Annotated in this window: 39 protein-coding genes, 1 tRNA gene and 1 riboswitch; of the genes, 25 read left to right on the top strand and 15 right to left on the bottom strand. The window is 71.8% G+C overall.

The features are described from left to right. Nucleotides 1-55: 55 nt before the first annotated feature. The gene (locus CWC38_RS03060) at nt 56-922 is read right to left on the bottom strand and encodes a hypothetical protein (protein ID WP_121845357.1); all 867 of its coding nucleotides are present in this window, start codon (nt 920-922) and stop codon (nt 56-58) included. Nucleotides 923-1,134: 212 nt separating this feature from the next. Between CWC38_RS03060 and CWC38_RS03055 the strand changes: the two genes are divergently transcribed. Both CWC38_RS03055 and CWC38_RS03050 read left to right on the top strand, forming a co-directional pair. Continuing rightward, nucleotides 1,135-2,211: a glutathione S-transferase family protein gene (locus tag CWC38_RS03055; RefSeq protein ID WP_121845356.1), complete on the top strand. Its 1,077-nt coding sequence runs from the start codon at nt 1,135-1,137 to the stop codon at nt 2,209-2,211. A 205-nt stretch (nt 2,212-2,416) separates the two neighbouring features. After that, nucleotides 2,417-3,262 carry an HpcH/HpaI aldolase/citrate lyase family protein gene (locus CWC38_RS03050; protein WP_121845355.1) on the top strand — a complete coding sequence of 282 codons (846 nt, stop codon included), beginning with the start codon at nt 2,417-2,419 and terminating at the stop codon, nt 3,260-3,262. 49 nt (nt 3,263-3,311) lie between these two features. Here the strand turns inward: CWC38_RS03050 and CWC38_RS03045 are convergent, their stop codons facing one another. After that, the gene (locus CWC38_RS03045; protein WP_121845354.1) at nt 3,312-4,016 is read right to left on the bottom strand and encodes an HAD family hydrolase; all 705 of its coding nucleotides are present in this window, start codon (nt 4,014-4,016) and stop codon (nt 3,312-3,314) included. A 175-nt stretch (nt 4,017-4,191) separates the two neighbouring features. Here CWC38_RS03045 and malQ point away from each other — a divergent pair, with 175 nt between their 5' ends. The 11 genes from malQ (at nt 4,192) to CWC38_RS02990 (ending at nt 16,589) form a co-directional block, all read left to right on the top strand. Next, nucleotides 4,192-6,423 (top strand): 4-alpha-glucanotransferase, encoded by a 2,232-nt coding sequence (malQ, locus tag CWC38_RS03040; protein WP_121845353.1) that lies wholly within the window; start codon nt 4,192-4,194, stop codon nt 6,421-6,423. Nucleotides 6,424-6,974: 551 nt separating this feature from the next. Beyond that, the gene (gene rpmB, locus CWC38_RS03035; protein ID WP_012397434.1) at nt 6,975-7,211 is read left to right on the top strand and encodes a 50S ribosomal protein L28; all 237 of its coding nucleotides are present in this window, start codon (nt 6,975-6,977) and stop codon (nt 7,209-7,211) included. Nucleotide 7,212: 1 nt separating this feature from the next. After that, nucleotides 7,213-7,380 (top strand): 50S ribosomal protein L33, encoded by a 168-nt coding sequence (gene rpmG, locus CWC38_RS03030; protein ID WP_012397435.1) that lies wholly within the window; start codon nt 7,213-7,215, stop codon nt 7,378-7,380. Between the two features lie 4 nt (nt 7,381-7,384). Continuing rightward, nucleotides 7,385-7,690, top strand: a complete 306-nt coding sequence (gene rpsN, locus CWC38_RS03025) for a 30S ribosomal protein S14 (RefSeq protein ID WP_012397436.1) — start codon at nt 7,385-7,387, stop codon at nt 7,688-7,690. A gap of 79 nt (nt 7,691-7,769) precedes the next feature. Further along, nucleotides 7,770-8,054: an HU family DNA-binding protein gene (locus CWC38_RS03020; RefSeq protein ID WP_055082754.1), complete on the top strand. Its 285-nt coding sequence runs from the start codon at nt 7,770-7,772 to the stop codon at nt 8,052-8,054. A gap of 340 nt (nt 8,055-8,394) precedes the next feature. Next, complete coding sequence (locus tag CWC38_RS03015) at nt 8,395-8,991, top strand: hypothetical protein (protein ID WP_121845352.1); 597 nt, start codon at nt 8,395-8,397, stop codon at nt 8,989-8,991. Nucleotides 8,992-9,154: 163 nt separating this feature from the next. Next, nucleotides 9,155-9,775: a copper resistance CopC family protein gene (locus CWC38_RS03010; protein ID WP_240625020.1), complete on the top strand. Its 621-nt coding sequence runs from the start codon at nt 9,155-9,157 to the stop codon at nt 9,773-9,775. Nucleotides 9,776-10,087: 312 nt separating this feature from the next. After that, nucleotides 10,088-10,843: a copper chaperone PCu(A)C gene (locus CWC38_RS03005; RefSeq protein WP_121845350.1), complete on the top strand. Its 756-nt coding sequence runs from the start codon at nt 10,088-10,090 to the stop codon at nt 10,841-10,843. After that, nucleotides 10,833-12,125 carry a Dyp-type peroxidase gene (locus tag CWC38_RS03000; RefSeq protein WP_121845349.1) on the top strand — a complete coding sequence of 431 codons (1,293 nt, stop codon included), beginning with the start codon at nt 10,833-10,835 and terminating at the stop codon, nt 12,123-12,125. The genes CWC38_RS03005 and CWC38_RS03000 overlap by 11 nt, the downstream gene beginning before the upstream one ends. Before the next feature lie 88 nt (nt 12,126-12,213). Continuing rightward, entirely contained in the window at nt 12,214-14,388 is a 2,175-nt protein-coding gene (locus CWC38_RS02995) for a bifunctional copper resistance protein CopD/cytochrome c oxidase assembly protein (RefSeq protein ID WP_121845348.1), read from the top strand. A gap of 254 nt (nt 14,389-14,642) precedes the next feature. Further along, nucleotides 14,643-16,589, top strand: coding sequence for an NHL domain-containing thioredoxin family protein (locus CWC38_RS02990; protein WP_121845347.1), 1,947 nt, complete (start codon nt 14,643-14,645; stop codon nt 16,587-16,589). 45 nt (nt 16,590-16,634) lie between these two features. Here CWC38_RS02990 and CWC38_RS02985 read toward each other — a convergent pair whose 3' ends face one another. Next, complete coding sequence (locus CWC38_RS02985) at nt 16,635-17,615, bottom strand: hypothetical protein (RefSeq protein WP_121845346.1); 981 nt, start codon at nt 17,613-17,615, stop codon at nt 16,635-16,637. A 245-nt stretch (nt 17,616-17,860) separates the two neighbouring features. Between CWC38_RS02985 and CWC38_RS02980 the strand changes: the two genes are divergently transcribed. Further along, complete coding sequence (locus CWC38_RS02980) at nt 17,861-18,511, top strand: hypothetical protein (protein WP_121845345.1); 651 nt, start codon at nt 17,861-17,863, stop codon at nt 18,509-18,511. Between the two features lie 259 nt (nt 18,512-18,770). Here CWC38_RS02980 and CWC38_RS02975 read toward each other — a convergent pair whose 3' ends face one another. The 7 genes from CWC38_RS02975 to CWC38_RS02945 form a co-directional block, all read right to left on the bottom strand. Continuing rightward, complete coding sequence (locus CWC38_RS02975; RefSeq protein ID WP_121845344.1) at nt 18,771-20,144, bottom strand: ABC transporter ATP-binding protein; 1,374 nt, start codon at nt 20,142-20,144, stop codon at nt 18,771-18,773. 49 nt (nt 20,145-20,193) lie between these two features. Beyond that, complete coding sequence (locus CWC38_RS02970; RefSeq protein ID WP_121845343.1) at nt 20,194-21,030, bottom strand: carbohydrate ABC transporter permease; 837 nt, start codon at nt 21,028-21,030, stop codon at nt 20,194-20,196. 6 nt (nt 21,031-21,036) lie between these two features. Then, nucleotides 21,037-22,005 carry a carbohydrate ABC transporter permease gene (locus CWC38_RS02965; RefSeq protein ID WP_121845342.1) on the bottom strand — a complete coding sequence of 323 codons (969 nt, stop codon included), beginning with the start codon at nt 22,003-22,005 and terminating at the stop codon, nt 21,037-21,039. Then, nucleotides 22,002-23,318: an extracellular solute-binding protein gene (locus CWC38_RS02960; RefSeq protein ID WP_240625019.1), complete on the bottom strand. Its 1,317-nt coding sequence runs from the start codon at nt 23,316-23,318 to the stop codon at nt 22,002-22,004. The genes CWC38_RS02965 and CWC38_RS02960 overlap by 4 nt, the downstream gene beginning before the upstream one ends. A 129-nt stretch (nt 23,319-23,447) precedes the next feature. Then, a complete protein-coding gene (locus tag CWC38_RS02955; RefSeq protein WP_121845340.1) occupies nt 23,448-24,368 on the bottom strand; it encodes an AEC family transporter in 921 nt (306 codons plus the stop codon). A 124-nt stretch (nt 24,369-24,492) separates the two neighbouring features. Further along, nucleotides 24,493-24,945, bottom strand: a complete 453-nt coding sequence (gene panD / locus CWC38_RS02950; protein WP_121845339.1) for an aspartate 1-decarboxylase — start codon at nt 24,943-24,945, stop codon at nt 24,493-24,495. A gap of 141 nt (nt 24,946-25,086) precedes the next feature. Next, a tRNA-Gly gene (locus CWC38_RS02945) sits at nt 25,087-25,160 on the bottom strand. Between the two features lie 112 nt (nt 25,161-25,272). Here CWC38_RS02945 and dcd point away from each other — a divergent pair. Further along, nucleotides 25,273-25,851, top strand: coding sequence for a dCTP deaminase (dcd, locus tag CWC38_RS02940; RefSeq protein ID WP_121845360.1), 579 nt, complete (start codon nt 25,273-25,275; stop codon nt 25,849-25,851). A gap of 10 nt (nt 25,852-25,861) precedes the next feature. Here the strand turns inward: dcd and CWC38_RS02935 are convergent, their stop codons facing one another. Continuing rightward, the gene (locus CWC38_RS02935) at nt 25,862-27,196 is read right to left on the bottom strand and encodes an MFS transporter (protein WP_121845338.1); all 1,335 of its coding nucleotides are present in this window, start codon (nt 27,194-27,196) and stop codon (nt 25,862-25,864) included. Between the two features lie 164 nt (nt 27,197-27,360). On the opposite strand from CWC38_RS02935, the gene CWC38_RS02930 reads away from it, so the two are divergent. The 10 genes from CWC38_RS02930 (at nt 27,361) to CWC38_RS02885 (ending at nt 37,690) form a co-directional block, all read left to right on the top strand. Continuing rightward, nucleotides 27,361-30,462, top strand: coding sequence for a Na+/H+ antiporter subunit A (locus tag CWC38_RS02930; protein ID WP_121845337.1), 3,102 nt, complete (start codon nt 27,361-27,363; stop codon nt 30,460-30,462). Beyond that, complete coding sequence (locus tag CWC38_RS02925) at nt 30,459-30,989, top strand: Na(+)/H(+) antiporter subunit C (RefSeq protein ID WP_121845336.1); 531 nt, start codon at nt 30,459-30,461, stop codon at nt 30,987-30,989. The genes CWC38_RS02930 and CWC38_RS02925 overlap by 4 nt, the downstream gene beginning before the upstream one ends. Beyond that, complete coding sequence (locus CWC38_RS02920) at nt 30,979-32,616, top strand: Na+/H+ antiporter subunit D (RefSeq protein ID WP_121845335.1); 1,638 nt, start codon at nt 30,979-30,981, stop codon at nt 32,614-32,616. Before CWC38_RS02925 ends, CWC38_RS02920 begins: the two co-directional genes overlap by 11 nt. After that, complete coding sequence (locus CWC38_RS02915; protein WP_121845334.1) at nt 32,613-33,260, top strand: Na+/H+ antiporter subunit E; 648 nt, start codon at nt 32,613-32,615, stop codon at nt 33,258-33,260. Before CWC38_RS02920 ends, CWC38_RS02915 begins: the two co-directional genes overlap by 4 nt. Beyond that, nucleotides 33,257-33,526, top strand: coding sequence for an MrpF/PhaF family protein (locus CWC38_RS02910; RefSeq protein WP_121845333.1), 270 nt, complete (start codon nt 33,257-33,259; stop codon nt 33,524-33,526). The genes CWC38_RS02915 and CWC38_RS02910 overlap by 4 nt, the downstream gene beginning before the upstream one ends. Beyond that, nucleotides 33,523-33,885 (top strand): monovalent cation/H(+) antiporter subunit G, encoded by a 363-nt coding sequence (mnhG, locus tag CWC38_RS02905; RefSeq protein WP_121845332.1) that lies wholly within the window; start codon nt 33,523-33,525, stop codon nt 33,883-33,885. Before CWC38_RS02910 ends, mnhG begins: the two co-directional genes overlap by 4 nt. A gap of 130 nt (nt 33,886-34,015) precedes the next feature. Next, nucleotides 34,016-34,288 carry a DUF4235 domain-containing protein gene (locus CWC38_RS02900; protein ID WP_121845331.1) on the top strand — a complete coding sequence of 91 codons (273 nt, stop codon included), beginning with the start codon at nt 34,016-34,018 and terminating at the stop codon, nt 34,286-34,288. A gap of 96 nt (nt 34,289-34,384) precedes the next feature. Then, nucleotides 34,385-34,491, top strand: a riboswitch (TPP riboswitch). 57 nt (nt 34,492-34,548) lie between these two features. Continuing rightward, the gene (locus tag CWC38_RS02895) at nt 34,549-35,172 is read left to right on the top strand and encodes an ECF transporter S component (protein ID WP_121845330.1); all 624 of its coding nucleotides are present in this window, start codon (nt 34,549-34,551) and stop codon (nt 35,170-35,172) included. Continuing rightward, the gene (locus tag CWC38_RS02890; RefSeq protein ID WP_121845329.1) at nt 35,169-36,890 is read left to right on the top strand and encodes an ABC transporter ATP-binding protein; all 1,722 of its coding nucleotides are present in this window, start codon (nt 35,169-35,171) and stop codon (nt 36,888-36,890) included. Before CWC38_RS02895 ends, CWC38_RS02890 begins: the two co-directional genes overlap by 4 nt. Next, entirely contained in the window at nt 36,887-37,690 is an 804-nt protein-coding gene (locus tag CWC38_RS02885) for an energy-coupling factor transporter transmembrane component T family protein (protein ID WP_121845328.1), read from the top strand. The genes CWC38_RS02890 and CWC38_RS02885 overlap by 4 nt, the downstream gene beginning before the upstream one ends. Nucleotides 37,691-37,708: 18 nt before the next feature. Here CWC38_RS02885 and CWC38_RS02880 read toward each other — a convergent pair whose 3' ends face one another. The 4 genes from CWC38_RS02880 to CWC38_RS02865 are packed head-to-tail and all read right to left on the bottom strand — an operon-like array spanning nt 37,709 to nt 40,488. Continuing rightward, nucleotides 37,709-38,623: an aminotransferase class IV gene (locus CWC38_RS02880; RefSeq protein WP_121845327.1), complete on the bottom strand. Its 915-nt coding sequence runs from the start codon at nt 38,621-38,623 to the stop codon at nt 37,709-37,711. Further along, nucleotides 38,620-39,246 carry a uridine kinase family protein gene (locus CWC38_RS02875; RefSeq protein ID WP_121845326.1) on the bottom strand — a complete coding sequence of 209 codons (627 nt, stop codon included), beginning with the start codon at nt 39,244-39,246 and terminating at the stop codon, nt 38,620-38,622. Before CWC38_RS02875 ends, CWC38_RS02880 begins: the two co-directional genes overlap by 4 nt. Then, nucleotides 39,243-39,734 (bottom strand): low molecular weight protein-tyrosine-phosphatase, encoded by a 492-nt coding sequence (locus tag CWC38_RS02870; RefSeq protein ID WP_121845359.1) that lies wholly within the window; start codon nt 39,732-39,734, stop codon nt 39,243-39,245. Before CWC38_RS02870 ends, CWC38_RS02875 begins: the two co-directional genes overlap by 4 nt. 40 nt (nt 39,735-39,774) lie before the next feature. Next, nucleotides 39,775-40,488 (bottom strand): TetR/AcrR family transcriptional regulator, encoded by a 714-nt coding sequence (locus CWC38_RS02865; protein ID WP_121845358.1) that lies wholly within the window; start codon nt 40,486-40,488, stop codon nt 39,775-39,777. Nucleotides 40,489-40,630: the final 142 nt, after the last annotated feature.

Raw genomic sequence — 40,630 nt, 5'->3', positions numbered from 1 at the left:
GTAGGGGGTCGTGGTGACGGGCCGTGCCCTGGCACGAGTGCCGGACCGGGGCCGCTCACGGTCGGTGGTCGCGCCTGATCCAGTCCGAATCGTAGTAGTCGCCGCCGTCCTCGCGCTCGCGCAGCCGTTCGGCGTAGTCCGTGGGGCGCAGGGGCGAGTCGTCGTCGTCGGGCCGGGTGAAGCGGGCGGTGGCGACGAGCCCGAAGCCCAGCCCGGCGCCCACCACCATGGTCATCCCGCCCACCCCGAACGCCAGGATGTAGTCGTCCAGCAGCTCCGCGGGCACGCGGGGGCCGAGCCACGAGGGCACCACGAAGGCCATCCCGAGGCACGCGAGACCGGGGACGAGCAGGGCGGCGGGGATCAGCCAGAGCTTGGACCAGGAGCGGCGTGCGGTTCCGCCCGGGTCCTGGAACACCGGCAGGGCGCCGGTCTGCACCACGGCGTAGCCCAGCACGCCGAGCACCACGAGCACCACGCCGAGCACCCAGCCGAACCACACGTCCGCCGCCACGAGACCCAGGCCGACGAGCAGGCCGAGGAGGATCACGGTGAAGGACAGCCCGCGTCCCATGCGGCGCGCTGCGCGGGTGGTCGCGGTGCGCTCCTGCGGGGACGGCGCGGGTCGGGCGCCCCCGGGAGCGGACACGCCGTGGGGGCCCGACGCCGCGGCGTCGCCCGTGGCGCGAGGGTCCCCCGGGTGCCCTGGGCGCTCCGGGCCGCCCACGTGGCCGGCGGCCGTGTCCCCGTGGGGACAGGCGCCCTCCGCGGGGGTGGGAGGGACGCGGATCCCGTACCGGGGCCGGTCATCCTCCGTGCCGCGGGAGACATGGTCGTGGTGGCGCACGCCCTCGCGCGGGTGCTCCTGCGACGGGGGCTCCGACGAGTCGTGCTCGTGCCGGGGGCGCTGAACGGGGTTCATGGCAGATCCAGGGGAAGGAGGTCGGGGAGGCCGTGCACGGCCCGGACACGGCCACTGTAGTCCCGGCGGGCACGGCCAGGCCCCGGGGCGGCGAACGTTGCGGGGTGCCCGGCCCGCAGCCGGGTGGTGAATGCCGTGGGAAGGCGCACGCGGGAGCGTGGCCGCCAAAATGCGTGACGTATCATCACTGCACACCACCGGAGGAGGCCGTCATGACGAAACCCACGAGCGGGGACCCCCACTCCACCGCGGGACTCTACGTCCACGCGGGGCAGGAGTACACGCGGGACACCGCGTACATCGAGGACCGGATCGTGGCGGACCCGGACCACGCCGAGCTCGCTCCCGGCGCCCGTGCCTGGCCCGTGGCTGCGGGGCGGTACCGGCTGGTTGCCGCGCGCGCCTGTCCCTGGGCCAACCGCACGCTCATCGTGCGCCGCCTGCTGGGGCTCGAGGACGCGATCTCGGTGGGCATGCCCGGGCCCACGCACGACGCCCGTTCGTGGCGCTTCGACCTGGACCCGGACGGGCGGGACCCGGTGCTCGGAACCGAGCGGTTGCAGGAGAACTACCTCGCACGGTTCCCGGACTACTCGCGCGGCATCACCGTCCCGGCCATCGTGGACGTCCCCACCGGTCAGGTGGTCACCAACGACTTCCCCCAGATCACCGAGGACTTCAGCACCCAGTGGCGGCGCTTCCACCGTGAGGGCGCCCCGGACCTGTGGCCCGCCGAGCTGGTCCCTGAGATGCGGCAGGTCATGAAGCGCGTCTACACCGAGATCAACAACGGCGTGTACCGCTGCGGGTTCGCGGGGTCCCAGCAGGCGTACGACGCCGCGTACGACCGGCTGTGGGCCGCCATGGACTGGGTGGAGGACCGGCTGAGCCCCCGCCGCTACCTCATGGGGGAGCACATCACGGAGGCGGACGTGCGGCTGTTCACCACGCTGGTGCGCTTCGACCCCGTCTACGTGAGCCACTTCAAGGCCTCCCGCAACAAGCTCACGGAGCTGCCGCACCTGTGGGGCTACGCGCGGGACCTCTTCCAGACCCCGGGCTTCGGGGACACGGTGGACTTCCAGCAGATCAAGGAGCACTACTTCGTGGTGCACCGGGACATCAACCCCTCGGGGATCGTTCCGCGCGGCCCCGCCCTGGAGAACTGGACGACGCCGCACGGCCGGGAAGCCCTCGGTGGCTCGCCGTTCGCCCCGGGCACCACCGCCCCCGGGCCGGTCCGTCCCGGGGAGCGCGTGCCCGCGGGACACACCCCGCTCGTGGCGTAGCAACAGGGGCGCTGCACCCGCCCACGTGGTGGGAATCCCACAAACCCCGGGCGGGGGCTTTTGTGGTGGGTGCGGGCGGCGCGCCCCCGTGCGGCGCGCATAGGGTTGGCGAGGCGCCGCGCGGCACGGCGCCGTCGTCCCCGCACTGATCCCGCGGTGCCCGCCCACCCACCGATCCGATGACCGCCCCGCCCCGAGGAGAACCATGGCCCCGTACCGCAACCAGCGCGCCGCAGCACTTCCCGCCCGACTGTCCCGCTCGTGGCTGCTGACCTCCGCGGCGGACACCTCCCTGTTCGCCCCGGCGCTGGCCTCGGAGGCGGACTCCGTGGTCCTGGACATCGAGGACGCCGTTCCTGAGGAGGACAAGGACCGCGCCCGCGCCGAGATGGTCGAGGCCATGCAGCAGGGTGTGAGTGCCTGGGTGCGCATCAACGACATCACCACCCCGCACTGGGAGAAGGACCTCGCCGCCCTGAGCGAGGTGCGCAACCTGCGGGGGATCGTGCTCGCCAAGACCGAGCACCCGGACCACATCACCAAGACCGCCATGATGAGCCGTGCCGGAACCCCGGTGGTCGCACTCATCGAGTCCGCGGTGGGCCTGATGAACGCCTACGACATCGCCCGCGCCCCCGGGGTGTTCCGGCTGGCGTTCGGGGTGGGGGACTTCCGCAAGGACACGGGGGCCTCCGCGGACCCCATGGCGCTGGCGTTCGCCCGCTCCACGCTGGTGACCGCCTCGCGCGTGGGAGAGCTGCCCGGGCCCATCGACGGGCCGAGCAACGGCGTGCTCGGGGAGGAGCTGGCGGCGGCGTGCAGGGTCACCCAGTCCATGGGCATGACCGGCAAGCTGTGCCTGACCCCGGAGCAGACGGACGGCATCAACCGCGCCCTGGCCCCGAGCGAGCAGGAGATCCACTGGGCCAAGGAGATGATCGAGCAGGCGAACTCCGGGCACGGGGGAGCGGACGGCTCCTACCTGCCGCGCCTCGCCCGCGCCCGCAAGGTCTCCGAGCTGGCCGAGACGTACGGTCTCTGGAACAGCTGAGCCCTGCCCCGGAGCGTTCCGGTCCGCGCGCGGCCCGGGACGCCCCGCCTCAGAGCGGCATGCCCCAGCCGCGCAGCAGCTCGCCCACCGCCGGATCGCCCATGGACTCCACCAGGAAGTGGCTCCGGAGCGGCTCCTCGTGGCCGTGTGGTGCTCCCAGCACCCACAGCCCCGCGGCGGCCGCAGCGGTGCTCCCCGCGGGGGAGTCCTCCACCGCAAGGGTGTCCTCCGGTGCCACGCCCAGGCGCCGCACCGCCTCCTCGTAGATGTCCGGGGCGGGTTTGCCGCGCGGGACGTCCTCGGCGCTGACCCAGGTCCGCAGCGTGTCCGCGAGTCCCACCGCGTGCATCTTTCGGTCCAGGATCGCGCTCGTGGAGTTGCTCGCCACTGCCACGGGCACGTGCCGGGCGAGGGCCTTCACGGTCTCCACCGCGCCGGGCAGCGGTTCCAGGACGGCGCCCACCACTTCGGCCTCGGTGCCCACGAGGGCCCGGTACACGGCCGCCTCGCTCGGCGCGGACTGCTCGCCGTGGGCACGCCGCGCCTGGCCGGCCACGAACTCGGCGATGTCGGTGGCGGAGAGGCCCATCAGCCGGGTCTCCGTGGCGGCGTCGATGTCCACCCCGAATCCGGCGGCCACGCGCTTCTGGACGCGGGCCCACGCCCGCTCGGTGTCCATGAGCACCCCGTCGCAGTCGAAGACGACGGCGCGCGGGCGCCACTGCGGGTCCGGTGCGGGGAGAGTGGGTTCCATGCATCCAGTCAACCACGCGCACGGGCGGGGCCCGCCCGCGCCGGGGCGGCCACGGGCGAGCGCCCCTGCGCGCTGTGGTGGCCACCACGCGCACCGGTGCGGGACGCACGAGGGGCGGGGCCGGCGTCGTCGTCCGGCGGCGGGGGACCCGGTCCGCGCTGGCTAGAGTGGACGCATGGCTGAGACAGCAGGAACTTCAGGGGAATCCCCGGTGCAGCGCCTGGCCGCGCGGTACGGGGTGGCCACCGAGTACGAGGGCTTCGATGGCACCACGGTGACCGTTCCGCAGGACACGCTGCGCAGCGTGCTCACGGCCCTGGGTGCGGACGTCACGGACGACGACGCCGTGGCCCGCTCCCTGCGCGAGCGTGAGACGGCCCCGTGGCTGCGTCTGCTCCCTCCCGTGGTGGTCGCGGAGGCGGGGTGCGGGGACACCGTGGCCGTCACGCTCGCGGAGGGGGACTCCGTGCGGATACGGCTGTGGCCCGAGGGCGAGCCGGACGAGGCGAGGGTTCTGGAGCCCGAGCAGGGCGGCACCCCCGAGAGCGCGGAGGTGGACGGACGCACCCGGCGGCGCGTGCAGTACGCCCTGCCGCAGGACCTGCCGCTGGGCTGGTACCGCCTGGAGGCCGTGACGGACTCCGGGGAGCGGGCCGAGGTCGACGTGGCCGTGACCCCGGTGCGGCTCAGCACCACGGACCGGTTGCGCGGCCGGCGCCGCTGGGGGTACATGGCGCAGCTGTACTCGGTGATGTCCTCCCGCTCGTGGGGCGTGGGGGACCTCTCGGACCTCGCCTCCCTCGCCGCGATCAGCGGGGTGCAGGGTGCGGACTACGTGCTCATCAACCCGCTGCACGCCGCCGAGCCCGCACCGCCCGTGGAGCCCTCGCCCTACCTGCCCTCGAGCCGGCGCTTCTTCAACCCGCTCTACCTGCGGATCGGGGACGTGGCCGAGTTCCCGTACCTGCGGCCCGCGGACCGCGAGGTGGTGGCGCGGCTCGCGGCCATCCAGCGCAAGGCCGTCCTGGACCCCGGCAGCATCGACCGGGACTCCGCCTACGCGGCGAAGCTCAAGAGCCTGGAGCTGCTCTACACGGTCCGCCGCTCCCCCTACCGCCAGCAGCAGCTCGAGGCCTTCGTGGCGCACGCCGGCCAGCCCCTGCAGGACTTCGCCCTGTGGTGCGCGCTGCGCGAGGAGCTCGGGGAGGACTCCCCGCTGTGGCAGGACGGGGCGCGTTCGCCCGAAGCCCCCTACGCCCGTGAGGCGCGGTCCCGGCTGAGCCACCGCATCAACTTCCACGTGTGGTTGCAGTGGCTGCTGGACGAGCAGCTCGAGGCCGCCCAGCGCGCCGCTCACCGGGCGGGCATGGACATCGGCGTGATGCACGACCTCGCGGTGGGGGTGCACAAGCACGGCGCGGACGCCTGGGCGCTGCAGGACGTCATGGCCTCCGGGGTGAGCGTGGGTGCCCCCGCGGACATGTACAACCAGCTGGGCCAGGACTGGAGTCAGCCGCCGTGGCACCCGGAGAAGCTCGCCGCGGCCGGCTACCGCCCGTGGCGCGAGATGATGGGGACCATCTTCCGGCACTCGGGCGGTGTGCGGATCGACCACGTGGCCGGACTGTTCCGGCTCTGGTGGATCCCGGAGGGCAATGATGCCTCCGACGGCACGTACGTGTACTACGACCACGAGGCCATGGTGGGCGTGCTGGCGCTGGAGGCCGAGCTGGCCGGAGTGGTCGTCGTGGGCGAGGACCTCGGCACCGTGGAGGACAGCGTCCGCGAGCACCTCGAGCGCAAGGGTGTGCTGGGCACTTCCATCCTGTGGTTCGAGATGGACGGCGAGGTCCCGCTGGACCCGTCCCGCTACCGCGAGCTGTGCATGGCCTCGGTCAACACGCACGACCTCCCGCCCACTCCGGGCTACCTGGACGGGGTCCAGCTGCAGCTGCGCGAGGACCTGGGCCTGCTCGCCCGCTCCCCCGAGGAGGAGCGGGCGGACGCGCGGAGGCAGCTCGAGACGTTCTTCACCGCCGTGCAGGACGCCGGGTACCTCCCCGAGGGCCTGGACGCGCCGCAGGAGCGGAAGATCGAGGCCCTCTACCGCTACCTGTGCGACGCACCCTCGCTGCTGCTCAACGTGGCCCTCGTGGACGCGGTGGGGGAGAAGCGGATCCAGAACCAGCCCGGCACGAGCGACGAGTACCCCAACTGGCGGGTGCCGCTCGCGGACTCCGACGGCCGGCCGGTGATGCTGGAGTCCCTGCCCCGGACGGACCGGGTGAACGCGCTCGTGGACGTGCTCAACGAAGCTCTCGGAACGCACCGGCGCACACCCACGGGCAGGGCCCCCAGGCAGCCCGAGCGCCGGGACCCCACCGATCCCCTCGGGCAGGACTCCTGACGTCCCGCGGCTGGGGCCCGGTGCCGGGGGTGACACTTGCACCCGAGCACTAATTAGGTAAGACTACCCTTACCTAATCTCCTGGGTGAGGAGATGGGACCGAGGAAAGTGCGGCGGGGCGCAGTGCCGGGTCATGGACGGCCCTGCCCCCGCCGTCGCCCCGCCCCGAGTCGTTACGGGGCCGGTCCGATGACCCTGAATCCGCGGGGTCGCCGAATTGGCGCAGCGCGGCCCACGGGCTAGGATCGAGGGGCGCTCGATCGCACCTTTTTCGTTTGCCGAATTTGCGAGAGAGTCCGTAGAAGCCTAGAATCTAAGGCTGTCGTGTGGTGGAGTCCATCTACCGGCGCCTTGATCTTCACCGTCTTCGTCGTAGCGAGTGCCCTGACCGGTACTGCCGCGGGGTCATACCCATCACGCCCGGCGCGCGAACGGTGGCATTTTCTTGAGGTGGCGGATCACTCTTGGGTGCGGCTGTCGGCGGTACACCCGTCCGGTGGCCACCATGCGTGCCGTCATTTCGTCGACATTGGACATTGGAGGAGAACACTATGGCAGCGCACTGCCAGGTGACCGGGGCCCAGCCGGGCTTTGGCCACAGCATCTCGCACTCGCACCGCCGCACCAAGCGCCGGTGGAACCCGAACATCCAGAAGAAGCGCTACTGGGTGCCGTCGTTACGTCGCAACGTGACGCTCAACCTGAGCGCCAAGGGGATCAAGGTCATCGACGCCCGCGGCATCGATGCCGTGGTCAACGAGCTCATCGCACGTGGGGAGAAGATCTGAGATGGCCAAGGACAAGGACGTACGTCCCATCATCAAGCTCAAGTCCACGGCAGGCACCGGGTTCACCTACGTGACCCGGAAGAACCGTCGCAACAACCCCGACCGTCTCGTCATGAAGAAGTACGACCCGGTGGTCCGCAAGCACGTCGATTTCCGCGAGGAGCGCTGAATCCATGGCCAAGAAGTCCAAGATCGCCAAGAACGAGCAGCGCAAGGTCATCGTCGAGCGCTACGCCGCGAAGCGTGCTGAGCTGAAGAAGACCCTGGTGGACGAGAACGCGTCCCCCGAGGCCCGCGAGGAGGCCCGTCTGGGTCTGCAGAAGCTTCCCCGCGACGCGTCCCCCATCCGCGTGCGCAACCGCGACCAGATCGACGGTCGGCCCCGCGGCACCTTCCAGCGCTTCGGCATCTCCCGCGTGCGCTTCCGCGACATGGCTCACCGCGGCGAATTGCCCGGCATCTACAAGTCCAGCTGGTAATTTCTGCACCGGAAGGCCCGTGTGACCCCCGGTCACGCCTTCCCCAGCGAACGCCACCCGAGTCCAGGAGGACAAGCACATGGCTATGAACCGCAGCGAACTCGTTGCCGAGGTTGCCGAGAAGTCCGGCAACACCCAGGCCGCCGTCAACGGCGTGCTGGATTCCCTCTTCGAGGTCTTCGAGAGCTCCGTCTCCAAGGGTGAGAAGATCACGATCCCCGGATGGCTGTCCGTGGAGCGCACCGACCGTGCCGCTCGTCAGGGCCGCAACCCGCAGACCGGCGAGGCCATCCAGATCCCGGCCGGCCACGGTGTCAAGCTCACCGCGGGCTCCAAGCTCAAGGCTGCTGTCTCCTCCAAGTGAGGTAGGCCCGGTCCGGGTGTCCGCACCCGGCACTGCTCAAGGGACCGTTCACGCACCGCGTGAACGGTCCCTTCGCACGTCAGCCCCATATTCCGTCCGCGGCATCCGCCGTCGCCCACGGCCCCGGTGCACCCCGTGCCGGGATGGGGGTCTCCACGGGCAGGGCGCGACGCCCCCACCGGCCGCACCCGTGGGCGCCGCACCCTCAGAGGTGTCCGCGCGCAGAGAAGAGCAGAGAAGAAAGGGAGCATGGCGCGCGGGGGGGGGCATGCTCGAACTCCGCCGTGCCGTGGCGCATAATGGAGACCCGTCCCCATTGCGTCTGCCCCGGAGGTGTTCGGTGTCCCGTCGTGCCCACCGGCTTGCCCGGGGCTGGGTGGCCGCCTTCGTGGCCACCACGCTCGCGGCCGGTTCCCACGCCGCCGCGGACGGATCCTGGCCCCCCGCGCTGATCGTCGCGCTCAGCACGTGCCTGGCCGCGCCCCTCTGCATGCTGCTCGCCGGCCGGGTGCTGTCCCGGGGCAGCGTGGCCGGCGCGGTCCTGAGCTCCCAGATGCTGCTGCACGTGCTCTTCGCGCACTCCGGGGGTGCGGCGCACACCGTGGACCACACCCACCACCACGGTGCCGCGGCCGCGGACGGCCCCGCCGTGGTCGTCTCGGTCCTGCCCTCCGCCGCCCACCACGGCGGCGGGATGCTCACCGCGCACGCGGTGGCCGCGGTGGCCACCTACCTGCTGCTGCGCCACGGCGAGGTGGCGCTCTTCCGGCTGCTGCACGCGCTCTCCCTGCGCGTCCTGCGGATCCTGCGGGCAGTGCACCGCCCGGTCACGGTTGCCGTGCCGCGGCGCACGTCCTGGACCTCCCCGCGAGCACTCGCGGACCAGCTGCTGCTCTCCGCGGTCTGCGGATACCGCGGTCCTCCTGCCCTGGTCTAGGCACCGCCACGGAGCACTCCCGGACGCCGGTGCCGTTCAGCGCATCCACGCATCCACCTGGCCGCGCACCCGCGGCCGCAACGCGCCCCTGGCGCAGGAGAGCACTCACATGACTGACATCCACGGCCGGTCCGCACCCCGGACGGCCACACACCACACCGCCATGCCAGCTGTCCCGGCGGGCCCCGCCCGGACCACCCCCGGTCTCGCGGCGGCCACCACGGTCCCGGCGCTTCTCGCGGCCGTCCTGGCCCTGTTCCTCGTCCTGGGGACCGCCGGTCCCGCCAGTGCGCACGACGAGCTCGTCCGCACCAACCCGGAGTCCGGGGCGACGCTCGAGAAGGCACCGACCACGCTCGAGCTCACCTTCTCCGGCAACATCCAGGACATCGGCAGCGAGGTGCGGGTCACGGACTCCCACGGCACGGACGTCACCCGCGGAACCCTCGCGGTGCAGAACACCAAGGTGTCCCAGCCGCTGCGCGAGGGTGGTGACACGGACGAGACCTACACCGTCACGTGGCGCGTCGTCTCACAGGACGGGCACCCCATCGAGGGCACGTTCACGTACTCCGTGGGCAAGGGGGCCGAGACCACGGCGCCTCCCGCCCCGGTGGCCAGCGGAGACCAGAGCTCCGGGACCTCGGCGTCCCAGCAGGAGAAGCAGGAGAAGGTCAGCGGCACCGGAGTACCCAGCTGGGTGCTGCCCGTGATCGGCGGCGTGGTGGCCTTGCTGCTGCTGCTCGTGGTCCTCGCGGTCGCCACGCGTCCCAAGCAGCGCTGATGCGCGCCGGGCCCGCCCGGAGCCCTGAGCTCCGCGGTTCGACGCCCGTTCCCACCACTCACGGTCGACGCCGCACGTCCCGCCAGGGCTGCCGGCCCACCCGGGCCCGCGGTGCGTCTGCGCGCCCCGGTGGCCGCTCGGCACCCACCGCATGCCGGTAGAGGCATGCGGGAGTCCTGGCTCGCCCGTTGCAGCCCGCCCGCTGCGGTGCGCTCGGTACGGTGCGCCGCCCCGGATGGCCTGGTTCCGCGCCGTGCGGCAGGGCGTGCACCCGCGCCGACCACACCTCACAGATCTCGAAGGATTCACACCATGAACACCAGCACCACCACCCACCAGAACACCGCTCCCGCCGCGTCCCGCCCGGTGCGCCCGGCCCACCGGGCCCTGGCCACCGTGGCCGCCCTCGGCCTGGGTCTCGCGGCGCTCACCGGCTGCTCCGCGCAGAACGGCGAGCAGGCGTCGTCGGGCTCCGCGGAGAGCTCCGCGTCCCGGACCACCGCGACCGGTCCGCTGGAGCTGAGCGAGGGCTGGGCCAAAGCGGCGAACTCCGGGATGACGGGCGTGTTCGGCACCGTGAAGAACACCTCGGACAAGGACGTCACGCTCACGGGCGCGGACACCCACGGCATCGCGGAGTCCGTGCAGATGCACGAGACCGCCAAGGATGCGCAGAGCGGATCCACGCAGATGCAGGAGAAGAAGGGCGGGTTCACGATCCCGGCCGGCCAGAGCCTCACCCTGGAGCCGGGTGGGAACCACATCATGCTCATGGGGCTGACGTGCTCCCTGCAGCCGGGGGCCGACCTGAGCCTGCAGCTCACCACCGACGCCGGCACCCAGGACGTGACCGTTCCCGTGCGCGACTACTCGGGCGCCAAGGAGAACTACGCGCCCGGCGACGGCGCGAGCGGCTCCTCGGAGGAGCACGCCTCGCACGGCTCCTCCGACGAGCACGCCTCGCACGGCTCGTCCCACGGCAGCGGCTCGCACGACGAGCACTCGGGGCATGCGGGGCACGGCGCGTCCCCGTCCTCCTCGGCACTGCCGGAATGCCATGGCCACTGACCGGAATCCCCCGCAGGCGGGGAACGAGTCCCCCGCGCGCACCGGGTGGAGCCGGCGATCGCTGCTCACGGGCGCGGTCGCCGGCGCCGGCGCCACGGGGATCGGAGCGGTGTCCGCGGCGGCGCTGGGTGCCACGGCCCCCGGCCTGGCCGACGCGCAGAACGGACCCCGCCCCGGGCTCAGGACCGAGCCGTTCCACGGCGCGCGGCAGGCCGGCGTCACCACGCTGCCCCAGGCCTTCTGCGCGTTCGTGGGCCTGGACCTGAACACCGGGGCCTCCCGGGACTCCCTGCGGCGGCTGCTGCGCATCCTGACCGACGACGCCGCGGCGCTGACCCAGGGGGAGGCGCCCCTCAACGACCAGGAGCCGTGGCTCGCCCAGAACCCGTCACGGCTCACGGTCACGGTGGGCTTCGGCCCGCGGGCGCTGAAGCTCGTGGACGCCTCGCGCGTGCCCGGGTGGCTGCGCCCCCTGCCCGCGTTCTCGATCGACCGGCTCCAGGAGAAGTGGAACCAGGGGGACCTGCTGCTGCAGCTGTGCTGCGACGACAAGCTCACCCTGGCCCACGCGCAGCGCGTGCTGCTCAAGGACGTGCGCTCGTTCGCGAGCGTGCGCTGGGTGCAGGACGGCTTCCGGAACACCGTGGGGGCCACGGAGGACGGGCAGACCATGCGCAACCTGTTCGGGCAGGTGGACGGCACGGTGAACCCCTACCCCGGGGAACCGGACCACGACAGGGTCGTCTACGGGCAGGGCGGGTTCGAGCCCTGGATCCAGGACGGCACGTCCGTGGTGATCCGCCGCATCCACATGAACCTGGACACGTGGGACGAGGCCGACACCCCGGCCCGGGAGGACGCCGTGGGGCGCAAGCTCTCCACCGGTGCGCCGCTCACCGGCAGCGAGGAGCACGACGAGCCGGACTTCGGGGCCAAGGGCCCGCTGGGGTTCCCGGTGATCTCCTCCTACAGCCACGTGCGACGCTCCCGGAGCGAGAACCCGGACGAGAAGATCTTCCGCAGGGTCTACAACTATGATCTGGCGGTGAGCGACGCGTCCGGACACAGCCGGTCCGGGGACGTCTCCGGCGGCGTCTCGAACACCGGACTCATCTTCGCGTCCTACCAGGCGGACCCCGGCAGGCAGTTCGTGCCCATCCAGAAGCGCCTGGACGAGCTGGACATGCTGAACACCTGGACGGTGCCCATCGGCTCGGCCGTGTTCGCCATCCCGCCCGGTTGCGGGCCCGGAGGGTTCATCGGGGACACACTGTTCGGGTGAGCCCGTACTGCGGAGCGCACAGCGTCCCCGGTGGCGTGACACGCCGGAAGCACAGACCGATCACTCGACGGGCCGGAGGAGCGCCACGATGAGTACCACCGCACGGACCAGGGGCTCCCGCCCGGCACGCGGGGGCGGATCCCCCGGATCCACGGGCCGGGGTCCCGCCCCCTCGAAGGGTGCGGGGGTGAGCGTGAGCCCGTGGACCGTCACGGTGGTGCTCGTGGCTGCGATGATCGGCATGACGGTCGCGCTCGTCTACGGCGGTGCGGCGGCTCCCCGGCAGGTGGCGGACCCCGGCACGTTCGTGCGGTGGGGTCTGCCCGTGGTGGAGACCGTCCACAACATCGCCATGAGCGTGGTCATGGGTGGTCTGCTGCTGGCCATCGGCGTGGTGCCGCGCTTCGCGGACCGCTCCCGCACCCGGCCCCCGCGCAACAGCCGGGAGCAGACGGGGGAGCCCGAGCACCCCGTGTTCCGGGCGGTGATGCAGCTCGTGGAGGCGGCGTCCGTGGTGTGGACGGTGGCCGCCGTGGCCGTGCTGGTCTTCACCTACTCGGACGTCTCCGGCACGGGGATCGGCGCGGGTGCCGGGTACACCCAGGAGCTGCTGCACTACGTCACCGGCATCTCCACCGGCCAGTCCCAGGCGGTGCTGGTGATGGTGGCCGCGGTGGTGACCACCCTGGTGTTCGGTGTGCGCTCCCTGCTCGGTCTCTTCTGCACCCTCGCCCTGTCCTTCGTGGCGCTCGTGGCCCTGGCCCTCAACGGGCACGCGGCCGGCGGCGCGGACCACATGGGGGCGGTGAACTCCCTGGGCCTGCACCTGCTGGGCGTGTGCCTGTGGGTGGGCGGGATCATCGTGCTCGTGTGGGTGGGCCCGCTGCTGGCCCGCGAGTCCGCGGTGGTCAGCCACCGCGGTGGCACCACCCGCACGGAGCCCCTGCTCGCCGTGGTGCTGCGGCGCTACTCCGTGGTGGCGCTGGGCTGCTACCTCCTGGTGGTGCTGTCCGGGATCATCAACGCCGCCGTGCGGATCGGGTCCTGGGAGCAGCTGACCTCCTCCTACGGCATGCTCGCGGTGACCAAGCTCGTGCTCACGCTGGTGCTCGCGGCCGCGGGCTTCGCGCACCGGCAGTGGCTGATTCCCGGTGTGGCGGACGGCTCCCGCTCCCGCACGGCCACCCTGTGGCGCGTGATCGTGGTGGAGGTCGTGCTCATGGGCCTGCTCATGGGCATTGCGACCGCCCTGAGCCGCACCGCTCCGCCCGTCCCGGAGGAACTGTCCCCGGACGCCTCACCCGCCCGCATCCTCACGTGGTACGAGCTGCCCCCGGAGCCCACCGTGGCCGGCTGGTTCACCACGTGGCGCTGGGACTGGTTCTGGGTGGCCGTGGCCGTGTTCCTGGCCGTGGTCTACCTGTGGTCCGCCGTGACGGTCTGGCGGCGCGGCGACACCTGGTCCCCCCTGCGCACCGCGTCCTGGTTCGTGGGTCTGGCGGCCCTGGTCTACGCCACGTGCGGCGGGGTGTCCGTCTACGCGCGCGTGCTGTTCTCCGCCCACATGGTGGAGCACATGACCCTCACGATGATTGTGCCCCTGTTCCTCGTGTCCGGCGCGCCCGTGACGGTGGTTCTCAAGGCACTGGAGCCCCGCCGGGACGGGACGCGTGGGCCGCGCGAGTGGATCCTGCGCCTCGTGCACTCCACGTGGGGGAAGATCGTGACCCACCCGATCTTCGCGGCGGCGAACTTCGCATTCTCGATCGTGCTGTTCTACTTCACGGACCTCTTCCGCTTCACCCTGCGCTACCACGTGGGCCACGAGTTCATGATGGTGCACTTCCTGTTCACGGGGTACATGTTCGCGCTCGTGCTGATCGGGATCGACCCCATCCCGCGCCGGCCCACCTACCCCATGAGGCTGGTGCTGCTGCTGGCCACCATGGCCGCCCACGCCTTCATCGGCATCAGCATCATGAGCCTCACCACCGTGCTGCAGGCCTCGTGGTTCGGCAACATGGGCCGCCCGTGGGGCCCCGGCGCCCTGGAGGACCAGCAGCTGGGCGGCATGCTCATGTGGGGCATCGGGGAGTTCCCCACGTTCCTGCTCGCCGTCATCATGGCCGTGCTGTGGGCCATGGAGGGCAGCAAGGAGAACCGCCGCGTGGACCGGCAGGCGGACCGCACGGACGACGCCGAGCTGCGCGCCTACAACGCGATGATGGCCGAACTCGCCGAACGGGACGAGCCCCGCCGCTGACCCGCCCCACTCCCACGTCCTGCCGCAGCGGAGGACGACGTCGCACGGGTCCGTCTCCGGGGCCCAGCCCCGTCCTCGGGCCCCCTGCCCGCTCCGGCACGCGGCGGCGTCGTCCCGGCGCAGCTGGCCCGGGGGTGCCCGGGGCGGTGTGCCGGGCGTCATGCGGTGCGCGGGAAGTCCTGGCGCGGGGATAGCGTTGGCAGGGAGAGAACCCCTGCACCCCCGTGGAAGGACCCCCGTTGACCGCTGCACGCATGACCACTCCCGTCCGCGCCTCCGAGCTCACCGGACGCGGCTGGCTCAACACCGGCGGGCAGGAGCTGGACCTGCAGGGCCTGCGGGGGAAGATCGTGATCCTGGACTTCTGGTCCTTCTGCTGCATCAACTGCCTGCACGTGCTGGACGAGCTGCGCCCGCTCGAGGAGAAGTACGGGGACGTGGTGGTCACGGTGGGTGTGCACTCGCCCAAGTTCGAGCACGAAGCGGACCCGGACGCGCTGGCGGCCGCGGTGGACCGCTACGAGATCACCCACCCCGTGCTGGACGACCCCCGCCTGCAGACCTGGGACGCCTACACGGCGCGCGCGTGGCCCACCCTGGTGGTGGTGGACCCCGAGGGCTACATCGTGGCGCACCTCTCCGGCGAGGGCCACGTGGCGGGTCTGACCTCACTGGTGGAGGAGCTCGTGGCCGAGCACGAGGAGAAGGGCACGCTGCACCGCGGGGACGGGCCGTACGTGCCCCGCCCCCAGCCCGAGGGGGACCTGCGCTTCCCCGGCAAGGTCGTGGCGCTGCCGGACGGCTCGTTCATGGTGAGCGACACCGGTCACCACCGCCTGGTCCAGCTGGAGTCCGACCTCACCACGGTGCGCCGCACCATCGGCTCGGGCGCACGCGGCTGGGCGGACGGCGGCCCGGAGCTCGCGCGGTTCAACGAGCCCCAGGGCATTGCCGTGCTCCCCGGCGCGGTGCGCTCGGCGGTGGGCTACGACCTCGTGGTCGCGGACACCGTGAACCACCGGCTGCGCGGCGTGGACCTGGGCAGCGGCTCGGTCCGCACGATCGCGGGCAGCGGTGTGCAGCGGCTGCTCGACGACGCCCGCGCCCGGGGCGTGGACCCCAACCTCGTTCCGGAGACCGATCCCACGGACGTGGCGCTGTCCTCCCCGTGGGACCTCGTGTGGTCCGACGCCGCGGACACCCTGGTGGTCGCGATGGCCGGCACCCACCAGCTGTTCTCCTTCGACCCGCGCACCGGCGCGATCGCGGTCCTGGCCGGCACCGGGGACGAGGGCCTGCGCGACGGCACCGCCCACGAGTCCTGGTTCGCCCAGCCCTCGGGGCTCGTGCAGGACGTGCACGGCACCGTGTGGGTCGCGGACTCCGAGTCCTCCGCGCTGCGCAGCGTGCGCTTCTCGCAGGCGGCCACCGGAGGCGGCGAGGCCGCGGACCCGGCCGGGGACAGCGGCGTCGGCAGCGCGGAGGGGACACCCGTGGTGGAGTCGGCCGTGGGGCTGGGGCTGTTCGACTTCGGGTTCCGGGACGGTCCCGCGGGCGAGGCACGGCTGCAGCACTGCCTGGGCGTGACGGTGCTCCCGGACGGCTCCGTGGCCGTGGCGGACACCTACAACGGCGCGGTGCGCCGCTACGACCCGGCCACGCGGGAGACGACGACGCTCACGCGCGGACTCGCGGAGCCCTCGGACGTGCTGCTGGACACCGGTCAGGAGGAGCCCACGCTCGTGGTGGTGGAGACCAACGCGCACCGCCTGGTGCGTGTGGCGGTGCCCAAGCAGGCGCAGACCGTGGACGAGGGCGCGGCGCAGATGCAACGCAGGCGCACGCCCGTGGCTCCCGGTGAGCTGGAGCTCGCGGTGCGGTTCGCGGCACCGGCGGGACAGAAGCTCGACACCCGGTGGGGGGATCCCACGCAGCTGAAGGTCTCGTCCTCGCCCGAGGAGGCGCTCGCGGAAGGTGGCGGCACCGCTCAGGGCCTGACCCGCACGCTGCGCCTGGCCGAGGGCGTCACGGAGGGGGTCCTGCACGTGACCGCGCGCGCGGCGGCGTGCGACGGCTCCCCGGACGGCGAGATCCCCGAGCACGCGGCGTGCCACCTGTACCAGCAGGACTGGGGGATCCCGTTCACCGTGGACCCGGCAGCCCCCGCCACGCTCACGCTGGAGCTGCGCGGACTGGACTGAGGGCCGGACGGGGCTGGGGCCGGCGGGGGCGCAGGCCCTCCCTGCTCACCTCGGGGTAACCGTGGCCTTGTCCCCGGTGACCGCGAGCCGGGCGGAGAACGTGAACGGCACGTCCTTCGAGACCTTGGTGGTGTGCCCGTCGTAGAGGTCCACGGCGGTGAACTCGATGTGCGCGGTGCCCCTGCTGTCCGGAAGGGACCACTGGTCCGTGTGCGGGCCTCCGAGGCGCGGTTCGGGTGCGGGGTAGTCGGTGACGCGCCACGAGACCCTGCCCTGGATGCGCCCGGGGAAGTCGTGGGAGAACGGGCAGCCGGCCGGGTACAGGCTGTCCTGGGAGGCACACGCGTCCAGGTGGGAGTGGACCTGCTCCTCCACCTGCTGCCTGAGCTGCTCCGAGGGCACCGCCGTGAGCTCCATGGTGGTGCGCTGGTCCTCGTCGCTCACGGCCACCTCGCGGGGCTCCGCGCTGATCATGGGGGAGCTGTAGGAACCGGTGTAGACGCCGGGGTAGAACACGGCGAAGTCGCGGGACGAGCCGCGCAGCGCCACGGAGGCACCGTTGATGTCCACGGCCGTGGAACCGGGCATGGAGACGGTCATGGTGGGCAGGGTGGAGGGGTCGAAGTCCCACACCGTGAAGAACCCCCACTGGGTCTCGGCGGGGTGAAGGCTGAACTCCGAGGACGCCTCCCGGCCGTCCAGCAGGTAGGAGGCCCGCACCACGGCGTGGTCCCCGTCCGAGGACACCGTGGAGACCTGCACGTCCTCCAGGTGGCTGCCCGCCTCCCGGAGTGCCTCCCCGTCCAGCAGCGCCGCGTTCGAGTCCGGCACCTGGGCGTTCAGCAGACCGAGGGCCTTGCCGCCGTCGCCGTCCTGCAGGGCCTGGAAGTACTCGCGGACATCCGTCTCCGGCCCGTACTGGTACTTGTTGACGAGCGCAATGGTCACCGCCGCGGCCGCCACCGCCAGCACGATCAGGAAGAACCACGCCCCCACGGCCCTGACGATGCGATCACTGCGTTCCATGGCTCCCCACGGTAGTGGATACCCGGGCGCGGGCCGGACGCGTGTCCCCCGAGCACTAGGCTGAACCCGGCGGCGCGGGGCACCTGCCCCGGTGCTCCGGTGCCACCCACCGTGGCCCAGCGACCCACCGGGCACCACCGGGGCCCAGCGACCCGGCCCGCCTGAGCTCACCGCGCTCGCCCAAGACCACCACCCACCGGGCCCACGGCCCCCGAGGAACCGCACCAGCACGCGCGAGGCAGCACATGGCAGAGACCGTCCGACAGATCCCCTCCCGGTACGGGGCACCCGAGCACGTGTTCCACCCCCGCCTGGGCTCCTACGGCCGCAGGATCGCCGCCGCGCTGCCCCCGCTGGGCGTCGCGGCCGCCGTGGTGGCCCTGCTGTACCACCGCCGCGCCGCGGGTCCCGTCACCGCGGCTCTCGCGCTCCTCGCCCTCCTGGGGCTGCTGGCGGCCTACGCGTACCTCCGCCCGGCCCTCGTGGTGCTCACTGCACGGCACGTGCTGCTCTCCCGGTGGGTGGGGTTCCGCGCCGTGGCACGGGAGCAGATCGCCCAGGTGGTCACGGTGGAGCACCTGCTGCCGGTCCACGGCGCACCGGGCAGGACGCGCGGGCGCCCGCAGCTGTGGTTCGTCACCGCGTCCGGGCGCTGCGCGCTCGCCCTGGACGGCACCGTGTGGGACGGGAGGACGCTGCAGGACCTCGCGCTGCGCAGCGGCGTCGAGCACGTCAAGTTCACCCGCGCCACCCCCGCCGAGGTCAGCGAGCACTGGCCCCGGCTCGTCTCCTGGCGGGTGCGGTACCCGCGGCTGCGCTACGCCACGTCCTCGCTCGCGCTGCTCGCCGTGATCGCCCTGCTCGCATGGTGGGCCTTCGGCGCGCCCGCGGCCTGAGCGCTCCTGCCGCCACCGCTGCGCCACCCCGCCGCGCCACCCCGCCGCGCCGGCCTCGGGAGCCGCGCCGGCGCCGTCCGCGGGTCGTCCTCGCCATCCGCTGCCGCGACATCCCGGGAGGCTGCGCCGGTGCCGTCATCGGGCAGTCTCCGCCGCAGTCACCGCGCCCGCTACCGGGCACGACGACGGCCGGTCCCCTCGGAGGGGGCCGGCCGTCATCGCGTGCTCGCCGCAGTGGGAGCTCGGGTGCGTGTGCGGGTCAGAGGGCGGTGGAGCCGCCCTGCCCGGTGCTCTCCCGGCCCGTGACGGCATCCCCGCCGCGGTGCACCGCAACGCCCGCCGTGGCGGTCCCGGCTCCCGCGTGGGCGTTCTGCCCGCCGCGGGAGGCGTCCCGCTGACGGGCGCGCTCGATCTCGGACTTGCGCTCCTCGTTCGCCTCGCGGGTCAGCTCGGCGCCGGCCTCGGCGTCGCGCGTGAGGTTCTCGCCGGTCTCCGGGTTGAACACGTGCATCCGGCGGCTGTCCAGCCAGATCTTGGCGGTGGACCCGCCGCGGATCCGGGAGGAGGCGTCCAGGGACACGATGACCTGGGCGGGCATCTCGTCCGCGTCCAGCTCCTGGGCCAACTCGTTCAGCTTGTGCTGCACGGTCTGGTCCTGCTCGTACTGGATGTAGCCGTACTGCTGGTTGCCCAGCCACTCCGTGTGGGTGAACTCGGCGTCGAACATGGTCCCGTGGCCCACCTTCGCCTCGTCCACGAACTTGGCGTCCTCGAAGTGCTCGGGGCGCAGCCCCAGCAGCACGAGCTCGGGCGCGCCGGAGAGCTTCGCCTGCACCCGCTCGGGGACCTCGATGTCACCGATGGGAGTCTGGAACACCCCGCCGCTGATCCGCGCCGGGATGAAGTTCATGGACGGAGCGCCGATGAACCCCGCCACGAACAGGTTGACGGGCTGTTCGTACAGCTCGCGCGGGGAGGCGATCTGCTGCAGCTGACCGCGCTTGAGCACGGCCACGCGGTCACCGAGGGTCATGGCCTCGGTCTGGTCGTGCGTCACGTACAGGGACGTGATGCCCATGCGACGCTGCAGCTGGGCGATCTCCGTGCGCATCTGACCGCGCAGCTTGGCGTCCAGGTTGGACAGCGGCTCGTCGAAGAGGAACGCGTCCGCGTCCCGCACGATCGCGCGGCCCATGGCCACGCGCTGGCGCTGACCACCCGAGAGGTTCGCCGGCTTGCGCTCGAGGTGCTCGTTGAGGTCCAGCGTCTCGGCGGCCTCGCGCACCTTGCGGTCGATCTCGTCGTTGCTGAACTGGCCCTTGGCCAGGCGCAGCGGGAACGCGATGTTCTCGTACACCGACAGGTGCGGGTACAGGGCGTAGTTCTGGAACACCATCGAGAGGTTGCGGTCGCGCGGCTGGCGGTCGTTGACGCGCTCGCCGTTGATCTTGAGGTCACCGCTGGTGATGTCCTCCAGGCCCACGACCATGCGCAGGAGCGTGGACTTGCCGCAGCCCGAGGGGCCCACGAGGATCAGGAACTCGCCGTCCGCGATGTCGATGGAGATGTCGTTGACCGCCGGGAAGCCGTCGTCGTACTTCTTGACGAGGTGCTCCATGGTGATTGCTGCCATGTCTTCTCAGTCCTAACTGTGTCTAAGCGTGGAAGGGGGAGGCCCGGGCTCAGCCCTTGACCGCGCCCTGGGTCAAACCGGAGACGATCTGGCGCTGGAACGCCAGCACGAGGAGCACCACGGGAATCGTGACGATGATCGCCGCCGCGGAGATGGCGCCGGCCGGGTCCTCGAACTGCGAGGCGCCGGTGAAGAACGCGAGGGCCGCGGGCACCGGGCGGGCCGCCGAGGTGGAGGTCAGGCCGATGCCGTAGACGAAGTCGTTCCACGCGATGAAGAACGCGATGATCGCCGTGGTGAACACACCCGGCATGGCCAGGGGCACGATCACCTTGCGGAACGCCTGCCACGTGGTGGCGCCGTCCACCTGGGCCGCGCGCTCCAGGTCCCACGGGATCTGCTGGAAGAACGCGGTGAGCGTCCAGATGGAGATCGGCAGCGTCAGGGACAGGTAGGGGATGATCAGGCCGAGCCAGGTGTCGTACAGCCCGATCTGACGCCACAGGTTGAACAGCGGCGTGACGATCGAGATGACGGGGAACATGGAGACCATCAGCGCGGTGGTCAGCACCAGCTTCTTGCCGGGGAAGTCCAGCCGTGCGATGGCGTACGCGCACAGGGTGGCCAGCACCACGGCGATGAACGTGGCGATCAGCGAGATGCCGATGGAGTTGCGCAGCGCGGGGAGGAAGAGGTCCTTGGCATCCCCCACGAAGATCTGCTCGTAGTTCTCCCCCACGAACTTGCTGGGGAGGAACTTTCCGGAGGTCAGGTCCGAGGGGGCCTTGAACGAGGTCATGAGGATGGACAGCACCGGGAACAGTGCGTACACCAGCACCAGGACGGAGATGACGGTCCAGCCGATTTTCTGTTTCGTGCTCAGCATGGCGGGTTACTTCCCCTTCCCAGAGCCACCGGTGAGGTCGACCTTGAAGACCTTGATGGCCACGAGCGCGATGATCATCACGCAGATGAACAGGATCACCGAGATGGCCGAGCCCAGGCCGATCTCGAGGCGACCGATGGACGTGCGGTACGCGAGCAGGGAGAGCGTCTCGGTGCCGTACTGCCCCTGGGTCATGATGAAGATGTTGTCGAAGATGCGGAAGGCGTCCAGCGCACGGAACACCACGGCCACCATGATGGCGGCCTTCATGTTCGGCAGGACCACCCGGGTGAGCCGCTGCCACGAGGACGCGCCGTCCACACGGGCGGCCTCCGTGAGCTCGCCGGGCACCTGGGCCAGGCCGGAGAGCAGCAGCAGGGAGATGAACGGGGTGGTCTTCCAGATCTCGGAGGCCATGATCACGGTCAGGGACGGGCCCGCGGAGGCGAACCAGTTGAAGTCCGGACCGATCACGGGCAGCCAGGAGAGCCAGTTGTTGACGTACCCGGTGGTGATGTCGAACGCGTAGAACCACGCGAACGCCGAGACCACGGTGATGATGCCGTAGGGCACCAGGATGGCGGTGCGCAGCAGCCCCCGGGTGGCCTTGATGGCGCTGTGCATCACGAGAGCGAGCGCCAGGCCCAGCACGAGCTCCACGAGCACGGTGACCACGGTGATGAGCATGGTCACCCCCAGGTCCTGCCAGAACACGGGGTCCGAGAACACGGTGGCGTAGTTGCCCAGGAACACGAACTCCTTGTCCCCGGGCGCGGTGAGCCGGAAGGAGAACAGGGAGTCCCACAGGGCCTGGACGATCGGGTACAGCGTGACCAGGAGCATGATCACGAACGCGGGGCCGGCGAGCAGCCACCCCAGTTTCCGCTCCGAGCGGGCCCGGTCCGAGAGGTGGGTCTTGGACCGGCCCTTCTCCGGTGCGGCCGCGCGAGCGCGCGAGTCGACGGTGCTACTCACAGCAGCGCATCTCCCTTCAGGACTTCCTTGATGAATTCGGTGGTCTCACGAGGGGTGTCCTCAGTGACGTCGCCGGGCGGGGTCCAGTTCTGCTGGATGGCCGTGGAGATCTCGTTGTAGTACGGGGTCTGCGGGCGCGGCCTGGCGGCGTCGAGGGACTTCCGGATGGTGTCGGACATGGGATAGGCCTTCTTGACCTCGGGGTCGTCGAACGCCTTCGCGGAGGACGGCGGGTTGCCGTTGGTGGCGAAGTACTGCGCCTGGTGCTCGGAGGAGACGATGCACTGCACGGCGTCCCACGCGAGGTCCTGGTGCTGCGAGGAGGCACCCACGCCCAGGTTGATGCCGCCGAGCGGGGGAGCGGACGGGGTGTCGGCGTTCACGCGGGGCCACGTGGTCCACTTGATGTCGTCCACCACGGACTGGTCCAGGGAGCCTTCCTTCACAGCACTCTGGGAGGCGGAGTAGATGAAGGGCCAGTTGACCATGAACGAGCCCTTGTCCCCCTGGAACTGGATCATGGAGGCGTTCTCGTCCTGGGTGGCCAGGCCCGGTCCGCCCAGGCCGTCCTTGCCGATGGTGCCGATGATCTCCGCGGCCTTGCGGCCCTGCTCGGAGTCCAGGTTGACCTGCGCGTCCTGGCCCTTCTCGCCGTCGGTGACGATGTGCCCGCCACCGGACTCCACGAGGCCGTTGACCCACACGGACATGGACTCCCCGCGGATGCCCTGCACGCCCAGGTGCTTGTCCTGGGACTGGGCGGCCTTGATGATCTGGTCCCACGTGACGGGCTGGGACATGTCCAGGCCCGCGGCCTTCGCCACGGACTCGCGGTACCACAGCAGCTGCGTGTTGGCCCAGAAGGGCACGGCCACGAGCTCGCCGTTCCACGTGGCTCCCTTGAGGGGGCCCTCGAGAGTGTCCTGCGTGGTGGCCGACACGACGTCCTGGGGCGGCTTGGCCAGGAAGCCCGGCTCCGCGAGCTCGGGCACGAACGGCGGGGCCAGGCTCATGATGTCCATGGAGGAGTCCCCGGCGGCGAGGCGGCGGGCGAGCTGCTCGCGCTGCGAGGAGGCGTCACGCGGCAGCAGGGAGGTCTGGATGGTGTACTTGCCGCCCGAGGCCTCCGAGCAGTCCTGCGCGATGACGGCCTGACCGCCGTCGTCCGGGTTGATGTACCACGTGAGGGTGGGCGGGCCGGACTCCCCGCCGCTGCACCCCGTGAGCAGCAGCGCGGACGCGGCCGCGACGGCCGCGACGCTGCGGACGGCGCGCGGTGTCCCGGCCCTGCGTGAGTGGTGAGTGGACTTCACAGTGGTTCCTCCCCTGGAGAGCGCATGTGCTGACCGGATCCGTCCGGGCATCCGCTGCGAATCCCGGTCGATTCAGCATCTGCACAGTCTACGGGTGGTGTGCGTCACGTCTGCCGTGTGACTCGGCGCTCAGGACAGGAAGACAGCGACCACCGTCATGCTCAGCACGGAGGTCACGGTGGTGAGCAGGACGGTGTCGCGGCACACCGTGGTGGCGCGGTCGTAGCGCACGGCCGCCACGTAGAGGTTCTGCGCCGTGGGCAGCGATCCCATGACCACGGCCGCGTACAGAGCCGACCCCTCGAGCCCGAGCACCCGTGCGAGCACGAGGGCCAGCAGGGGGTGGAGCACCACCTTGGCGCCCGTGGCCAGGAGCGTGTCCGCGCGGGCGCCGCGCACGGAGAGGGGGCGGGTGCCCACGAGGGAGATGCCGAAGGCGATCAGCATGGCGGGCACGGCGGCGCCGGCCACGATCCGCACGGGTTCCATCACGAGGTCCGGCGGGGTCAGGGCCGTGGTGGAGGACATGATGCCGAGGGCCGAGCCCACGATCAGCGGATTGCTCCCGATGCCGCGCAGCACGGAGCCCACGGTGGGCCGGTGCCCGCCCGTGAGCGTGTCCATCACGGTCAGGTACAGAGGTGTGTTCAGCGCCAGCTGGAACAGCATCACGGGTGCCACCCGGGAGGCGTCCCCCAGCACGAACAGCGCGATGGGGATCCCGAGGTTCGCCGCGTTGACCTGCCCGGCGGCCTGCGCGCCCATGACCACGGTGGAGGCGTCCCGTGCGAGCACGAACCGGGAGAGCAGCCCGTACGCGAGCATCGTGAGCCATGCGGACCCCGCGGCCACCAGGAGCGGAGCGGAGAAGACGTGGCGGACGTCCGCCTGGGCCAGCGTGGTGAACAGCAGCGGCGGGGAGCCCACGTAGAACGCCAGCCGGGACAGCACCTGCTGGGCGTCCGCGCCGAGCACCCCCGTGCGTCCCACCAGGTATCCCAGCCCGATCACGGCCCACACGATGAAGAAGCCGGACAGCACACCTGCCATGGACGCGCTCCTCGGGTCGGCGGTGCTGGTCGGTGGTCTGCCACGAGCGGCCCCGGGGAGGGGGCCGGGCCCTGGGCACGGGAACACCGGACCGCGGGTCCCGGCCCGCAGGGTGAGCGGCGCGTCAGACGCCGTCGACGGCGGAGTCCTCCCGGGCGGCGTCGTGGTCCCGGGCGTGCGGCGGGCGCACCATGTCCCCGACCACCGCGTCCGCCGGGTCCGAGCCCAGGGCCACGATCCGGTTGCGCTCGTCCACGTGCACCACGTGGGGTTCGTGGGAACGGGCCTCAGCGGTGTCCATGAGGGCGTAGGCGATCAGGATCACGAGGTCCCCGGGGTGCACCAGGTGCGCGGCGGCGCCGTTGATGCCCAGCACGCCGCTGCCGCGCTCTCCGGCGATCGTGTAGGTCTCCAGCCGGGCGCCGTTGGTGATGTCCACGATGGAGACGAGCTCTCCCGGGAGGATGTTCGCGGCGTCCAGCAGGTCCTGGTCCACGGTCACGGACCCCACGTAGTGCAGGTCCGCCTGGGTCACGGTGGCGCGGTGGATCTTGCCGGTGAACATGGTGCGCAGCATGGGTGCTCCTGGTGCGAGGTGTGGTCCGGTTCCATGGCGGGTGCTGGCCGCCGAGGAGTGCAGCGGGGCGGGGCGCCCAACGGCACGGGGTCCGGCACGCAAACGCCCCGGGACCTCTGCGGGTGCCCGGGGCGTGGTGCGTGGAGCGGCTGACGGGAATCGAACCCGCGTATCAGGCTTGGGAAGCGTGCGCTCTACCATTGAGCTACAGCCGCACTGCTCCGTCACGGCGTCGGCTCGAAACCGGCACCCGATGGAACGCCCACCACTGTACAACACGATGCGCCGCCCCGCCGATCCGCCCCGGCCGTGGACTACCGTGGTCACGTGCTCATCTCCGACCGCGACATCCGCCGCCAGCTGGACTCCGGACGCGTGCGCCTGGAGCCGTACGACCCGGCCATGATCCAGCCCGCGAGCGTGGACGTGCGCCTGGACCGCTGGTTCCGGCTCTTCGACAACCACAAGTACGCGCACATCGACCCCGAGCAGGAGCAGCCCGGGCTGACGCGGCTCGTGGAGGTGGCCCCGGACGAGCCGTTCGTGCTGCACCCCGGGGAGTTCGTGCTGGGGGCCACCTACGAGAAGGTCACCCTGCCGGAGGACGTGGCGGCGCGCCTCGAGGGGAAGTCCTCCCTGGGGCGGCTGGGCCTGCTCACGCACTCCACGGCGGGGTTCATCGACCCCGGCTTCTTCGGCCACGTGACCCTGGAGCTGTCCAACATGGCCACCCTGCCGATCAAGCTGTGGCCGGGCTCCAAGGTGGGGCAGCTGTGCTTCTTCCAGCTCTCCTCCGCCGCGGAGCACCCCTACGGCAGCGGCGCGTACGGCAACCGGTACCAGGGTCAGCGCGGCCCCACGGCCTCGCGCAGCCACGTGAACTTCCACCGCACGGTCATCGAGTAGCCACGCCGCGTCACACGCGGGTGGTGGTCAGCCCCTCCGGCGGCCTGGGCGTGAGCAGCAGCAGCGCGAGCCCCACGCCCACCACCACCAGGATGCCCAGGATCCCCCAGATCTGGGCCCCCAGCAGAGAGACGAACAGCCCGAACAGTCCCGGCGCCATGAAGCTCACGGCGCGTCCCGTGGTGGCGTACAGCCCGTAGATCTCGCCGTCCCGCCCGGGCGGGATGAGCCGCCCCAGGTACGTGCGCGACGCCGCCTGGGCCGGTCCCACGAACAGGCACAGAGCCAGCCCGCACACCCAGAACGCGGGCTTGCCGGTCCAGAACAGCAGCACCACGCCGGCCACCATGATGCCCACGAGGGAACCGGTGATGACCGCCCGGGGGCCCAGGGCGTCGTCGAGCGCGCCGCCCACGAACGCGCCGAGGGCCGCGATGAGGTTCGCCGCGACGGCGAAGACGATGACCTCCGTGAGGGAGAAGCCGAAGGTGCCGGCCGCGAGCACCCCGCCGAACGTGAAGACGCCGGCGAGCCCGTCCCGGTAGACGGCGGAGGAGAGCAGGAAGAACACGGTGGCGCGGCAGACCCGCCACAGCGAGGCGATCGTGGCGAACAGCTCGCGGTAGGCCCCGAGGATCCCCCCGCGGTGCGCGGGCGCCTCGGGGGCGGGCAGCGGCGGGCCCGCGAGTCCCCCCAGGGTGGGAGGGGCCGCGGGGGAGGGCCCGTGCACGGCGCCGTCGTATGATCGGAACGGCATGGAACGGGCGGTGACCATGAGGGGGAGGGAGAAGACCAGGATCCAGACGGCGCTGAACAGGGCCACGGCGCGGTAGTTCAGGGCGTCGTCCGTGGGAATGCCGAGGAAGCCGGGTGTGACGAAGCCGAAGAGCACGAAGGCCAGCGCGAAGATCCCGCCCACGTAGCCCGCGCCCCAGCCCCAGCCGGAGACCTTGCCCATGCGTGCGGGGCCGGCGAGGGCGGGGAGCATGGAGTTGTAGCCCACCGTGGCGAACTCCTGGGCCACACTGCCCACGGCCACGAGGCCCACGCCCAGGTAGAGGTACGCGGGTTCCGGGCGCGTGAGGAACGCGAGGCCCGTGCACAGCACGAGCACCCACGAGTTGACCGTGAGGAAGCGCGCGCGGGAGCGCGGGGTGTCCCCGCGCTGGCCCACGATCGGAGCGGTCAGGGCGATCACGAACCCCGCCACCGCCATGGCGGCGCTGAGCACCGTGGAGGTGTACTCGGGGGAGCCGAACGCCGAGCTCGTGAGGTAGACCGTGAACACGAACGTGAGCATCACGGAGTTGTAGGCGGAGGTGCCCGTGTCCCAGAGGCACCACATCAGCACCCGGGCGCGCGAACCGCCCCCGGCGGAAGGGGCGGGGACGTGTCAACAGTCTGCTTTGTTACGATGGGGTCTCTGCTCGCCCTCCCCACTTCCCCTCGACCGCCACTGCGCCCTGCCCGGGGCACGGGGCGTTCCCAGCGGCCCGAAAGGCAGGATCCATGATCCCGGTGCTGCTCCTCCACGGGATCGCCGCGCTGCTCGCACCCTCGATCATCCGGCGCACCGGTCGCTCGGGGTTCTACGTGGTGGCCCTGGCGCCGCTGGCGGGCCTCGTGTGGCTCTGCCTCAGCACGTCCCGCGTCTACGGCCCCGAGGGCGCCTGGTCCACCACCTTCGAGTGGATCCCCCAGCTGGACATCACCCTGTCCTTCCGCATGGACGCGCTGGCCTACATGATGTGCCTGCTGGTGCTGGGTGTGGGGACCCTGGTGCTCGCGTACTGCGCGCGCTACTTCAAGGCGGACGCCGAGGGCATCGGCCCCTTCGCGGCGCAGCTCGTGGCCTTCGCCGGTGCGATGTTCGGGCTGGTCACCGCGGACGACCTCATGGTGCTGTTCATCTTCTGGGAGATCACCTCGGTGCTCTCCTTCCTGCTGATCTCCTACTCCCGCACCAAGCTCGCCGCGCGCCGTGCCGCGCTGCAGGCGCTCGTGATCACCACCGCGGGCGGGCTCGCGATGCTCGTGGGGCTGCTGATGCTCGGGCACGAGGCGGGGACCTACCGGATCTCGGGCGTGCTGGAGGCGGCCCCCGAGATGCTGGGCTCCACCACCGTGGACGTGGCCGTGGTGCTCGTGCTCGCGGGCGTGGTGACCAAGTCCGCGCTGTTCCCCACCCACTTCTGGCTCCCCGCAGCCATGGCCGCGCCCACCCCCGTGTCCGCCTACCTGCACGCCGCGGCCATGGTGAAGGCAGGCATCTACCTGGTGGCGCGGCTGGCCCCGGGGTTCTCCGGGACCACGTACTGGCTGCCCGTGACCCTCACGCTGGGCCTGGGGACCATGGTCTTCGGCGGCTGGGTGGCGCTGCGGCAGTACGACCTCAAGCTCATCCTCGCCTACGGCACGGTGAGCCAGCTGGGCTTCATCACGTCCGTGGTCGCCTTCGGCACCCCGGACACCGCCATGGCGGGCATGGGCATGGTCATGGCCCACGGGCTGTTCAAGGCCACGCTGTTCCTGAGCGTGGGCGTGATCGACCACCAGGCCGGCACCCGTGACATCCGCAGGCTGTCCGGGGTGGGGCGTCAGGCCCCCAAGCTGTTCACGGTGGCCGTGATCGGTGCCGCGTCCATGGCGGGCCTTCCCCCGCTGCTGGGTTTCGTGGCCAAGGAGGCCGTGATCACGGCCTTCCTCGAGGAGGTCTCCGAGCCGGCGGGTCTCGCGGCACTCGTGTGCGCCGTGGTGGGTTCCGTGCTCACGTTCGCCTACAGCGCCCGCTTCCTGTGGGGCGGTTTCGCCCGCAAGTCCGCCCGCTTCTCCGAGCTCGACGCCGCTCCGGACGGCCAGTCCGTGATCAGCGAGTTCACGCCCGCGCCCTGGGGGTTCCTCCTGGCCCCCATGGTCCTGGCGGCCGCCACCGTGGTGCTGGGGCTGCACCCTGCACCGCTGGAGGCGGGCATCGCTCCCTACCAGGAGCTGTTCCCGCACGCGGAGGACGCTCACGTCCACCTCGAGCTGTGGCACGGACTCACCCCGGCGCTCGGGCTCTCCGCCCTGATCATCGCGGCGGGCGCGCTGCTGCACGCGGCCCGGCGCCCGGTCTCCGAGCTCCAGAAGCGGCTGCCGTCCCTGCCCACCGGGGACTACGTGTACCGCCGGATCATCAACGTGCTGGACATCGTGGCCGTGTGGCTCACCGGCCGCACCCAGCGCGGTTCGCTCATGTTCTACCTGTCCGTGATCCTCGTGACCGCGATCGTGGTGCCGCTCGTGGCGCTGTTCTGGTACGAGACCCCGCCGCTGGCCGGGTTCCGGTACGGGGACTCGCCGGCGCAGGTGGTCACCGGGATCGTGATGGTCGCCGCCGCCCTGCTGGCGCTCACGGCCGGCAAGCGGTTCCTGGCCGTGCTGCTGGTATCCGTGACCGGCTACGGCCTGGCCCTGATGTTCGCGCTGCACGGCGCGCCGGACCTGGCCCTGACCCAGATGCTCGTGGAGACCATCTCCCTGGTGGCCTTCGTGCTGGCCCTGCGCTCCCTGCCCGGCCCCCTGTGGAACCGGCGCAAAGCCGGCCACCGTGTGTTCCGGGCCGTGTTCGCCGTGGTCTTCGGGCTGTTCATGATGGCCCTCGCGGTGTTCTCCCTGTCCTCCCGCACGGCCGAGCGGATCTCCCTGGACATGCCCCGGATGGCATACGAGCTGGGTCACGGGGAGAACGTGGTCAACGTGATCCTCGTGGACATCCGCGCGTGGGACACCATGGGGGAGATCTCCGTGCTGACCGTGGCGGCCACCGGCATCGCCTCCCTGATCTTCGTGAAGGGCCGAGGGGACCGGTTGCGCAGCGAGCGCCACCTGCTGGACTCGCGTCAACTCAAGGCCCTGCGGGGCGCGGACTCCGCGGCCCACTCGCCGCAGGCCAGGACCCAGGAGATCGAGGTGGCCCGGCGCTTCACGTCCCGCCCGGATGCAGACCCGTTCCTGCTGGCCGGACGCACCCTGGCACCGGAACGGCGCTCCATCGTGTTCGAGGTGGTCGCCCGGCTGCTGTTCCACACGTTCATGATCGTCTCCCTGTACCTGCTGCTCGCCGGGCACAACGACCCCGGGGGTGGATTCGCCGGCGGTCTCATGGCCTCGCTCGCCCTGACCCTGCGCTACCTGGCCGGCGGCCGCTACGAGCTCGAGCGGGCCACTCCCGTCAACGCGGGCTGGATGCTCGGGGCCGGTCTGGGCATCGCCTCCCTCTACGCCGTGGCGCCCGTGCTCTTCGGCGGGGCGGTGATGGAGAGCCACACGTTCGAGTGGGACCTGCCGCTGTTCGGACACGTCAAGTTCGTCACGGCCCTGATCTTCGACGTGGGCGTGTACCTGATCGTGGTGGGCCTGGTGCTGGACATCCTGCGCTCCCTGGGCGGCCGCATCGACGAGCGGATCGAGCGCTCCGCCGTGGACCGGGAGAGGCAGCGCTCGGGCCGTGGCTCCAGGATCCGCCTGACCCGCAGCGGGGCCACGATGACCGCCCGGCGTTCCGACGATCCCGATGTCCCGGAGGGCTCCATGGTCTCCGGCGACGAAGTCTCGGAGGTGCGGCAGTGACCGTGAACCTGACCATGCTCGTGGTGATGGGCGTGCTGTTCTCCGTGGGGGTCTACCTCCTGCTGGAGCGCTCCCTCACCCGCGTCCTGCTGGGGCTCATGCTGCTCACCAACGGTGCGAACCTGCTGATCCTGCACACGAGCGGAGTGCCCGGCGCCGCGCCGCTCTACGACAAATCACTGGGCGGCTCAGAGTACTCGGACCCCCTGCCGCAGGCGCTCGTGCTCACGTCGATCGTGATCTCGCTGGCCACCACCGCGTTCCTGCTGAGCATGATCTGGCGCTCGTGGGTCCTCGCCCGCCGGGACGAGATCCAGGACGACCTCGAGGACCGTCGCGTGGCCCAGCAGTCCTCCTACGACGCCGAGGACGACGACGCCATGCCGCAGGACACCTCCGAGTTCAGCCACGGTGACGCGCGGTTCACCCCGTCCCGGCACAACGCCGAGGAGGCCACGGAGTCGCCGGGTCACCACAGGGTCGAGAAGCGGCAGCGGGACGACGGGAGGAGCACCCATGAGCACTGATCTAGCGCAGCTCGCACCGCTCGCCGTGCTGATCCCGTTCGTGGGCGCGGCCGTGAACTTCGTGGTGGTCCACCGCAACAGGCTCCAGCGCACCGTCACCGTGGGCACCATGGTGCTCACGCTCGTGCTCAACGCGCTCATGCTCGCGGACGTGTGGAACCAGGGGCCGCAGGCCGTGCACCTGGGGGGCTGGGCCGCGCCGTACGGAATCGTGATGGTGGTGGACCAGCTCTCCGCCCTGATGCTCGTGGTCTCGGTGGTCGTCTCCCTCACGGTGCTCGTCTACGCGGTGAGCGAGGGTGTGGCCGGCGGGGACGACGAGGGCCCCATCTCGATCTTCTACCCCACGTTCCTGCTGCTCGTGGCCGGGGTGTCCAACGCGTTCCTCGCGGGGGACCTCTTCAACCTCTACGTGGGATTCGAGATCCTGCTGACCGCGTCCTACGTGCTGCTCACCATGGGTGGCACGGCGCAGCGCATCCGGGCGGGCGTCACGTACGTGGTGGTCTCGGTGATCTCCTCGATCCTGTTCCTGATCTCGCTCGGGATGATCTACGGCGCCACGGGAACCGTGAACATGGCGGACCTCTCCGTGAAGCTCGCGGACCTGCCGCAGGGCACGCAGATGCAGCTGCACCTGATGCTGCTCATCGCCTTCGGGGTCAAGGCGGCGGTCTTCCCGCTCTCCTTCTGGCTGCCGGACTCCTACCCCACGGCGTCCGCTCCCGTGACCGCGGTGTTCGCGGGACTGCTGACCAAGGTGGGCGTCTACTCGATCATCCGCACCGAGACCCTGCTGTTCCCGGGACGCCAGATCAACGACCTGCTCATGTGGGTGGCCCTGCTGACCATGCTGGTGGGCATCCTGGGTGCTCTCGCCCAGATCGACATCAAGCGCATGCTCTCGTTCACGCTCATCAGCCACATCGGCTACATGATCTTCGGCATCGCGGTGGGCACCCCGCAGGCGCTGGCCGCGGTGGTCTACTACATCGCGCACCACATCGTGATCCAGACCAGTCTGTTCCTCGTGGCGGGGCTGATCGAGCGGCGCGGCGGCTCCACCAACGTGGACCGGCTCGCGGGGCTGCTGAAGATCTCGCCCCTGCTGGGAGTGCTCTACCTGATCCCGGCGCTGAACCTCGGGGGGATCCCCCCGTTCTCCGGGTTCCTGGGCAAGGTGGGTCTGCTCGAGGCGGGCATCAGCAGCGGCACGTGGCTGGACTACCTCCTGGTGGGGGTGTCCGTCCTGGTCTCGCTGCTCACGCTCATGGCACTGGTGCGCGTGTGGAACCGCGTGTTCCTGCGCCGCGTGGACGACGCCGAGTACCCGGACCCCGTGCTGCGCGCCACCACGGCGCAGGGCCACCGGCCGCGCACCTCGCGGGTGGTCGCGGGCAAGCCCGGCAGCAGGTTCTCGGGCGCGGCCCCCGTGGTCCTGCTCCCCAAGACCATGGTGGGTGCCACGACGGCGCTCGTGGCGGTGGGCGTGGCCCTCACCGTCCTCGCGGGGCCGCTCTTCGACCTCGCGGGCAGCGCCGCCGACAACCTCGTGCACCCCGACCGCTACACCGAGGCCGTGCTCGCCCCCGTGGGCGAGGGTGGCGTGAGCGAGGAGGCCCCGTGAGCACGTCCGCCGTCCGCCGGCAGTCCCGCAACTCCCTGCGCGCCGAGCTGCCCCTCATCCTGTGGCTCGTGGTGGTCTGGGGCGCACTGTGGGGGGACTGGAGCCCCGGCAACCTGGTCTTCGGGCTGATCCTGGCCCTGCTGGTCACGCGCCTGCTGGTGCTGCCACCCGTCCGGCTCTCGGGCAGGTTCAACGTGGTGCACTTCGCGCTGTTCGTGGTCACGTTCGTCTGGCAGGTGGCCAAGGCCAGCCTGGTGGTGTTCCTGGTGGCCCTGCGGAAGGGACCCCGGGTGCGCAACGCCGTGCTGGGGATCCGGCTGCGCCAGAACAACGACCTCCTGATGACCGCCGTGGGGCACACCATGGCGCTGATCCCCGGGTCCCTCGTGGTGGAGGTGGACCGGGGGAACGGCATCCTCTACTTCCACGTCCTGAACATCGCCACACCGGCGCACGCGGAGGCCTTCCGCCGCTCCGTCCTGGACACCGAGGCGGCCTGGATCCGGATCATGGGCTCCCGGGAGGACCTCGCGCTGCTGCCCGTGAAGGGGGACCCGGGGCGCACGGAGGCCTCGGGCGCGGTGGAGTCCCCCACCGAGAACATGCAGGAGGCCGGGGACGGCCCAGGAGAGGAGCGCTCATGACCGTGTTCGACGTGGCCGTGTGGGTGTGCGGCGTCATCCTGGCGCTCGCCGCCGCGGGCACCCTCTACCGCCTGGCCAAGGGGCCCTCGCTGCTGGACCGGGTCATCGCCACGGACGTGCTGCTCGCCATCGTGGGCGCGGCGCTCGCCGTGGAGATGGTCTACCACCACCACACCGACAACATCGTGCTGCTGGTGATCGTCTCCCTCGTGGGCTTCCTGGGCTCCGTGACGGTCGCGCGCAACGTGGGACTGGACCGCTCGTGAACTGGCAGACCGTGGTGGACGTCGTGGCGCTCGTGTGCCTGGTGGTGGGATCCTTCATGTCCCTGGCGGCCGCGGTGGGTCTGGTGCGCTTCCCCGACCTGCTCTCGCGCATGCACGCGGGGACCAAGCCCCAGGTCTTCGGGCTGCTCCTGCTGCTCACTGCGGTGGCACTGGAGAGCGGAGAGCCCCGGATGGTCCCGCTGCTGGTCCTCGCGTGGATCTTCCAGCTGCTGACCGTTCCGGTGTCCGCGCACATGGTGGGCCGCGCCGCGTACCGTTCCAAGCACCTGCACGAGGAGAACCTCGTGGCGGACGAGCTGCGGGACGTCGTGGCGCGCGCCGGGGACGAGTCCGGCTGAGGGTGGCATCCTGCCGCCTCCCCCGCAGCGGTGTCCCCGGCCACGCGCCGAGGTTCGTATGCTGGGGTAGGAACACGACGCCGTCGCCCACCCTGCGCCGGCGGCACTCACGAGAACCAAGGAGAAACCCATGAACAAGGCGATGGACCTGCTCGGCACGGCCGCTTCCCTGGGCGGTGTGGCCCTGTCCAACAAGGCGCTGACCGTGGTCTGGAAGAAGGTCACGGGCAACGAGCCCCCCGCCAAGAACCCGGACGAGGACGAGGCCTGGCGGGACATCATCCTCTGGTCCCTGCTCACGGGCCTGGTGGGCACCGTCATCAAGGTGGGCATCTCCCGCCAGGTGGCCAAGATGCAGTCCGAGGACAACGACTCCGCGAAGACCTCGCAGACCGAGATCTGATCCGCGTGACCGCGGCCCCCGGGCTACGGCCCGCACCGCACGACGCCGCACGGCCGGGTACCCCGCGTACCCGGCTGCGCGTCGTCTAGACTGGGGGCTCAACGACAGGGGAGCGCCGCAGCGGCGCTGAGAGTGCGCGCGAGCGCAGACCCTCGAACCTGATCCGGTTCATACCGGCGCTAGGGAGTCGAGCATCTCAGGGGCACGGACGCACGGGCGTCCGCAGTCCCTCCCCTCCTGGAGTCTTCAGGAGGATCTTCATGACGCAGGTACGCAGCACCACCGCACGCACGTCCCCGGGCCGGGGGCCCCGCACGCAGTCGTGGCGGGTGGTGGACATCGTGGTGGCCGCCGTCCTGGCGGCGGTGTGCGCAGTGATCTTCTGGATGTGGTCCAACCTGCTGTACCCCGTGGTCGCCACGAGCGCCGTGGCGTACCCGCCCTCGGCCGGTCTCATCTCGGGCGGCTGGCTCGTGGCGGGCACCCTCGGCGCGCTGATCATCCGCAAGCCCGGCGCCGCACTGTTCTGCGAGTTGCTGGCCGCCGTGCTGGAGGGCTTCCTGGGCACGCACTTCGGCTGGACCGTGGTGATCTCGGGCCTCGTGCAGGGCCTGGGCGTGGAGCTCGTGTTCCTGCTCACCGGGTACCGGCGCTTCGGGCTGCTGGTCGCGACCCTCGGCGGGGCCGTCTCCGGGCTGTTCCTCGGTGTGAGCGAGGACATCATGTACAACTACGAGTGGGCCACGGACCAGAAGGTGGTCTACGCCGTTCTCACCACGCTCTCCGGCGCCGTGATCGCCGGCGCGCTGATGTGGTTCGTGGTGCGGGCGCTGCAGGCCACCGGGGTGCTGGGCGCCCTCGCGTCCGGGGCCGCGCGCCGATGACGGCGGCGGGGCCCGTCCCCGCGGGTGCGGCGGTGGAGCTTCGCCGTTTCGGCTGGCACTACCCCGGCCGGCAGGACGCGAGCCTCAGCGAGGTCACCACCACCGTGGCACCGGGGGAGCGGGTGCTGCTGTTGGGCCCCTCGGGGGCGGGCAAGTCCACCCTGCTGCAGGCGCTCGCCGGGGTGGAGCAGGACCCGGACGGCCAGTCCGGCTCGGGCGAGGTGCTCGTGGACGGGGCGGACCCCCGGGACGCCCGGGGCGCCGTCGGGTTCATGCACCAGGACCCCGAGACGCAGGTGGTGCTCTCACGCGTGGGGGACGACGTCGCCTTCGGGCTGGAGAACCTGGCCGTGCCACGCGAGCAGATCTGGCCGCGCGTGCGGGACGCACTGGAGCGCGTGGGGCTGGACCTGCCGCTCGAGCACCCCACCACCGCGCTGTCCGGCGGGCAGAAGCAGCGCCTCGCGCTCGCCGGTGTGCTCGCGATGCGTCCGCGCCTGCTGCTGCTGGACGAGCCCACCGCGAGCGTGGACGGGCAGGGCGCCCAGGAGCTGTGCGGCGCCGTGGCCCGGGCCGTGCGGGACGAGGGGATCACCCTGGTGGTCGTGGAGCACCGCGTGGCCCTGTGGGAATCCGTGGTGGACCGTGTCGTGGTGCTGGACGAGCACGGCCGCGTGGCCTTCGACGGGCCCACGCACGAGACCCTCCACGAGGCCCGCGCCCTGCTGCAGGAGCAGGGCACGTGGGTTCCCGGCTGGGTCCCCGAGACCCGTCCGCCGGCGCACCGCTCGGACAGCCGTGCCCCCGCCACCGGCACCGGCACCGGCCCAGCCTCCCGTGCCCCGTCCGTCGAGGCCCCTGCCACAGTTCCTGTCACTGCAACTGCAACTGCAACTGCGACCGCGGCTGCGACCCCTGCGGCGTCCGACGGCGCGGTGCTGCTGAGCGCGCGGGACCTCGCGGTCTCGCGCGTGCAGCCCACACGGCGCGCGGTGGCGCGCAGGCGACGTCGTGCGCGGGCGGCGTGGCGGCGTGGACAGGAGGCCCCGGAGCCCGCAGCCGTGCCGGACGTGCCGGTGGCCGCGGAGAACATCTCGCTGGACGTGCGCGCGGGGCGCGCGCTGGCCGTGACCGGGGTGAACGGGGCGGGCAAGTCCACCCTGGCGCTGACCCTCGCGGGGCTGCTCGTGCCCGTGCGCGGCACGGTCCGGGCCAGCGCCCGGCTGGCGGGGGACGCCCCCCGGGACCCCTCCCTGTGGGACGGCGGCGAGCTCGTCGCCCGCGTGGGCACGGTGTTCCAGCACCCCGAGCACCAGTTCCTGCGCCCCACCGTGCGGCAGGAGCTCGAGTTCGGTCCCGAGCAGCTGCGCCGCCGGGCCGGCGTCGCGCACCGCACGGATCCGCCCGCGACGGAGGACGACGCCGCTCGCGTGGCAGAGCTATTGCACCGCCTCCGCCTGGCGGACCTCGCGGACGCCAACCCCTTCACGCTCTCCGGGGGGCAGAAGCGGCGGCTGTCCGTGGCCACGGTGCTCGCGGCCGCGCCGGACGTGCTCATCCTGGACGAACCCACGTTCGGCCAGGACGCGCGGACGTGGCAGGAGCTCGTGGACCTCCTCGTCACGGAGCTGGACCGGGGAACCGCGGTGGTCGCGGTGACCCACGACCGCGACCTGATCGACGCCCTCGCGGCCGAGGAACTGGAGCTGGGCGCATGAGCACCGTCACCGCACCGTCTATGTTTGCGCCCCGCACCGGGTTCCTGGCGCGCGCCAACCCCGTGGTCAAGCTGCTGGGGGCGCTGCTGATCACCCTGGTGATCGTGGTGAGCGCGGACCCGGTCACCAACGCCGTGGCGCTCGCGGGCCAGCTCGTGCTGCTCGCGGGCGTGGGGCTGGGCCCGTGGCGGCTTCTCACCACCCTGTGGCCCGTCGTGCTGGCCGCCGTGATCAGCGGCTGGGGCACCGCGATGCTCTCCACCGCGGGCGGTCCCGTGCTGCTGCACGTGGGGTGGGTGAGCATCACCACCGGGTCGCTGGCGGCCGGTGCCGCGATCGCCCTGCGCGGACTGGCCATCGCTCTGCCCGGGATCACCGTGCTGCTGACCACCGATCCCACGGACCTCGCGGACGGTCTCGCGCAGACGCTCCGGCTGCCCGCGCGGTTCGTGCTCGCGGCACTCGCCGCCCTGCGACTCGTGGAGGTCATGGTCACCGAGTGGGGTGTGCTCGCGGCGGCCCGCCGGGCCCGTGGGGCCGGCGGCGGACGCGGACCGTGGAACGCGCTGCGGGAGTTCGGCGGCCAGGCCTTCACGCTGCTCGTGCAGTCCCTGCGCCGGGCCACGCGGCTCGCCATGACCATGGAGGCCCGCGGCTTCGGCGCGGGCCCGCGCACGTGGGCGCGCACGCTGCACTACGGCCGCGTGGACGTGCTCGTGGGCGCCGCCGTGGTGCTGACCGCCGTGGGGGCACTGGCGGTGTCGATGTCCCTGGGCACGCACCGGTTCATCTGGCAGTGAGCGGCGGGCCGAGCCGCATCAGGCGCCCACCAGGAAGTCCGTGAGCGTCCGCGTGAGCCGCTCGTCCGTGGGCACCGGGTGACCGTCCACCGAGGTCACGGGTGCGGCCAGGCGCACGGAGGACGTGAGCCACACGGCGCTCGCCGTCAGGAGGTCCTCGGGGTGCAGGGGTCCGTAGTCCACACCCCAGCCGTGGCGCCGGGCGGCGTCGAAGATCCGGGCCTGGGAGGTGCCCGGGAGAACGCCGCGGGACGGTTCGGGCGTGAGCAGGGTGGGAGCGGCGTCGCCGTCCCGGACGCGGGCGCAGACCACGGAGGACGTGGCGCCCTCCAGGATCCGGCGGTCCGTGGTCGTCACGAACACCGCGTCCTGCGCGCCCCGGCTGCGGGCATGGCGCACGGCCGCCATGTTCACGGCGTAGGAGAGCGTCTTCACACCGGGCAGCAGCCACGGCAGCCCGGCGTCCTCGGCGAGGTCGTGGCCGCGCTCCAGCAGCAGGACGGACACGCCGTCCCGGCGGGCCGCGAACGTGGCCCCGGGAACGGGGGAGGCCGTGAGCCACGCCCACGGCTCCCCGTCCGGGGTGCCGCGCGCCACGGTCAGCTTCACGGCGTGCTCCGCGCCGAGGTCGCGCGACGGGTCACGGGAACCGGGCGCGGCGGCGTGGAGGGCGAGCTCCAGCGCGGTGCGGCACGTGGCCGCCGACGGCGCGGGCAGCTCCGCGGCGGCCGCGGAGGCGCGCAGCCGTGCGTGGTGGGCGTCGAACTTGTAGGCCACCCCGTCCAGGACGTGCAGGGTCTCGAAGACGCCGTCCCCGCGGGTGAGTGCCTGGTCCTCCAGGCCCACGTGGGGCAGGGTGGGATCCACGAGCCGCGGCTGCCCGGTGAGCGGGGAGATGATGACGGCCGTGGCTCGCGCGCCGCGGGGTGTCACGGGGTCTCGCGCTCCGGGGCGGTGGACGGCTCCAGGGACGGCCCGGGGAGGATGATGTCCGCGGCCTCCCACACGGGGTCCCCGGCGAGGTACTCCGCCTCCTGCGCGGCCCACTCGTCCCAGTGCGCGTCGTAGGCGCCGCCGTCGCGGGCCAGCGCGCGCTGCCTGCGCTGCGCCGTGGGCAGCTCCACCCAGACGGAGGTGTCGAGCAGGGCACGGGCCTCCCGGTGGCACGCCCCCACGCCCTCCACGAGCACGATCTCCGCCGTGCGCGTGAGACGCGGGGTGCCGGGCTCGTTGGTGAGCCAGTCCCACGCCGTCCAGTGGGCGTCCGCACCGCGCCGCAGGGGCTCGAGCACCTCGGAGAAGTACATGCCCATGCCCCGGACCAGGCCGTCCCACCCGGGGTAGAGGTCCTCCAGCCGGAACACGACGACGTCGTGCGAGCGGCGCAGCACCTCCGCGAGCTGGTCCGTGAGCGTGGTTTTGCCCGCGCCGGAGCGGCCGTCGATGCCCACGATGCACGGCTTGCGCGTGATGGGCGGCAGCAGCCGCGCGAGGTTGACGCCGTCCGGGAAACGGGCGGTCTCGTCGTCCTGGAAGCCCTCCTCGGGTCCGATCACCGGGTGGTCACCCGTTCCTGGAGCCACGCGACCAGCCCGGGGGTGGCCGCACGGATCTGCTCCCACGCGGTGGCGAAGTCCTCCGAGCCGCCGTACCAGGGGTCCGCGATGTCCAGGTCCTCGCCGGTGCCGGTGGCCTCGGGGTCGAAGCTGCGCATCATCCGCACCTTCCCGGCGTCCGCCGAGTTCAGGCGCTGCAGCAGCTGCCGCCGGTGGGAGTCCGTCATGGCCAGCAGCAGGTCCGCGTCCGCGAGCTCCTCGTCCGTGATGCGGTGGGCACTGTGCTCGGGCAGCTCCAGCCCGTTGCGGGTCAGCACGCTCTGCGCGCGCGGGTCCACGGGGCGCCCGTGCTCCTCGTCGCTCACACCCGCGGAGGACACGCGGACGCGGTCCGCGAGTCCCGCGCGTTCCACCTCGGCCCGGAGCAGGGCCTCGGCCATGGGGGAGCGGCAGATGTTGCCGGTGCACACCGTGACGATATCGACCATGGACACCACTGTACGGAAAATCCCCTCCCTGCGGTGGTGCTCAGGGCGCCGTACCGCCTGACCACGTCTGCCGCTCGATCCCGGCCAGCAGCAGGTCCAGTCCCGCGACGTACTCCGCGCGGTCGTCGTGGCGGCGGAACTCCCCGAGGATCGAGTGCACGAACGGGAACTCCCGTGGGCTCGCGTGGTCCCAGCGCTCGAGCTGCTCGCGGAACATCTCCTCCGCGTTCGCGGCGTCCCGCAGCTGCTGGCGCTGGGAGATCTCCGCCCCCATGCCGGACGCGTAGTTGGTGACCGCGAGCGACGCGTGGAACTGCTGCGTCGTGGTGAGCTCCATGCGCTGCAGGATCTGCCCGGTGCACTCCCACGTGCGCAGCGCGTTCTCCTCGTCCGGGCCGGCGTTGACGAGCTGCGCCGCGAGCCACCGGTGGGCCAGCATCTGGGAGAAGAGGCACAGCGAGAAGCACCGCAGGTCCGCGAGGGCCGCCGCGGTGGCCGCGCTGGTGCGCCCGTCCGGTGCGGGCGCCGCGAAGTCCGTGAACTGCTCCGGCGCACACCTGGAGCCCTCCCGCAGGGCCTGGAACTCGTGCAGCGCACGACCCAGCACCTCGTCCGCGACCATGGCCATCAGATCGTCCTTGCCGGACGCGTACCAGTAGAGGCTCGCCACGCCGCTGTCGAGCTCCGCGGCCAGGTTGCGCAGCGTGAGCCGCTGGGCTCCGTCCCGGTCCAGCATGGTGATCGCCGTGTCCACGATCGCGTCCACGGACAGGGAGGCACGACGTCGCCCACTCGCCCGTCCGCCCCCGCCCCGCGTTCTCGGGTCCCGCCCGCCGGACGGTCCGCGCGGGGCGGGGGCGGACGGGCGAGTGGGCGACGTCGTGCCTCCCTGTCCG

It is taken from the genome of Kocuria tytonicola (genome assembly GCF_003687455.1).
Taxonomy (GTDB): Bacteria; Actinomycetota; Actinomycetes; order Actinomycetales; family Micrococcaceae; genus Kocuria; species Kocuria tytonicola.
Note: the sequence above shows the minus strand (reverse complement) of the source record. Positions and strands in the feature narration are given on the sequence as shown.

Bases quoted from the DNA above. Each gene is read 5' to 3' on its own strand.
- CWC38_RS03060 (WP_121845357.1), bottom strand. From the start codon at position 922: ATGAACCCCGTTCAGCGCCCCCGGCACGAGCACGACTCGTCGGAGCCC.
- CWC38_RS03055 (WP_121845356.1), top strand. From the start codon at position 1,135: ATGACGAAACCCACGAGCGGGGACCCCCACTCCACCGCGGGACTCTAC.
- CWC38_RS03050 (WP_121845355.1), top strand. From the start codon at position 2,417: ATGGCCCCGTACCGCAACCAGCGCGCCGCAGCACTTCCCGCCCGACTG.
- CWC38_RS03045 (WP_121845354.1), bottom strand. From the start codon at position 4,016: ATGGAACCCACTCTCCCCGCACCGGACCCGCAGTGGCGCCCGCGCGCC.
- malQ (WP_121845353.1), top strand. From the start codon at position 4,192: ATGGCTGAGACAGCAGGAACTTCAGGGGAATCCCCGGTGCAGCGCCTG.
- rpmB (WP_012397434.1), top strand. From the start codon at position 6,975: ATGGCAGCGCACTGCCAGGTGACCGGGGCCCAGCCGGGCTTTGGCCAC.
- rpmG (WP_012397435.1), top strand. From the start codon at position 7,213: ATGGCCAAGGACAAGGACGTACGTCCCATCATCAAGCTCAAGTCCACG.
- rpsN (WP_012397436.1), top strand. From the start codon at position 7,385: ATGGCCAAGAAGTCCAAGATCGCCAAGAACGAGCAGCGCAAGGTCATC.
- CWC38_RS03020 (WP_055082754.1), top strand. From the start codon at position 7,770: ATGGCTATGAACCGCAGCGAACTCGTTGCCGAGGTTGCCGAGAAGTCC.
- CWC38_RS03010 (WP_240625020.1), top strand. From the start codon at position 9,155: ATGCCAGCTGTCCCGGCGGGCCCCGCCCGGACCACCCCCGGTCTCGCG.
- CWC38_RS03005 (WP_121845350.1), top strand. From the start codon at position 10,088: ATGAACACCAGCACCACCACCCACCAGAACACCGCTCCCGCCGCGTCC.
- CWC38_RS03000 (WP_121845349.1), top strand. From the start codon at position 10,833: ATGGCCACTGACCGGAATCCCCCGCAGGCGGGGAACGAGTCCCCCGCG.
- CWC38_RS02995 (WP_121845348.1), top strand. From the start codon at position 12,214: ATGAGTACCACCGCACGGACCAGGGGCTCCCGCCCGGCACGCGGGGGC.
- CWC38_RS02990 (WP_121845347.1), top strand. From the start codon at position 14,643: ATGACCACTCCCGTCCGCGCCTCCGAGCTCACCGGACGCGGCTGGCTC.
- CWC38_RS02985 (WP_121845346.1), bottom strand. From the start codon at position 17,615: ATGGAACGCAGTGATCGCATCGTCAGGGCCGTGGGGGCGTGGTTCTTC.
- CWC38_RS02980 (WP_121845345.1), top strand. From the start codon at position 17,861: ATGGCAGAGACCGTCCGACAGATCCCCTCCCGGTACGGGGCACCCGAG.
- CWC38_RS02975 (WP_121845344.1), bottom strand. From the start codon at position 20,144: ATGGCAGCAATCACCATGGAGCACCTCGTCAAGAAGTACGACGACGGC.
- CWC38_RS02970 (WP_121845343.1), bottom strand. From the start codon at position 21,030: ATGCTGAGCACGAAACAGAAAATCGGCTGGACCGTCATCTCCGTCCTG.
- CWC38_RS02955 (WP_121845340.1), bottom strand. From the start codon at position 24,368: ATGGCAGGTGTGCTGTCCGGCTTCTTCATCGTGTGGGCCGTGATCGGG.
- panD (WP_121845339.1), bottom strand. From the start codon at position 24,945: ATGCTGCGCACCATGTTCACCGGCAAGATCCACCGCGCCACCGTGACC.
- CWC38_RS02935 (WP_121845338.1), bottom strand. From the start codon at position 27,196: ATGTGGTGCCTCTGGGACACGGGCACCTCCGCCTACAACTCCGTGATG.
- CWC38_RS02930 (WP_121845337.1), top strand. From the start codon at position 27,361: ATGATCCCGGTGCTGCTCCTCCACGGGATCGCCGCGCTGCTCGCACCC.
- CWC38_RS02920 (WP_121845335.1), top strand. From the start codon at position 30,979: ATGAGCACTGATCTAGCGCAGCTCGCACCGCTCGCCGTGCTGATCCCG.
- CWC38_RS02910 (WP_121845333.1), top strand. From the start codon at position 33,257: ATGACCGTGTTCGACGTGGCCGTGTGGGTGTGCGGCGTCATCCTGGCG.
- CWC38_RS02900 (WP_121845331.1), top strand. From the start codon at position 34,016: ATGAACAAGGCGATGGACCTGCTCGGCACGGCCGCTTCCCTGGGCGGT.
- CWC38_RS02895 (WP_121845330.1), top strand. From the start codon at position 34,549: ATGACGCAGGTACGCAGCACCACCGCACGCACGTCCCCGGGCCGGGGG.
- CWC38_RS02890 (WP_121845329.1), top strand. From the start codon at position 35,169: ATGACGGCGGCGGGGCCCGTCCCCGCGGGTGCGGCGGTGGAGCTTCGC.
- CWC38_RS02885 (WP_121845328.1), top strand. From the start codon at position 36,887: ATGAGCACCGTCACCGCACCGTCTATGTTTGCGCCCCGCACCGGGTTC.
- CWC38_RS02870 (WP_121845359.1), bottom strand. From the start codon at position 39,734: ATGGTCGATATCGTCACGGTGTGCACCGGCAACATCTGCCGCTCCCCC.